Annotated in this window: 60 protein-coding genes (1 of these 60 cut by a window edge); 34 read left to right on the forward strand and 26 right to left on the reverse strand. The window is 65.8% G+C overall.

Annotated elements, in window-relative coordinates; genetic code table 11:
* Positions 1 to 17: 17 nt before the first annotated feature.
* The 4 genes from ACWPM1_RS05525 to ribB all read left to right on the forward strand — a co-directional run bounded on the left by ACWPM1_RS05525 (position 18) and on the right by ribB (position 4,065).
* A complete protein-coding gene (locus ACWPM1_RS05525) occupies positions 18 to 713 on the forward strand; it encodes an aspartate/glutamate racemase family protein (RefSeq protein ID WP_455693833.1) in 696 nt (231 codons plus the stop codon).
* Between the two features lie 169 nt (positions 714 to 882).
* The gene (locus ACWPM1_RS05530; protein ID WP_455693834.1) at positions 883 to 2,043 is read left to right on the forward strand and encodes a deoxyguanosinetriphosphate triphosphohydrolase; all 1,161 of its coding nucleotides are present in this window, start codon (positions 883 to 885) and stop codon (positions 2,041 to 2,043) included.
* A complete protein-coding gene (locus tag ACWPM1_RS05535) occupies positions 2,036 to 2,743 on the forward strand; it encodes an NAD(P)H-binding protein (RefSeq protein ID WP_455693835.1) in 708 nt (235 codons plus the stop codon). The genes ACWPM1_RS05530 and ACWPM1_RS05535 overlap by 8 nt, the downstream gene beginning before the upstream one ends.
* Before the next feature lie 38 nt (positions 2,744 to 2,781).
* Entirely contained in the window at positions 2,782 to 4,065 is a 1,284-nt protein-coding gene (ribB, locus tag ACWPM1_RS05540) for a 3,4-dihydroxy-2-butanone-4-phosphate synthase (RefSeq protein ID WP_455693836.1), read from the forward strand.
* Here ribB and ruvX read toward each other — a convergent pair.
* The 7 genes from ruvX to pyrE are packed head-to-tail and all read right to left on the reverse strand — an operon-like array spanning position 4,062 to position 9,345.
* Positions 4,062 to 4,547 (reverse strand): Holliday junction resolvase RuvX, encoded by a 486-nt coding sequence (gene ruvX / locus ACWPM1_RS05545; RefSeq protein WP_455693837.1) that lies wholly within the window; start codon positions 4,545 to 4,547, stop codon positions 4,062 to 4,064. The two genes, ribB and ruvX, sit on opposite strands and share 4 nt — an antisense overlap.
* Entirely contained in the window at positions 4,529 to 5,662 is a 1,134-nt protein-coding gene (locus tag ACWPM1_RS05550; RefSeq protein WP_455693838.1) for a DUF3089 domain-containing protein, read from the reverse strand. Before ACWPM1_RS05550 ends, ruvX begins: the two co-directional genes overlap by 19 nt.
* Positions 5,662 to 6,759: an AI-2E family transporter gene (locus tag ACWPM1_RS05555; protein ID WP_455693839.1), complete on the reverse strand. Its 1,098-nt coding sequence runs from the start codon at positions 6,757 to 6,759 to the stop codon at positions 5,662 to 5,664. Before ACWPM1_RS05555 ends, ACWPM1_RS05550 begins: the two co-directional genes overlap by 1 nt.
* A complete protein-coding gene (gene lepB, locus ACWPM1_RS05560; RefSeq protein WP_455693840.1) occupies positions 6,752 to 7,630 on the reverse strand; it encodes a signal peptidase I in 879 nt (292 codons plus the stop codon). The genes ACWPM1_RS05555 and lepB overlap by 8 nt, the downstream gene beginning before the upstream one ends.
* The gene (gene acpS / locus ACWPM1_RS05565) at positions 7,627 to 8,028 is read right to left on the reverse strand and encodes a holo-ACP synthase (protein ID WP_455693841.1); all 402 of its coding nucleotides are present in this window, start codon (positions 8,026 to 8,028) and stop codon (positions 7,627 to 7,629) included. The genes lepB and acpS overlap by 4 nt, the downstream gene beginning before the upstream one ends.
* Before the next feature lie 10 nt (positions 8,029 to 8,038).
* On the reverse strand, positions 8,039 to 8,767 hold the full coding sequence (locus tag ACWPM1_RS05570; RefSeq protein WP_455693842.1) for a pyridoxine 5'-phosphate synthase: 729 nt from the start codon (positions 8,765 to 8,767) through the stop codon (positions 8,039 to 8,041).
* Positions 8,764 to 9,345: an orotate phosphoribosyltransferase gene (gene pyrE / locus ACWPM1_RS05575; RefSeq protein ID WP_455693843.1), complete on the reverse strand. Its 582-nt coding sequence runs from the start codon at positions 9,343 to 9,345 to the stop codon at positions 8,764 to 8,766. The genes ACWPM1_RS05570 and pyrE overlap by 4 nt, the downstream gene beginning before the upstream one ends.
* A gap of 186 nt (positions 9,346 to 9,531) precedes the next feature.
* Between pyrE and coxB the strand changes: the two genes are divergently transcribed.
* The 3 genes from coxB (at position 9,532) to ACWPM1_RS05590 (ending at position 13,465) form a co-directional block, all read left to right on the forward strand.
* Entirely contained in the window at positions 9,532 to 10,680 is a 1,149-nt protein-coding gene (gene coxB / locus ACWPM1_RS05580; RefSeq protein ID WP_455693844.1) for a cytochrome c oxidase subunit II, read from the forward strand.
* Positions 10,681 to 10,702: 22 nt separating this feature from the next.
* Entirely contained in the window at positions 10,703 to 12,433 is a 1,731-nt protein-coding gene (gene ctaD / locus ACWPM1_RS05585) for a cytochrome c oxidase subunit I (RefSeq protein WP_455693845.1), read from the forward strand.
* A gap of 72 nt (positions 12,434 to 12,505) precedes the next feature.
* Complete coding sequence (locus ACWPM1_RS05590; protein ID WP_455693846.1) at positions 12,506 to 13,465, forward strand: alpha/beta fold hydrolase; 960 nt, start codon at positions 12,506 to 12,508, stop codon at positions 13,463 to 13,465.
* 53 nt (positions 13,466 to 13,518) lie between these two features.
* Here the strand turns inward: ACWPM1_RS05590 and ACWPM1_RS05595 are convergent, their stop codons facing one another.
* Together ACWPM1_RS05595 and ACWPM1_RS05600 are read right to left on the reverse strand one after the other, a co-directional pair.
* Positions 13,519 to 15,126: a class I adenylate-forming enzyme family protein gene (locus ACWPM1_RS05595; protein ID WP_455693847.1), complete on the reverse strand. Its 1,608-nt coding sequence runs from the start codon at positions 15,124 to 15,126 to the stop codon at positions 13,519 to 13,521.
* Between the two features lie 208 nt (positions 15,127 to 15,334).
* Positions 15,335 to 15,796: a PaaI family thioesterase gene (locus tag ACWPM1_RS05600; protein WP_455693848.1), complete on the reverse strand. Its 462-nt coding sequence runs from the start codon at positions 15,794 to 15,796 to the stop codon at positions 15,335 to 15,337.
* Between the two features lie 410 nt (positions 15,797 to 16,206).
* Between ACWPM1_RS05600 and ACWPM1_RS05605 the strand changes: the two genes are divergently transcribed.
* The 10 genes from ACWPM1_RS05605 to ACWPM1_RS05650 all read left to right on the forward strand — a co-directional run bounded on the left by ACWPM1_RS05605 (position 16,207) and on the right by ACWPM1_RS05650 (position 22,967).
* Positions 16,207 to 17,124, forward strand: a complete 918-nt coding sequence (locus tag ACWPM1_RS05605) for a heme o synthase (protein ID WP_455693849.1) — start codon at positions 16,207 to 16,209, stop codon at positions 17,122 to 17,124.
* A complete protein-coding gene (locus tag ACWPM1_RS05610; protein WP_455693850.1) occupies positions 17,121 to 17,243 on the forward strand; it encodes a hypothetical protein in 123 nt (40 codons plus the stop codon). The genes ACWPM1_RS05605 and ACWPM1_RS05610 overlap by 4 nt, the downstream gene beginning before the upstream one ends.
* Entirely contained in the window at positions 17,243 to 17,818 is a 576-nt protein-coding gene (locus ACWPM1_RS05615; RefSeq protein ID WP_455693851.1) for a cytochrome c oxidase assembly protein, read from the forward strand. Before ACWPM1_RS05610 ends, ACWPM1_RS05615 begins: the two co-directional genes overlap by 1 nt.
* Positions 17,819 to 17,882: 64 nt before the next feature.
* Positions 17,883 to 18,704 (forward strand): cytochrome c oxidase subunit 3, encoded by an 822-nt coding sequence (locus tag ACWPM1_RS05620; RefSeq protein WP_455693852.1) that lies wholly within the window; start codon positions 17,883 to 17,885, stop codon positions 18,702 to 18,704.
* 81 nt (positions 18,705 to 18,785) lie between these two features.
* On the forward strand, positions 18,786 to 19,361 hold the full coding sequence (locus ACWPM1_RS05625; protein ID WP_455693853.1) for an SURF1 family cytochrome oxidase biogenesis protein: 576 nt from the start codon (positions 18,786 to 18,788) through the stop codon (positions 19,359 to 19,361).
* 72 nt (positions 19,362 to 19,433) lie between these two features.
* The gene (gene thrC, locus ACWPM1_RS05630) at positions 19,434 to 20,834 is read left to right on the forward strand and encodes a threonine synthase (RefSeq protein ID WP_455693854.1); all 1,401 of its coding nucleotides are present in this window, start codon (positions 19,434 to 19,436) and stop codon (positions 20,832 to 20,834) included.
* Positions 20,834 to 21,724 carry a class I SAM-dependent methyltransferase gene (locus tag ACWPM1_RS05635; protein WP_455693855.1) on the forward strand — a complete coding sequence of 297 codons (891 nt, stop codon included), beginning with the start codon at positions 20,834 to 20,836 and terminating at the stop codon, positions 21,722 to 21,724. The genes thrC and ACWPM1_RS05635 overlap by 1 nt, the downstream gene beginning before the upstream one ends.
* A gap of 10 nt (positions 21,725 to 21,734) precedes the next feature.
* A complete protein-coding gene (locus tag ACWPM1_RS05640; protein ID WP_455693856.1) occupies positions 21,735 to 22,109 on the forward strand; it encodes a dihydroneopterin aldolase in 375 nt (124 codons plus the stop codon).
* Positions 22,106 to 22,441: a Rossmann fold domain-containing protein gene (locus ACWPM1_RS05645; protein WP_455693857.1), complete on the forward strand. Its 336-nt coding sequence runs from the start codon at positions 22,106 to 22,108 to the stop codon at positions 22,439 to 22,441. Before ACWPM1_RS05640 ends, ACWPM1_RS05645 begins: the two co-directional genes overlap by 4 nt.
* Before the next feature lie 103 nt (positions 22,442 to 22,544).
* The gene (locus tag ACWPM1_RS05650) at positions 22,545 to 22,967 is read left to right on the forward strand and encodes a hypothetical protein (protein ID WP_455693858.1); all 423 of its coding nucleotides are present in this window, start codon (positions 22,545 to 22,547) and stop codon (positions 22,965 to 22,967) included.
* 61 nt (positions 22,968 to 23,028) lie between these two features.
* On the opposite strand, the gene ACWPM1_RS05655 is transcribed toward ACWPM1_RS05650, so the two are convergent.
* Positions 23,029 to 23,529 (reverse strand): hypothetical protein, encoded by a 501-nt coding sequence (locus ACWPM1_RS05655; protein WP_455693859.1) that lies wholly within the window; start codon positions 23,527 to 23,529, stop codon positions 23,029 to 23,031.
* A 179-nt stretch (positions 23,530 to 23,708) separates the two neighbouring features.
* Here ACWPM1_RS05655 and rplU point away from each other — a divergent pair, with 179 nt between their 5' ends.
* The 3 genes from rplU to ACWPM1_RS05670 all read left to right on the forward strand — a co-directional run bounded on the left by rplU (position 23,709) and on the right by ACWPM1_RS05670 (position 25,267).
* Positions 23,709 to 24,242, forward strand: coding sequence for a 50S ribosomal protein L21 (gene rplU, locus ACWPM1_RS05660; RefSeq protein WP_455693860.1), 534 nt, complete (start codon positions 23,709 to 23,711; stop codon positions 24,240 to 24,242).
* A gap of 15 nt (positions 24,243 to 24,257) precedes the next feature.
* Positions 24,258 to 24,527, forward strand: coding sequence for a 50S ribosomal protein L27 (gene rpmA / locus ACWPM1_RS05665; protein WP_455693861.1), 270 nt, complete (start codon positions 24,258 to 24,260; stop codon positions 24,525 to 24,527).
* 197 nt (positions 24,528 to 24,724) lie between these two features.
* Complete coding sequence (locus ACWPM1_RS05670; RefSeq protein ID WP_455693862.1) at positions 24,725 to 25,267, forward strand: GNAT family N-acetyltransferase; 543 nt, start codon at positions 24,725 to 24,727, stop codon at positions 25,265 to 25,267.
* A gap of 55 nt (positions 25,268 to 25,322) precedes the next feature.
* Here ACWPM1_RS05670 and ACWPM1_RS05675 read toward each other — a convergent pair whose 3' ends face one another.
* The gene (locus ACWPM1_RS05675; RefSeq protein ID WP_455693863.1) at positions 25,323 to 26,189 is read right to left on the reverse strand and encodes a metal-dependent hydrolase; all 867 of its coding nucleotides are present in this window, start codon (positions 26,187 to 26,189) and stop codon (positions 25,323 to 25,325) included.
* A gap of 104 nt (positions 26,190 to 26,293) precedes the next feature.
* On the opposite strand from ACWPM1_RS05675, the gene ACWPM1_RS05680 reads away from it, so the two are divergent.
* A complete protein-coding gene (locus ACWPM1_RS05680; RefSeq protein ID WP_455693864.1) occupies positions 26,294 to 26,896 on the forward strand; it encodes a TetR/AcrR family transcriptional regulator in 603 nt (200 codons plus the stop codon).
* Here the strand turns inward: ACWPM1_RS05680 and ACWPM1_RS05685 are convergent.
* Complete coding sequence (locus ACWPM1_RS05685; RefSeq protein WP_455693865.1) at positions 26,893 to 28,314, reverse strand: S41 family peptidase; 1,422 nt, start codon at positions 28,312 to 28,314, stop codon at positions 26,893 to 26,895. The two genes, ACWPM1_RS05680 and ACWPM1_RS05685, sit on opposite strands and share 4 nt — an antisense overlap.
* Positions 28,315 to 28,575: 261 nt before the next feature.
* Here ACWPM1_RS05685 and ACWPM1_RS05690 point away from each other — a divergent pair, with 261 nt between their 5' ends.
* Positions 28,576 to 28,827: an SWIB/MDM2 domain-containing protein gene (locus ACWPM1_RS05690; RefSeq protein ID WP_455693866.1), complete on the forward strand. Its 252-nt coding sequence runs from the start codon at positions 28,576 to 28,578 to the stop codon at positions 28,825 to 28,827.
* Here the strand turns inward: ACWPM1_RS05690 and ACWPM1_RS05695 are convergent.
* Complete coding sequence (locus tag ACWPM1_RS05695; RefSeq protein ID WP_455693867.1) at positions 28,824 to 29,258, reverse strand: DoxX family protein; 435 nt, start codon at positions 29,256 to 29,258, stop codon at positions 28,824 to 28,826. The two genes, ACWPM1_RS05690 and ACWPM1_RS05695, sit on opposite strands and share 4 nt — an antisense overlap.
* Positions 29,259 to 29,373: 115 nt before the next feature.
* Here ACWPM1_RS05695 and ACWPM1_RS05700 point away from each other — a divergent pair, with 115 nt between their 5' ends.
* Both ACWPM1_RS05700 and ACWPM1_RS05705 read left to right on the forward strand, forming a co-directional pair.
* Positions 29,374 to 30,171, forward strand: a complete 798-nt coding sequence (locus ACWPM1_RS05700; RefSeq protein ID WP_455693868.1) for a DUF72 domain-containing protein — start codon at positions 29,374 to 29,376, stop codon at positions 30,169 to 30,171.
* A 1-nt stretch (position 30,172) separates the two neighbouring features.
* A complete protein-coding gene (locus ACWPM1_RS05705) occupies positions 30,173 to 31,423 on the forward strand; it encodes a dipeptidase (RefSeq protein ID WP_455693869.1) in 1,251 nt (416 codons plus the stop codon).
* A 12-nt stretch (positions 31,424 to 31,435) separates the two neighbouring features.
* Here the strand turns inward: ACWPM1_RS05705 and ACWPM1_RS05710 are convergent, their stop codons facing one another.
* Positions 31,436 to 31,798, reverse strand: a complete 363-nt coding sequence (locus tag ACWPM1_RS05710; protein WP_455693870.1) for a hypothetical protein — start codon at positions 31,796 to 31,798, stop codon at positions 31,436 to 31,438.
* Positions 31,799 to 31,852: 54 nt separating this feature from the next.
* Positions 31,853 to 32,692: a 2,3,4,5-tetrahydropyridine-2,6-dicarboxylate N-succinyltransferase gene (dapD, locus tag ACWPM1_RS05715; protein WP_455693871.1), complete on the reverse strand. Its 840-nt coding sequence runs from the start codon at positions 32,690 to 32,692 to the stop codon at positions 31,853 to 31,855.
* A gap of 132 nt (positions 32,693 to 32,824) precedes the next feature.
* On the opposite strand from dapD, the gene ACWPM1_RS05720 reads away from it, so the two are divergent.
* Complete coding sequence (locus ACWPM1_RS05720) at positions 32,825 to 35,239, forward strand: S8 family peptidase (protein WP_455693872.1); 2,415 nt, start codon at positions 32,825 to 32,827, stop codon at positions 35,237 to 35,239.
* Here ACWPM1_RS05720 and ACWPM1_RS05725 read toward each other — a convergent pair.
* From ACWPM1_RS05725 to ACWPM1_RS05745, 5 genes are all read right to left on the reverse strand, one after another.
* Positions 35,236 to 36,222, reverse strand: coding sequence for a phosphotransferase family protein (locus ACWPM1_RS05725; protein WP_455695132.1), 987 nt, complete (start codon positions 36,220 to 36,222; stop codon positions 35,236 to 35,238). The two genes, ACWPM1_RS05720 and ACWPM1_RS05725, sit on opposite strands and share 4 nt — an antisense overlap.
* A gap of 101 nt (positions 36,223 to 36,323) precedes the next feature.
* A complete protein-coding gene (locus ACWPM1_RS05730) occupies positions 36,324 to 37,412 on the reverse strand; it encodes a Zn-dependent alcohol dehydrogenase (protein WP_455693873.1) in 1,089 nt (362 codons plus the stop codon).
* 19 nt (positions 37,413 to 37,431) lie between these two features.
* On the reverse strand, positions 37,432 to 38,730 hold the full coding sequence (locus ACWPM1_RS05735) for an acyl-CoA dehydrogenase family protein (protein WP_455693874.1): 1,299 nt from the start codon (positions 38,728 to 38,730) through the stop codon (positions 37,432 to 37,434).
* A gap of 70 nt (positions 38,731 to 38,800) precedes the next feature.
* Complete coding sequence (locus ACWPM1_RS05740; protein ID WP_455693875.1) at positions 38,801 to 40,252, reverse strand: MFS transporter; 1,452 nt, start codon at positions 40,250 to 40,252, stop codon at positions 38,801 to 38,803.
* Positions 40,249 to 41,103, reverse strand: a complete 855-nt coding sequence (locus ACWPM1_RS05745) for an SDR family NAD(P)-dependent oxidoreductase (RefSeq protein ID WP_455693876.1) — start codon at positions 41,101 to 41,103, stop codon at positions 40,249 to 40,251. Before ACWPM1_RS05745 ends, ACWPM1_RS05740 begins: the two co-directional genes overlap by 4 nt.
* A 171-nt stretch (positions 41,104 to 41,274) precedes the next feature.
* Between ACWPM1_RS05745 and ACWPM1_RS05750 the strand changes: the two genes are divergently transcribed.
* Genes ACWPM1_RS05750 through ACWPM1_RS05760 form a run of 3 tightly spaced genes read left to right on the forward strand, consistent with a single transcriptional unit; the run spans position 41,275 to position 44,416 of the window.
* The gene (locus ACWPM1_RS05750; protein WP_455693877.1) at positions 41,275 to 42,453 is read left to right on the forward strand and encodes an acyl-CoA dehydrogenase family protein; all 1,179 of its coding nucleotides are present in this window, start codon (positions 41,275 to 41,277) and stop codon (positions 42,451 to 42,453) included.
* Positions 42,454 to 42,457: 4 nt separating this feature from the next.
* Positions 42,458 to 43,594 (forward strand): acyl-CoA dehydrogenase family protein, encoded by a 1,137-nt coding sequence (locus ACWPM1_RS05755; RefSeq protein ID WP_455693878.1) that lies wholly within the window; start codon positions 42,458 to 42,460, stop codon positions 43,592 to 43,594.
* Between the two features lie 15 nt (positions 43,595 to 43,609).
* A complete protein-coding gene (locus ACWPM1_RS05760; RefSeq protein ID WP_455693879.1) occupies positions 43,610 to 44,416 on the forward strand; it encodes an SDR family oxidoreductase in 807 nt (268 codons plus the stop codon).
* Positions 44,417 to 44,469: 53 nt separating this feature from the next.
* Here the strand turns inward: ACWPM1_RS05760 and ACWPM1_RS05765 are convergent, their stop codons facing one another.
* The gene (locus tag ACWPM1_RS05765) at positions 44,470 to 44,685 is read right to left on the reverse strand and encodes a hypothetical protein (protein WP_455693880.1); all 216 of its coding nucleotides are present in this window, start codon (positions 44,683 to 44,685) and stop codon (positions 44,470 to 44,472) included.
* 77 nt (positions 44,686 to 44,762) lie between these two features.
* Positions 44,763 to 44,927, reverse strand: a complete 165-nt coding sequence (locus ACWPM1_RS05770) for a hypothetical protein (protein WP_455693881.1) — start codon at positions 44,925 to 44,927, stop codon at positions 44,763 to 44,765.
* Positions 44,928 to 45,285: 358 nt separating this feature from the next.
* Here ACWPM1_RS05770 and ACWPM1_RS05775 point away from each other — a divergent pair, with 358 nt between their 5' ends.
* On the forward strand, positions 45,286 to 46,083 hold the full coding sequence (locus ACWPM1_RS05775) for a hypothetical protein (RefSeq protein ID WP_455693882.1): 798 nt from the start codon (positions 45,286 to 45,288) through the stop codon (positions 46,081 to 46,083).
* Positions 46,084 to 46,160: 77 nt separating this feature from the next.
* Here the strand turns inward: ACWPM1_RS05775 and ACWPM1_RS05780 are convergent, their stop codons facing one another.
* From ACWPM1_RS05780 to ACWPM1_RS05795, 4 genes are all read right to left on the reverse strand, one after another.
* Entirely contained in the window at positions 46,161 to 48,284 is a 2,124-nt protein-coding gene (locus ACWPM1_RS05780) for a prolyl oligopeptidase family serine peptidase (protein WP_455693883.1), read from the reverse strand.
* Between the two features lie 75 nt (positions 48,285 to 48,359).
* On the reverse strand, positions 48,360 to 49,007 hold the full coding sequence (gene gmk, locus ACWPM1_RS05785; protein WP_455693884.1) for a guanylate kinase: 648 nt from the start codon (positions 49,005 to 49,007) through the stop codon (positions 48,360 to 48,362).
* 48 nt (positions 49,008 to 49,055) lie between these two features.
* Positions 49,056 to 49,496, reverse strand: a complete 441-nt coding sequence (locus tag ACWPM1_RS05790) for a hypothetical protein (protein WP_455693885.1) — start codon at positions 49,494 to 49,496, stop codon at positions 49,056 to 49,058.
* 34 nt (positions 49,497 to 49,530) lie between these two features.
* Positions 49,531 to 50,034: an SspB family protein gene (locus tag ACWPM1_RS05795; protein ID WP_455693886.1), complete on the reverse strand. Its 504-nt coding sequence runs from the start codon at positions 50,032 to 50,034 to the stop codon at positions 49,531 to 49,533.
* A gap of 113 nt (positions 50,035 to 50,147) precedes the next feature.
* On the opposite strand from ACWPM1_RS05795, the gene hisB reads away from it, so the two are divergent.
* The 5 genes from hisB to hisA all read left to right on the forward strand — a co-directional run.
* Positions 50,148 to 50,741 carry an imidazoleglycerol-phosphate dehydratase HisB gene (gene hisB, locus ACWPM1_RS05800; RefSeq protein WP_455693887.1) on the forward strand — a complete coding sequence of 198 codons (594 nt, stop codon included), beginning with the start codon at positions 50,148 to 50,150 and terminating at the stop codon, positions 50,739 to 50,741.
* Positions 50,734 to 51,363 carry an imidazole glycerol phosphate synthase subunit HisH gene (gene hisH / locus ACWPM1_RS05805; protein ID WP_455693888.1) on the forward strand — a complete coding sequence of 210 codons (630 nt, stop codon included), beginning with the start codon at positions 50,734 to 50,736 and terminating at the stop codon, positions 51,361 to 51,363. Before hisB ends, hisH begins: the two co-directional genes overlap by 8 nt.
* A gap of 86 nt (positions 51,364 to 51,449) precedes the next feature.
* Positions 51,450 to 52,217: an SDR family oxidoreductase gene (locus ACWPM1_RS05810; protein WP_455693889.1), complete on the forward strand. Its 768-nt coding sequence runs from the start codon at positions 51,450 to 51,452 to the stop codon at positions 52,215 to 52,217.
* 4 nt (positions 52,218 to 52,221) lie between these two features.
* Positions 52,222 to 53,388, forward strand: a complete 1,167-nt coding sequence (locus ACWPM1_RS05815; protein ID WP_455693890.1) for a glycoside hydrolase family 130 protein — start codon at positions 52,222 to 52,224, stop codon at positions 53,386 to 53,388.
* A 45-nt stretch (positions 53,389 to 53,433) separates the two neighbouring features.
* Positions 53,434 to 53,454: the start of a 1-(5-phosphoribosyl)-5-[(5-phosphoribosylamino)methylideneamino]imidazole-4-carboxamide isomerase gene (gene hisA, locus ACWPM1_RS05820; protein WP_455693891.1), read on the forward strand. Its footprint extends 708 nt past the window's final position; only the first 21 of its 729 coding nucleotides appear in the window; the start codon lies at positions 53,434 to 53,436; its stop codon lies beyond the right edge, outside the window.

A 53,454-nucleotide genomic window follows, 5' to 3' on the forward strand; every position in this document is an offset into this window, starting at 1 on the left:
GACGAGGGAGCGGGATATTGCGCAAGCTGGGCCTGATCGGGGGGATGAGCTGGGTCTCGACCCGCGATTACTACGAACTGATTAACCGCGGCGTGCAGCGCAAGGTTTCACCCGAGGCCAGCGCGCCCTTGCTTATCGAAAGCCTCGACTTCGCCGATCTGCGCCGGATCGCGGATGACAGCGGTTGGGATCACGCGGGCGACGTGCTGTCGGCCAGCGCCCGGCGCCTGGCCGATGCGGGCGCTGGCGCCCTGCTGATCTGCGCGAATTCGATGCACAAAGTTTACGACCGCGTGGCCGAGGCGGCCGGCGTGCCGGTGCTGCACATTGCCGACTGCGTAGGGCGCGAGATGAAGGCCGCCAAGATCGAAAGCGCGGCCTTGATCGGCACCCGAAACGTCATGACCGAAAGCTTCTACCGCCGACGGCTGGTCGCGCACGGGGTCGACCTGCTGCCGCCCGACATGGATGCCGTGCCGGAGATCGACCGGATCATCTACGAGGAGCTGATGCTCGGCAAGGCGACCCGGTCCGCCGAGCGCGCGCTCAAGACCTGGATCACCCATAAGGAACAGGACGGCGCCGACGCGATCGTGCTCGCCTGCACCGAACTGGCGATGATCGTGGATGTGGACGCCAACGTGCTGCCGGTTTTCGATTCCACGCGGGCACACGCGCGGGCGGCGGTTGATTGGATCACATCAGCCAGCTAACGCTACGGAATCAAGGCATAACACGGTCTGGCGGGTCGCACCCGGCCGGCCACCCTTACGGGCCGCGCATCTTTCGCGATGTGCGGCCCGATTTATTGGGCAAGGCTCCGGTGTTCCGGACCTGTTCCCGTTGCCCCGCGGACTCGCGCTGCCTATCCCCCGATGGCCGATGACGCTCGCTCCCTTCGCCGCCGATCCCGCCGCGGGCCGTGGCCGCGAGTTTCCCGAGACCCGCGCCGGCGCGCGCGGGCCACGCAGCGAATTCCAGCGCGATCGCGACCGGATCATCCACTCGATCGCCTTTCGTCGCATGCGATCCAAAACGCAGGTGTTCATCGCGCCCGACGGCGACCATTACCGCACGCGCCTGACCCATAGCCTGGAAGTGGCGCAGATCGGGCGGGTGATCGCCCGCGCGCTCGGCCTCGACGAGGACCTGACCGAAGCCCTGTGCCTGGCGCACGACATCGGCCACCCGCCGTTCGGGCACGCCGGGGAGGAAGCGCTCGAGGCCGCGATGGCCCAGCGCGGCGGATTCGACCACAACGCCCACACGCTGCGCGTCCTGATGCGGCTCGAGAGCCCCTATTGCGAGCATGTCGGGCTCAACCTGTCGTGGGACGTTCTCGAAGGGCTGGCCAAGCACAACGGTCCGCTCGTGGCGCCCAATTGGGCATTGGCCGAACTCGACGCCGCTTTCCCGCTCGATCTGGGGGCCTGGCCGAGCGTCGAGGCGCAAGTGGCCGCCATTGCCGACGACATCGCCTACGACAACCATGACATCGACGATGGTCTGCGCGCCGGATTCCTGTTGCTCGACGACCTGCTCGAACTGCAGCCGCTGGCCGACCAGTACCGCGCGATCGAGGCCCGCTACCCCGATGCCAGCGTCGACCAGCGCCTGCGCGAATTGATCCGCAGCCGGATCGGCCTGATGGTCAACGACGTGATCGAGACCACCCGCGCCAAAGTGGAGGGCTTGCGCAGCGTCGGCGAAGTGCGGGCGTTCCAGGGACCGCTGGCGGCGTTCTCAGCGGCAATGGCCGAAGAAGAGCGCGTGTTGAAACGCTTCATGTACGAGCGATTGTACTATCATCCGGACCAGCTTCAGGCCGCTGGCCGGGCGCAGGATATCGTCTCCCGCCTGTTCGCCGCCTACGACCAGGATCCGGCGACGCTGCCCGAAGGCTGGCGCGCGGCGCTTCCCCCGAGCGAGCCCGATCGCAGCCGCCATCTCGCCGACTTCATCGCGGGAATGACCGACCGCTTCGCGATCGACCAGTGCACCCGCATCTTCGGGCGCGCGCCGGAAGGCCTGCGCAATGTCTGAGCCGGTCCGCATCGCGCTGGTTGGTGCAACCGGGCTGATCGGCGGCGAGCTCATGCGCCTGTGCGTCGGGCGCTCCGACGTGCGCCTGGTGGCGGTCGCCCGCCGCGAGGCTCCGATGCCGCCGGGCGCCCGAATGGAGATGTTCGTCGCCGAGCCCGACAAGTGGGGCGAAGTGTTCGAGGCGGTCAAGCCGAATGCCCTCGTCTGCGCGCTGGGCACGACATGGAAGAAGGCGGGCCGCGACGAGGCGGCGTTCCGCGCCGTCGACCAGGAACTGGTGCTGGCGACCGCGAGCGCGGCCAAGGAGCAGGGGATCTCCAACCTCGTGGCGGTCAGCTCGGCGGGTGCGGATGCGCGGTCGAAGACGCTTTACCTGCGGGTGAAGGGAGAGGTCGAGCGCGAGCTGCAGGCTATGAAGTTCAAGCGGCTCGATATCCTGCGCCCAGGGCTGCTCAAGGGGCCACGCAGCAACGACCGCCGCGTGGGCGAGCGGCTGGCGATCCTGGCGAGCCCGTTGATGGACGCCTTCTTGCAGGGCCGCTTTGAGGCTTATCGTTCGATCAGCGCCGAGCTTGTCGCGAAGGCCGCGCTCGCGCTTGCCATGCGCAAGGCTGCGGGGCGCTTCGTGCACGACAACGCCGCGATCCTGCGCGCCGCGGCCAGCCTTTCGTACCTGCATGCGGACGACGGTGCACACTAAGATGTGACAGACACATTTCGATGTGATATGCGAGTCGCATGAGCACCATCGAACGCGTTCGCGATCTCGTTTCCGGCAACCGCATGAGCCGTACCGCGCTCGCTCGCGCCGCCGGCCTTCATGCCAATTCCCTGCGCGATTGCCTCGAACCGCGCTGGAACCCGACCGCCGACACGCTCGGGAAGCTCGAACAGTTCCTGTCGGCGAACGACGAGCGGCCGGTGATCGTCTCGGCCGAGGAGATCATCGACGAGGCGCGCAACGGCCGCATGTTCATCCTGGTCGACGACGAGGACCGCGAGAATGAGGGCGACCTCATCATCCCCGCGCAGATGGCGACGCCCAACGCGATCAACTTCATGGCGCGGCATGGCCGGGGACTCATCTGCCTGGCGCTGACCAAGCACCGGGTCGACCAGCTCGGGCTCGACTTGATGAGCCGCAACAACCGCACGCGGCACGAGACCGCCTTCACTACCTCGATCGAGGCGCGCGAGGGGGTTTCGACCGGCATCTCGGCGGCCGACCGGGCGCGCACCGTGTCGGTAGCGATCGATGGCACCAAAACTCGCGACGACATCGTCACGCCCGGCCACGTCTTCCCGCTGGTCGCTCGCGACGGTGGGGTGCTGGTGCGTGCCGGGCATACCGAAGCGGCGGTAGACATTTCGCGGCTTGCCGGGCTCAATCCCTCGGGCGTGATCTGCGAGATCATGAACGAGGACGGCAGCATGGCCCGCCTCGGCGACCTCGTCCGCTTCGCCCGGCTACACGACCTCAAGATCGGCACGATCCGCGATCTCATCGCCTATCGCCGCAAGCACGACCACCTGATCGAGCGCCGCGCCGAGCGCCGCTTTGCGAGCCGCTGGGGCGGCGAGTGGCAGGCGGTGGCGTTCTACAACAAGGCTACCGGCGAAGAGACGCTTGCGCTGGTCAAGGGCGCGGTAAACCCGGACCGTCCGACCTTGGTGCGGATGCACAGCCTCTCGCTGTTCCCCGACGTGTTCTCGGAGGAGAACAAGCGTGGCGGGATGGTCGAGCGGGCGATGGAGATCATCGGCGAGGAGGGGGCGGGGGTGATCGTGCTGATCAACCGGCCCACTTCGGATTACGTCAGCTCCTCGATCCGCATGGGCGAGCTCGGCGAGAAGAGCGAGACGGTGCTGCCGAGCACCGAGCAGCGCGATTACGGCGGCGGCGCCCAGATTCTCGCCGAGCTGGGGGTGCACGACATGGTGTTGCTGACCAACACCGAGCATTCGCTTGTGGCGCTCGAAGGCTACGGCCTCAGCATCGTCGGCCAGCGGCCACTCGACTAGAAGCCATCGCAGGCGAGGGCATCGATCGCCGCCTGCAGTATCACCGCTGCCGCGTGGGCGTCGATGCGCTCCTTGCGCTTGGCGCGGCTCATGTCCTGCTCGATCAGCGAGCGTTCCGCGCTGACGGTTGACCAGCGTTCGTCCCACAGCAGGACGGGAAGCGCGAGCGCCTCCGCCAGGTTGCGGGCATAGGCACGGCTCGCCTGCGCGCGCGGTCCTTCGCTGCCGTCCATGTTGCGCGGCAGGCCGATGACGACGCCCCTCACCGCGCGCTCGCGGGCGAGCGCGGCCAGCGACTCGCGGTCGCGGCCGAACTTGCCGCGCTCGAGCGTCTTGCCGGCGGTCGCGAAGCGCCAGCCCGCATCGCACAAGGCGGTGCCGATGGTCTTGGTGCCGAGGTCGAGCGCGAGCAGCACGCCGCCTTCGGGCAGCGCGGCGGCGAATTCCCGCGCTTCGGAGGTGATCAGCGTTGCGGCGCCCATGCCGCGACCCGGCGCGCGACGTCGGCCCTGAGGTTCGCCCAGAACAGCGGGATGTCGTAGACGTGGTAGTTGTTGCCCGGCAGCACAGCGCTGCCCATTTCGGGCGGGTCGCCGATCAACAACAGGCCTTGCGCGTCGCAGCGTGCCGGCACCGAGACACGGACCAGTTCGCCGTTGTCGAGGCCGTCGTTGGGCACGAGCGTGCCGAGGTTTGCCTCTGCCGGTGCGCTGCCGCCGATCCCGCCGGTGAGCGGGTTGGTGCACAGGATCGCGCTGGTCCCGCGCGGCTTGCCGTCGAAGCCCACCGAAGCGCTGTAGGTTTCCATCAGGGCGCTGGTGTCGGCCGGCTCGGCATAGCTCGACCAGCTCATCAGGCAGCCCGGTTGATCCGGCGTTGCGCAGGCCGGCAGGCCGAGCGCCGGCAGGTCGTGCTCGACCGAAACCGGCCAGCCCACGGCATAGACCGCCGCCACCCGCTCCGCGAGCGGCTTGCCCGCCACTTCCTCGCGCAGCAGCCGCAAAAGGTGCAGCGAGCCCTGGCTGTGACCGGCGAGCACGATCGGATCGTCGGGATCGACGCTGGCGAGGAACACCCGGAACGCGTTGCGCACGTCGCCGTAAGCGGCGTCGATCGCCTTCTTGGCCGAAACGCTCTCGGTCAGGAACGAACCGAAGGTCGCCTGGCGATAGCGCGGCGCCCAGATCTCGCTCGCCTGGTTGAACGGGCTGGCCATGCCCTTAATGTAGATCTTGGCCACCCGGTTGGCCTCCGCGTCGTCGAGCGGCGCGTTCCAGGTATCGCGGTCGAGGAAGCTCGTCGGATGGACGAAGAACACCGCGAAATCGCGCGGCTTCTCGCCCTCCGACACCGGTACGCCCCGGTCGAGATAGGCCGGCTGCCAGCGCGATGGGTCGGCCGCCCCCATCCCGGGGCGCGAGAGCCACATGGCCGGGTCCTGGTAGGCATTGTCCGCCAGCGGCGACTGCTCGACGAATTCACCCTTCGGTACGAAGGCGAATTGGGTCAGTTCCTTCGACCAGATGTTCAGCACGAACGCGCCGGCGATAACCAGGAACACCAGGAACGCGACGAAGTAGAGGAACTTGCGCGCCATCAGGCAGTCGCCGGTTCCGCGGAGGCATCCTCCTCGTCGCTGTCGAGATGATGCACGCGCCGTTCGAGCGCGACCTTGATCATCGCCAGCATGGGATCGGCGAATGTCAGCCCGAGGATTCCGAAAAGGGTGCCCATCACCAACTGGAATCCCAGCACAAGCGCCGGCGCCAGATCGACCGTCTTCTTGGCGATCAGAGGCACCAGCACGTAGCCGTCAAATGTCTGCACGCCGAAATAGATCGCGATGGTCCACAGGCCCATCTCGGTCCCCCCCGAAAAGCCGACCAGAACCATCAACCCGCCCGCGATAAGCGCGCCGATGTTGGGAATGAACGCGAGAACGCCGGTGATCAGTCCCAGCAGAGCCGCCATCGGCACGCCCACCAGCGTGAGCGCGACGTAAGTGAAGACTCCTTCCGCGAACATGCCGACGATCCGCCCAAACAGCAGCCGGCGCATATTGAAGGCCATATGGCCCAGCGTATCGGAAAGCTGGGTGCGGCTGTCCTCCGGCACCATCCACGACAGCCCCCGCTCGTAAGGACGGGGGTCGACCGCGAGATAGATGCCGATGATCACGATCAGCAGCAGCGTGGTCAGCGCGCCGAAGACCCCGCCGATCGCTCGAGTGACCGAGCCCACTCCTGTGAACAGGCTGCCCGCCACCTTCTCGATATCGCCTTCGCCGATGGCAAGGCCCTGCTCGCGCAGGAACGCTACGGCGCGTCCGAACTGCGTGGTCACCAACTCGGGGAATACGGCCGCCTGCTCCGCGATCTGGGTGCCCGCGAATTGGATAAGCCACACAGTGAACGCAGTCGCTAGAAGCAGCACGATCGAGACCCGCCAGATGCGGCCTATCGGCAGAACTCGGCCAAGCAGCCGCTGGCCCCCGTCGATCATCGCTGCGAATACCAGTGCTCCGAAGACCACCAGCAGCGTCTGCGCGAGATAAACCGCCAGAACCGCGAGCCCGATCACCCCGACCCAAACGATCGCCCGGCGTGCTTCGTAGCGCAGCTTGGGGCTGGTGATCTGGGTCGGGCTGGCGCCGACAGCCTCCTCGGGCCGTTCGACGATCTTCGGCTCAGTCACGCGCGGCGCTCTGGTTCGCGATCGCCGGCCGGAGCGTCGTCCACGCCCGCCCACCCCGAAGGGAGCTCCACCAGGTGGCCGGGTTGAAGGTCGTCGTCCCGTCGAGCGAGAAAGTGATGAATTCCGCGCGGCCGCCGACGTTGGCGAGGGGGACCGGCCCGCCGAGGCCGCTTTCCCAGGTTTCGGCCCGGCTGTCGGCCGAATGGTCGCGGTTGTCGCCCATCAGGAACACGTGATCGGCCGGCACGAGCGTCTCGGGCATGTCGTCGAGCGCCTGCTGGCGGTGATCGATCACCCGGTAGGTCGCGCCGTTCGGCAGCGTCTCGCGCAGCGCGGGGACTTCGTAGTAGTCCTTCCCGTCGGGAGCGCGGACGCGGAAACCTTCAAAATAGTCGAGGCAAGGCGCGCCGGTGCAGAGCTGGGCATCGACCGGGATGCGGATGTCAGGCTCGACCCGCTGCGCCACCGGCTTGCCGTTGAGCACGATCTGGCCGTTCACCACCGCGATGCGGTCGCCGGGGAGAGCGACGACGCGTTTGATGTAGTCCTCGTCGCGGTTGGGCGGCACGGCGATCACGATGTCGCCGTACTGGGGGGTCGCCGGCCACACCCGCCAGTCGCCCCGCGGCAGCACGTGGAACGAGGCGGAGACCCAGCTCCACCCATAGGGATACTTCGACACCACCAGCCGGTCGCCGACCATCAGGTTCGGCACCATCGAGGTGGAAGGGATGTAGAACGGCTTGGCGACCAGGCTGTGGAACGCCAGCACCGCCAGCAGCATCAGCGCTAGACCGCGCATCTCGGCGAGCCAGTCGACCTTTTCGCGCTTCTTTTCCGGTTTGCTCAAGGTGTTGCTCAGGCTGTTCATTGGGGGAGGGCCTCGATCACGACGAAGGCCTGCGCCCATGGATGATCGTCGGTTAGAGTGAGATGAATGCGTGCGTCATGGCCGGACGGCACCAATTCGGCAAGCCGCAAGGCGGCCCCGCCGGTCAGCGCGAGGGTGGGCGCGCCCGACGCGGCATTCACCACGCCGATGTCCTTGTGGAACACCCCGCGGCGGAAGCCGGTGCCGACCGCCTTGGCGAACGCCTCCTTCGCGGCCCAGCGCTTGGCGAAAGTGCCGACGCGGGTGAAGGGGCGCTTGGCCGCCTTGGCGCGTTCGATTTCGGTGAAGCAACGCACCTCGAACTTCTCGCCCCACCGCTCGAGCGAGTTGGCGATGCGGTCCATGTTCGTGAGGTCGGAACCGAGGCCGATGATCACTGCGCCGACCTCATCGAGCGGTGTCCATCAACTCGCGCATCTGGCGCACCGCGGCTTCGAGCCCGACGAACACCGCCTCGCCGACGAGGTAGTGGCCGATGTTGAGCTCGGCGAGCTGCGGGATGGCCGCGATCGGCTGCACGTTATCGTAGGTGAGGCCGTGGCCCGCGTGCGGCTCGATGCCGTTCTTGGCGGCGAGCGCCGCCATGTCGGCGATGCGCTTCAGCTCGCTCGCCACCCGCTCGCCGGTCGCATGGGCGTATTCGCCGGTATGGAACTCGACCACCGGGGCGCCGAGACGCAGCGCGGCTTCGAGCTGTCGTTCGCTCGCCTCAATGAACAGACTGACGCGGATGCCGGCATCGGCCAGCCGCGACACTACGGGCGCGAGATGGTTGTGCTGGCCGGCGGCATCGAGCCCGCCTTCGGTGGTGCGCTCCTCGCGCTTCTCGGGCACGATGCAGGCGGCGTGCGGCTTGTGGCGCAGCGCGATGGCCAGCATTTCCTCCGTGGCTGCCATCTCAAGATTGAGCGGCAAGTCAGTCGCCGCCTGAATGCGCGCGAGATCCTCGTCGCGGATGTGGCGGCGGTCTTCGCGCAAGTGGGCGGTGATCCCGTCGCCTCCGCAGCGGGCGACGATCTCGGCCGCGCGGACCGGATCGGGGTGGTCGCCGCCGCGCGCGTTGCGGATCGTCGCGACGTGATCGATGTTGACGCCGAGACGGAGACGCGCGCTCAAGCCTTGCGGCTCCCCGGCTTGGTCACCGGAACGGCCGCGAGCTCGGGCGGCAGCTCGTCCTCTGGATAGCTCGGGAAATGAATGTCGATCAGCGGGTAGAACGGCACCCCGAGATCGGCGATCCCGCTGGAGCGGTCGACCAGCGCCGCCTCGGCGATCACCTCGCCGCCTTCGCGGTGTACCGCCGCGATCGCCTCGCGGCTGGAGAGGCCGGTGGTGACGACGTCTTCGACCATCAGTACTTTCGCGCCCGGATCGAGCCGGAACCCGCGGCGCAGCTCGAACGTGCCCTCGGGCCGCTCGAGGAACAGCGCGTCCTTCTCCAGCACGCGGCCCATCTCGTGGCCGATGATGAGGCCGCCCATCGCCGGGCTAACCACCACGTCGATGCTCGCCCGCAGGTCACGCGGCAGCTTCTGCGCGAGCGCGAGCGCCAGGCGCCCCGCGCGTTCCGGATTCATCAGCACTCGCGCGCATTGCAGGTAGTGGGCGCTGTGGCGCCCGCTCGACAGCTTGAAATGCCCTTCGAGCAGGGCTTCGCAGCTACGGAATTCGTGCAGCACTTCCTCGTCGGTCATCGGCGGGTCGATAGCCTTTGGAACAGGGCGGACAGGGCGGGGAAAAATCTCCCTAGAAGCGCTTGAGGCATGGCACAAGCGCGCGTATAGGCCCGCCCAAACCCGCGCCCGGCGGGGCGCTTTCGTTCACTCAGGGGGGCGAAATCCGCGGGGCAGAACAAGGCAAAGACGGAAAGCTTCGCACCGATGATCCTCGGCAAATCGACGACCCGCATTCTCGCCCCGCTGTGGGCCGCGCTGCTGTTGGCGCTGGCGCCGCAAGGCGCGCTCGCGCAAGCGGCTACCGCTGCCCCGCCGAGCGATCGGGTGGCGGCGACCGAAGCGGCGCCGGCCGCCGAGGCAACCGGCGCGCCGGCCGCCGGCGCGACCGACGACAAGGTGGATGCCTCGAGCGAGACCGTCGCCCAGGGGGCCTCGGCCTACAAGCCGCTCGGACCGGAATGGATCAAGGGCCAGCCGACCCCCGGCGGGCTCGATGTGCAGACGCAGTATTCGCCGATCGGCCAGCAGGCTTTCGGCTTCCATACCGCACTCCTTTGGATCATGGGCATCATCAGCCTCTTCGTGCTGGGGCTGATGCTTTACGTGATGGTCCGCTTCCGCCGCTCGGCGCACCCGGTGCCGACCCGCACCACGCACAACACCATGATCGAAGTTGTGTGGACGCTGCTGCCGGTGCTGATTCTCGTCGGCATCGCCATTCCCTCGATCAGCCTGCTTTCGGCGCAGTACAAGGAACCGCCGAAGGACGCGCTGACGATTAAGGCGACCGGCTACCAGTGGTACTGGGGCTATACTTATCCCGACAATGGCGGGTTCGAGGTGATCTCGAACATGCTGCCGGAAGACGAGGCCGAGCGCCGCGGCGAGCCGGGCCAGCTCGGCGTCGACAACCGCATGGTTGTGCCGGCGGGCGAATGGCTGCGCATCCAGACCACCGCCGCCGACGTGATCCACGCCTTCGCGGTGCCGAGCCTGTGGTTCAAGCTCGACGCGGTCCCGGGCCGGCTCAACGAAAAGCGCCTGATGATCAAGGAGCCGGGCATCTATTACGGCCAGTGCTCGGAGCTCTGCGGCGCCAAGCATGCCTATATGCCGATCGCCATCGAGGCGCTGCCGCGGCCCCAGTTCGAAGCATGGGTTCGCGCGCAGGGCGGCACGGTCGGCAAGCCGGAAGTCCCGAACACGCCGGCGGTAGCCCCGCTGCAGCAGCCCGAAAGCGGCGCGCAGCAACCCACGGGCGCGAACCCCGATCGCGGCCAGCAGCCGGTCGCCGGCGCCTCGCCGGCTCCGGCCGGCAACGCGGCACCCGCCGCCGCCGCTGACATCAACTGAATTCCAGCGTAGAGACCCGAACATGGCCACCACCGCCGCACCCAGCCACTTCCAGGCGCACGACGATGCCCACGGGCACCACGACGCGGACCACAAGCCGGGGTTCTTCGCCCGCTGGTTCATGTCGACGAACCACAAGGACATCGGCACGCTCTATTTGATCTTCGCGATCTTCGCGGGGATCATCGGCGGCGCGATCTCGGGTGTGATGCGCGCCGAGCTCGCCGAGCCGGGCATCCAGGTGCTGGGCCAGTGGGTCGCCTTGATGGGCGGGGCCGAAAGCTTCGAAGCCAACCTTCACGCATGGAACGTGCTGATCACCGCGCACGGGCTGATCATGGTGTTCTTCATGGTCATGCCGGCGATGATCGGCGGCTTCGGCAACTGGTTCGTGCCGCTGATGATCGGCGCACCGGACATGGCGTTCCCGCGCATGAACAACATCTCGTTCTGGCTGACGGTCGCCGGCTTCACCTCGCTGTGCATCTCGCTGTTCGTCCCGGGCGACGCGACCGGCAACGGCGCGGGCACGGGCTGGACGGTCTACGCGCCGCTTTCGACCAGTGGTTCGCCGGGCCCGGCGACGGACTTCGCGATCTTCTCGCTCCACCTCGCGGGTGCGGCGTCGATCATGGGCGCGATCAACTTCATCACCACGATTTTCAACATGCGCGCGCCGGGCATGACCCTGCACAAGATGCCGCTGTTCGTGTGGTCGATCCTGGTGACGGCGTTCCTGTTGCTATTGGCGCTGCCTGTGCTCGCCGCCGCGATCACCATGCTGATCACCGACCGCAACTTCGAGACGACGTTCTTCGCGGCCGATGGCGGCGGCGACCCGATCCTCTACCAGCACCTGTTCTGGTTCTTCGGCCACCCCGAAGTGTACATCATGATCCTGCCGGGCTTCGGCATGATCAGCCAGATCGTCGCCACCTTCAGCCGCAAGCCGGTGTTCGGCTATCTCGGCATGGCCTACGCGATGGTCGCCATCGGCGTGGTCGGGTTCATCGTCTGGGCGCACCACATGTACACCGTGGGCCTCGACGTGAACACGAAGATGTATTTCACGGCGGCGACGATGGTCATCGCGGTGCCCACCGGCGTGAAGATCTTCAGCTGGATCGCCACGATGTGGGGCGGATCGATCGAGTACAAGAGCCCGATGGTCTGGGCGCTCGGCATGATCTTCCTGTTCACCGTCGGCGGCGTCACCGGCGTCTATCTCGCCAACGGCGGCATCGACGACGTGGTGCACGACACGTACTTCGTCGTCGCGCACTTCCACTATGTGCTGTCGATGGGCGCGGTGTTCAGCCTGTTCGCGGGCTTCTACTACTGGTTCCCCAAGATCAGCGGGAAGATGCACTCCGAGCTGCTGGCCCACCTGCACTTTTGGGGCTTCTTCATCGGCGTGAACGTAATCTTCTTCCCGCAGCACTTCCTCGGGCTCAACGGCATGCCGCGCCGCTACCCCGACTATGTCGACGCCTACACCTACTGGAACGAGGTCAGCTCGATCGGTTACATGATCATGGCCGGCTCGATGATCTTCTTCTTCGTCAACGTGATCTACGCGCTGGCGGCGGGCAAAAAGGCGCCCGCGAACTACTGGGGCGAAGGCGCGACGACGCTCGAGTGGACGCTCTCGAGCCCGCCGCCGTATCACCAATTCGAAACGCTGCCGGTGATCGAGGACGACCACGATTACCACAATCACCTGCCGAAGGGCGGCACGCCGGCCACGGCCTGAGCCCTCCGCGCACGATAGCTACCAGGCGGCCGGTCCCTCCAAGGGCCGGCCGTTTGCTTTGGAGGACCGACGATGCCCGAAATGCGCCTGATCGATACTGGCGAAGCCACCCTGCGGTGCGCCGTCAAGGGAACCGGGCCGCTGGTGGTCTTCGTCCACGGATTTCCCGAAAGCTGGTACTCCTGGCGCCACCAGCTCGGCCCGGTCGCCGCTGCCGGCTACACCGCCTGCGCGATCGACGTGCGCGGATACGGCGGTTCGGACAAGCCGCTCGAGGTTGCGGACTACACGTTGGAGAAGATCGCGGGCGACCTCATCGGATTGGCCGACGCGTTGCAGCCCGATGCGTCGGTCATCCTGGTGGGGCACGATTGGGGCGCGCCGATCGTGTGGAATACCGCGCTCACCAATCCCGAGCGCGTGTCGGCGGTGGCCGGCCTGTCGGTGCCGTTCGCGGGCGTGCCGAGCCGCCCGTTCACCGATGTCTTCCGCGAGCACTTCACCAGCAAGGGCAAGTTCTTTTACCAGGAGTATTTCCAGGAACCGGGCGTCGCCGAGGCCGAAGCGGAGGCCGACCCCGAGCACTTCGTGCACCGCATGATGTATTCAATCTCGGGCGACGTCGCGCCCGGCGCCTATTGGGACAAGCCGCTCGGCGCGAAGTTCCTCGACGGGCTACCCGATCCGCAGCCGGTGGCCTGGCTCACCACCGAGGACATCCAGTTCTACGGCCGCGAATTCAGCCAGAGCGGTTTTCGCGGGCCCCTCAACCGCTACCGCAATCACGAGCGCGACTACGAGTGGCTGCAGGGCTGGAAGGGCAAAGTCATCGAACAGCCCTGCCTGTTCATCGGCGGCGACCGCGATCCCGCGACCACCCTGTTCGGCGCGGTCGCCGACCCGGTCGCCATGATGCGCATGTTCGCGCCCAAGGTCGAAGGACACGTGCTCGAAGGCGTGGGCCACTGGACCCAGCAGGAGCAGCCCGAGGTGGTCAACAGACTGCTGCTGGATTGGTTGGGCAGGTTGTGAAGCGCCCGGCTCGGGTGGGCGGAACCCCGGCGGATGTCCGCTTTTGAACTCCCCTAGCCGAACTCCCCGCTCGCGAATGCCTCAGCCATGGCGAATTTTTTGATCTTGCCCGAGCCCGTCAACAGGAATTGGTCAACCCATACCCAGTGTGCCGGTGTCTTTTGCGGTGACAGGCGCTCGCGGATGAAGCCGCGAAGTTCGCCATCGGTTGGAACCTCAGCGCCGTCCGCCAGCCGCAGAAACGCAGCGACAATTTCACCCCACTTTTCATCGGGCACACCTGCGACCGCCACCTCTGCTACTGCCGGGTGCTCGATCAAGGCTGCTTCTATTTCGGCCGGAAAGAGGTTCTCTCCTCCGCGGATGATCATTTCCTTCACGCGGCCTGTGATCTTCACATAGCCTCGGTCGTCCATTTGTCCCAGGTCGCCGGTATGCAGCCATCCGCTGTCATCGATCGTCTCTGCTGTCGCGAGCGGATTCTCGTTATACCCGGCCATCATGTTGTAGCCGCGCATGCAGATTTCGCCCTGCTGTTCGATCTCGCAGACGGTGTTATCTTGTGGATGGCGGATCGAGACTTCCATGTGTGAACAAGGCTGTCCAATCGTGGAGACCAGGTCTGATCCTTGATCCTCTGGCCAAGTTGCAGTGATCGCCGGGGACGCCTCGGTCTGCCCATAGATTATGAGGATTGGCACGCCGAACACTTCGCGAGAAGCGCGGTTGAGTTCTGGCGGCACCATGGCTCCGCCACTCACAATCGCCTCGACGCACGCTATATCCGTGTCGGTTGCTCGCGCTGCTTCGATCAGCGCGAAGATCATCGTCGCAACGCCGCCGACTATCTCCGGCTTTTCGCGCGCAATGGCAGTCACAACCGCAGCGGGATCGAACAGCGACACGAGAAGCAGGGTCGCTCCGTGCGACAGGACTCCAAGCACGCTGACCGCGCAACCGGCGGTATGGAACAATGGGAAGGGGCACATCAGCGTTGCGCCGGGACGCAACCGCCAGCGAACGAACAGGTCGCAGTTGCTTTGCACCAGACCGTGCTGGTGCAGGAGAACGCCCTTCGGAAATCCGGTGGTTCCTGAAGTGTATTGGATCATGGCAATGTCGAGCGGCTCGGTCTCGCGAAGCGCGCCCACGTGCTCCCCCCGAAACAGCTCGTCGTGATCGTGGATATCGATGAGGTACTTGGCGGCGGCCTGTCCTGAGCTCGCTTCCTCCACGATCGGGCGGAGCGCGCTTCCTCGGACGTGCGCTTGATAGTAGACCGCCTCAGAGTTCGATTGCACGATCACATAGTTCGCTTCCCGCGCAGTGAAGGACGGGTTCACTGTCACTAGCGTGAGCCCGGCAAGCGCTGACCCCAACTGGACGATTACCCATTCGGGGCAATTTCCAGCCATGATCGCGATCCGTGCGCCCGCTGCGTGCCTCGAGGCCAAGGCACGTCCGCAACGTTCTGCATCTAGAAGCAGCGCATTGTATGTCCATTCGCGGCCAATGGTCCCATCGGCCAGAAGCTCGCGCAGCGCCATTCCGTCGCCGTGTTTAGCGACCTGTTCGCGCAGCATTTGCTCAATGGTTCGCTCGCGGTAGTCAGTATCGGCCTGCGCCGGAAAATAGCTCTCCGTCAGAGTAACTTGATACATGGACGTCCCCCGCGACCGCGAGAATAGACCCGATGCGAACGGTATAGCGCTTGCCAGGTGTGGCCACTTAAATCTGATCGGCGTCAGAAAAGTCTGCATCCTGTCAGCCTGCTAGATGACCAGGCCCCTGCGAAATCGGATGTCCGCTACGGCTTGGCCCCGGCGATCAGGATGAACTTGCCTTCGAAACAGCTCGCCGGGTGTCTCTCTAGAATGCAAACTCCAGGACAGCATGAGCCGCAAGCTCGCCCGAAGTGACAAAAGTCACACTGCAATCGACATAGGCACTGGCCTTGCCGAACCGCTTGACCGTCGCCGCAATCAGGAAATCGTCATTGGCGGCGGGGCGCAGGAAGTGGGTGTGCTGGTAGACGGTGCCTTTGCCCTTCCGCGGGGTCGTCGCCACCGCCATGCTCGCAACCGTATCGATTGCCGCCATCACGGCCTGGCCGCAGATTGCACCCGAGAAGAATTTGAGGCGATCATTCAGCGGCAACCGCATCGATACAAATCCTTCACGCACGACGAAATCGGTCAGACCCATCTCCTTGACCCATGGCGCAAAGACCCAATCGAACACGGCATCGGCATTGCCCTGCGTCAGCGGCCACAGGTCGTCAGTCGGCAGGTTTGGTAGTGCCATCAGCGATGTCCCCCATTGCTCGTCCATGCTGCAGCCCTCAGTTCTCCGAGCTAACAGACGGCCACCCTACTAACAAATCGCCTGTTGGCGTGGGTCGAATCGAACGGCCGGATCCAGGCAGCAGCTGAAAGCTTGCAAACGTCAACTAAGGGTCGCTTTCTGCCATTCGAGCCAGCAAACGGGTCTCTACAACTCGAGCCGTCTCGGTGCCGCTGGGCGATTGAAAGCATTTTCCTACACGCCCCTCGATGTGGCAGCGTGTCCCTTATGAAACCGGCGGTCCTCTTGCTTGTCTTTCACGACAGAAGCCGCAGCCGCTGGCGTCTGCGCCCGGGGAGCCTGCGCCGAGCGTGCCGGTTTTGGTGTAGCTTTCGTGTCACCTTTGGCCCGGCCTTCCCCTTTCCGGCACCGGTCCCTATAGGCCGGCGCACCCCTCGATGACCGACTCCACCGCCATCTACCTGCCCAGCGACTGGCGCGACTTCCTGTCGCTGACCAAGCCGCGCGTGATGAGCCTGGTGATCTTCACGGGCCTCTGCGGCCTGCTGGCAGCGCCCGGCACGATCCACCCGGTCATCGGCTTCACGGCCGTGCTGTGCATCGCGATGGGCGCGGGCGGCGCGGCCGCGCTCAACCAGTGGTGGGAAGCGGATATCGACGCCGAGATGAAGCGCACCGCCAAGCGGCCGATTCCGGCCGGCCGCGTGCGCGGAACGGACGCACGGGACTTCGGCATCCTCCTCTCGGCCGCCTCGGTAGGGATCATGGGCATCGCGGTGAACTGGCTGGCCGCCGTGATCCTCGCGCTGTCGATCGTCTATTACGCGATCGTCTATACCATCTGGCTAAAGCCGCGCACGCCGCAGAACATCGTTATCGGCGGCGGAGCGGGGGCCTTCCCGCCGATGATCGGATGGGTGGCGGTCACCGGCGACATCACGCTGATGCCGGTCCTGCTGTTCGCGATCATCTTCTTCTGGACCCCGCCGCACTTCTGGGCGCTCGCGCTGTTCGTACAGACGGATTACGCCAAGGTCGGCATCCCGATGATGCCGGTCGTGAAGGGGGAGGCGAGCACCCGCCGCCAGATCCTCGCCTATTCGATCCTCCTGCTGCCGATCGCGGCCGCCCCGTGGTTCATCGGCGGCACCGGGGCGATCTATGGCGGGGCGGCCATCCTGCTGAGCCTCGTGTTCCTGTTCCTTGCCGCGCCGGTCGCGCTGCGGCGGGCCGAGCCCGGCGACAAGATGAAGCCGGAAAAGCGCCTGTTCGGCTTCAGCGTGCTCTATCTCTTCGCGCTGTTCGCCGCGCTGGTTGCCGACCGAGCGATTTATTGGCAGGGGCTGTTCGCATGACACCCGAAGAAGAAGTCGACTTCAAGCGCCGTCGCAAGGGCCGCAACCTGGCGCTCGGACTGATCCTCGCGTTCTTCGTGTTCCTGTTCTACGCGATCACGATCGTACGGATGGACTGATGGCGACCGCCCCCGCTCTCCAGCGTTCCAACGCCCGCGTCGGACTGATGGCGGCGCTGTTCGCGCTGGCCATGCTCGGCATGGGCTATGCCGCGGTGCCGCTCTACGAGTTGTTCTGCCAGGTCACCGGGTTTGGCGGCACGACCCAGCGAGCTACCGAAGGCGAGGCGGTCGCTGCCGAGAAGGCGGGCGCCAGGGTAGCCGGGGCGACGATGTCGGTGCGCTTCGACGCCAATATCGACTCCGACCTGCCGTGGACCTTCCGTCCGGAGCAGGTGACTCAGACCGTCCGGCTGGGCCAGCGGAGCATGGCTTTCTTCTACGCCCGCAACAACTCGGACAAACCAGCGACGGGCACCGCCAGCTTCAACGTCACACCCGAGCAGACCGGCGCCTATTTCAGCAAGATCCAATGCTTCTGCTTTACCGAGCAGACCCTCCAGCCGGGTCAGGAAGTGGTCATGCCGGTGCTGTTCTTCGTCGACCCGGCGATCCGGCAGGACGAGAACGCCGCGCCGGTCGAGCAGATCACCCTCAGCTACACTTTCCACCGCACCGAGCCGGCGGGCGAATAGCCCACTGGACCCCGCGCAAACCCCGCACTAAGGGCAACCGCAAATCGCTCGATAGGGACGAGACATGGCCGGCGCCAAGAACCACCAGTACCACATCCTCCCCCCCGACATCTGGCCGCTGATCGGCTCGATCTCGGCGCTCACCTTCACCAGCGGCATGGTCCTGTACATGCACGAGATGGCGAGCGCGCACCTCGTGCTCGGCCTCGGCATCGCCGGCCTCATCGCCACGTTCTTCAGCTGGTTCTCGAACATCGTGAAGGAAGCGCAGGCGGGCGACCACACGCCGGTGGTGCAGCTGCACCTGCGCTACGGGATGATCCTGTTCATCGCTTCGGAAGTGATGTTCTTCGTCGGCTGGTTCTGGGCGTTCTTCGACTTCGCGCTGTTCCCCAACGAATTGACCGAAGTGGTCGGCGGGCAGTTTCCGCCCAAGGCGATCGAGGCGGTGATGGATCCGTTCGATTTGCCGCTGCTGAACACGCTGATCCTGCTGTGTTCGGGCACTACGGTTACCTGGGCGCACCACTCGCTGATCCACGGCGACCGCGACGGGCTGAAGAAGGGCCTGTGGCTGACGATCCTTCTCGGCATCCTGTTCACCAGCATCCAGGCCTACGAATACGCGCATGCGCCGTTCCCGTTCGGCCAGAACACCTACGGCTCGTCGTTCTACATGGCGACCGGCTTCCACGGCTTCCACGTGCTGGTGGGGACGATCTTCCTGATCGTCTGCCTCGTGCGCACCTACAAGGGCCACTTCACGCCACAGCAGCACTTCGGTTTCGAGGCGGCCGCGTGGTATTGGCACTTCGTCGACGTCGTGTGGCTGTTCCTGTTCGTCGCGGTCTACGTGTGGGGCAGCGCGGGCGCGCCGATCCACTAGGCGTCCGGCCACCCGGCCAGGCTTTTTGGGGGCAGCCCGGGATTACCCCAGGCTGCCCCTTTCGATTGGAAGGAGCACTCCTTGACCCGCAAACTGCCAGTGGTCGCTACCGCTATCGTCCTGCTGGCGGTCGCGGCCATGGTCGCCCTCGGCGCATGGCAGCTGCAGCGGCGGGTCGAGAAGGAGGCGCTGCTCGCCCGCTACGAACAGGCTGCGAGCATGTCGTCCGACGTGCCATGGCCCCGTACTGCGGCGGAGGGCGCGCGATCGCTCTATCGGCACAGCACGGTCGACTGCGTTCGGGTGCGGTCGATCGGCGAACGCGCGGGCCGTTCGGCTACCGGCGACGTGGGCTGGGCTCATGTCGCTACCTGTGAGCTGGCGGAGGGAGGAGAGGCGGATGTCGCGCTGGGATGGTCGCAGGAGCCGACCACGCTCCAGTGGCGCGGCGGGCGGGTAGGGGGCTTCATCGGCCCGCAAGGAAACGGGTTCCGGCTGATCGCCGCGCCTCCGCAGGCCGGCCTCGCCCAACTCGCACAGCCGAACCCGGCGGACATGCCCAACAACCACTTGTCGTACGCGATCCAGTGGTTCCTGTTCGCCGCGACCGCGTTGGTGATCTACGCCCTCGCGCTGCGAAAGCGCTGGCAGGGCTGACAAGAAATTCGAAGCCTGCGGCCAAGACCGGGTTGCTTGCCGCTCGCCGCCTGCACCGCTAGTCGCCCGCCTATGGAATATGTCTCCACTCGCGGTGCGGCACCGAAGCTCAACTTCGAAGACGTGACGCTTGCCGGTCTCGCGAGCGATGGCGGCTTGTACGTGCCCAGTGAATGGCCGCGCTTCACGACTGACGAGATCGCCGCGATGCGCGGCCTGGCATACCCGGACCTCGCCGCCCGCGTGATGGCGCCTTTCGTGGGCGACAGCCTCAGCCCTGAACGCCTGCTCGAGCTCACGCGCGAGGCGTACGGCCGCTTTTCGCACGTTGCGGTGACACCGCTGGTCCAGCTCGACGAGCGCCACTGGCTGCTCGAGTTGTTTCATGGGCCCACACTGGCGTTCAAGGACGTCGCCTTGCAGTTGCTCGGCTTGCTTTTCGAGGAGTTCCTCAGCCGCAGCGGCGGGAACCTGACGATCGTCGGCGCGACGAGCGGCGATACGGGGAGCGCGGCGATCGACGCGGTCGCGGGCCGCAAGGGGGTCGAGATATTCATGCTCCACCCCGCCGGACGGGTCAGCGAAGTCCAGCGCCGCCAGATGACCACCGTGCTCGCGCCCAACGTCCACAACATTGCCATCGAGGGGAGCTTCGACGACGCGCAGGCGATGGTGAAGCGGATGTTCGCCGACCCCGAGATGACCGGGCAGTTCCGGATCAGCGCGGTGAACTCCATCAACTGGGCCCGACTGATGGCGCAGGTAGTGTACTACTTCGCCGCGGCGCTCCAGCTAGGCTCCCCGGACCGCAAGGTTGCCTTCAGCGTTCCGACGGGCAACTTCGGCGATGTCTTCGCCGGCTACGTCGCCGCCCGGATGGGCTTGCCGGTCGAGCGCCTGATCGTCGCAACCAACGTCAACGACATCCTCCACCGCGCACTAACCGCGGGCGACTATTCTGCCGCCACCGTTGTGCCGACCGCGGCACCGAGCATGGACATCCAGGTCAGCTCCAATTTCGAGCGGCTGCTCTTCGATCTGGGCGGCCGCGACGGTGCATCGACGGCCGATCAGATGCGCAAATTCGACGCCGCGAAGGCCCTGCGGCTTACCAATGCCCAGCAAGACGGCGCTTCCGCGATCCTCTCGAGCGCGCGGGTCGAGCCCGACGAGATGGCACAAACGATGCGCTGGGCCAGCGAAGCGGCAGGAATCGTTGTCGACCCCCACACCGCGATCGGCCTTCATGCTGCCCGCACGACCGATCTGCCGGCCGACGTACCGATAATCACGCTGGCGACCGCACACCCCGCCAAGTTCCCCGACGCCGTCGAGCGTGCGACCGGTCATCGCCCTGCGCTCCCGGCACGCGTCGGCGACCTGTTTGCCCGCGAGGAACGATTCACCGAGTTGCCGGGAGACTACGCGGCCGTGCGGGACTGGATCGCCGAGCGGGCGATCCGGTCGGCCTGATGGCGGAGCTTCGCGAAGCACCGCTCGTCGTGGCCGGCGAGGCGTGGGGAGACTACGGCCTGGTCGACAGCGGGCACGGTCGTAAGCTCGAACGGTACGGGTCCCATCGGTTTATTCGCCCCGAGCCCCAGGCCATGTGGTCCCCGCGCTTGGCCGAATGGCAGGCCGATGGCGAGTTCGTGCCCGGTAGCGACGAGGACGGCGGAGGCCGCTGGCACTTCGACCGCGAGGTGCCGCGAGAGGGCTGGCCGTTGGGCTGGAACGATGTGCGCTTCACCGCCCAGTGCACCCCGTTTCGCCACCTTGGCTTCTTCCCGGACATGGCGCCCGTCTGGGATTGGATGCGTGCGCAACTGGACGGCAAGCCGGATGCGCAGACCTTGAACCTGTTCGGCTATACCGGGGTGGGAACGCTTGCTCTGAGCGCGAGCGGCCCCGTCACGCACGTCGACGCCAGCAAGAAGTCCGTCGCGCAGGCGCGCGAGAATGCCCTGCTCTCTCGGATGGACGATCGGCCCATCCGCTGGCTGATCGACGACGCGGCGAAGTTCACCGCCCGCGAGGTCCGTCGCGGCAAGCGCTATGATGGGGTCATTCTCGATCCCCCCAAGTTCGGCCGTGGGCCTGATGGGGAGACCTGGCGGCTCGAGGAGGGCCTGGCACCGCTGGTCGCCGACTGCCGGCAGCTGCTCGATGCGGATAGCCGGTTTCTGTTCCTTACCGTCTATGCCGTGCGGATGAGCAGCTTGGCGCTTGCCGGACTCGTGGCCGAAGCGTTCGCCGATATGCCGGGTACGATCGAGCATGGCGATCTGGCGGTGCGCGAGGAAGGCGAGGGCGGCCGCTTGCTGCCTACTGCCATCTTCGCGCGCTGGTCGAATCGGGAGTAGAGCGGCGGCCATGGTCGATTCGCTCACTCTCGAAGTTGCCGATCTCGAAGTCGACGTCCTGACCGGCATCTATTCGGAGGAAACCGGCAAGCCGCAGCCACTGCGCATTTCGGTCTCGGTGCACCTGAAGCCGGCGCACCACTACGAGCCGGACACGCCGCTGTCGGCCAGCAAGAATTACATGGACCTGAAGTTCGCAGCGACCGAGGCGCTAACCCCGGGGCTCCACTTCAAGCTGATCGAGTCGGTTGCCGATCACATCGCGGATACCCTTTTCGTCCAGGACAAACGGGTCGAGGCGGTGACGGTGAAGATCGTCAAGTTGGCGATAGCGGAAGCCGGCGAGAGCATCGGCATCACGCTCACCCGCGAGCGCCGCTCGTGATCAGGATCGACGCCCGGGACCTCTCGGACAATCCGATCGACGCCGCGTCCGAGTTTTTGGGGCGGGCAGTCCCGGAAGTACGGGCGGCGCTCCGCGGCGGGAGCCACTCGGTTTGCGTCGTGTTCGACGTTGCCGACCACACCCACTCCGCCTGGCGAACCGCCGCCATCCAAAGCCTGGCGCGCGAGGCCGCGCCGGCGCGCGTGAACGCGGTGGCCGGTTCGTCGGAGCGAGCCATCGCATCGGGCCACGACTACTTGCAGCGGGCTCCCGGGGTGACCGCACAGTACCTCGTCCTCAACGATGGCGGCGCAGCGAAACCAACGGGTTAGATCTACCGGGCGAAGAGCCGCGCCCGGCTAATTTGACGGAGGTCAAATCTCCCCCGGCCCGACGTCGCTATTTCACTCCCGTCCGAAAAGAAGGGAGTTTTCGATGTCCAGGCACTTCACCCGCGACGCGATCGCCGAGCATGGCGAGGTTCACGCCGATTTGCTGCACCCGGTCGTGCTCGACCGGACATTCGAGCTGCCCAAGATCCTCTACGCCGCTTGCGCCGCGCTTTATCTCGGCTTCATCGCCGTCATGGCGCTTGGATTCTCCGATCCCGGCTTGATCATTCCGCTAACCGTTTGCACTGTCTTCATGGTCATGTTCTTCGCGGTCCCCACCGCGTGGGTGAGAATGACGCCCGACACCGCGTTGCGCGACCTCGGTTGGGACCGATTCCGCCGCCAGGGGATCGCTACGCTGACGGGAAGAATCAGCGCGGGAGAAGCGGCAGCACAAATGCTGGTGCTGCCGGTGTTGATCTTCCTGTGGGCCCTCGCGTGCGTGACCATCGCCGCGCTAGTGTAGAGCTTGCTAGCCCCATTCCGGTCCGTCCACGCATCGGGCGGGCGGCACGGGTTGGGACCGACTAGATACTGCCGCGCAGCCTGGCGAGGATGGCGTCTTCCTCGGCCAGGAGCGCCTCGACGGAGCCCCTCACGGAACCGATTGCCTCGCGCGCACCGCCTTCAAGGGTCGCATCGACCCACAGTGCATCGAGGTCTGCCATCGCCACCGCAACGCGGCTGCGAATCGAATCGAGGTCCGACAAAGCCACTTCGGCCGCGGCCCAACTGTCGCTCCCACGGCTGCCCGCCGCGCTGGCGAAACGTTGCGCGCCCGGTGTGGCATTGCGGAATTCGGCATGAGTCGCCTCCGCCTGCCGGAGTAGATCGGCGAGACGCGCTGCGAGGTCGGCGCTTGGAAGGACCGGGGGGGGTGGCGCAAGGGCGCCGGCATCCGGCGTGAAAGTACCTTGGGCGCGTTCGGCTGGGCGCTGCGCGAGGGAGGGATAGTCGGCACTTGCGCTGGCACAAGCCCCTAGCAGGGCACAGGAAACGCTGGCGATGAGTTGCTTTGAACGGGTCACGGACCGTCCTTAGCACGCGCGGCGCGGCGGGGAAGCGATAGAGCAATTCACGCCACTGGACCGTTGACTTGGCGGGTCCGTTCCCCTAACGGCACCCATCTTCCGGGCCCCCTTCGCGGGCGGGCCCGGTTTCGCCGCCTGCAATGGCGGCCACACACGTAAAGCGAGTTTAAAATCCCATGTTCGCAGTAGTGCGCACGGGCGGCAAACAATACCGCGTTGCCGCCGGAGACAAGATCGCGGTCGAGAAGCTGGCGGGCGACGCCGGCGACACGGTCACGCTGGGCGACGTGATGCTCGCCGGCGAAGGCGAGACCCTGGCCGATGCCGCCAAGGTCGTCGTCTCGGCCGAGATTATCGCGCAGGCGAAGAGCGAGAAGGTCGTCGTCTTCAAGAAGCGGCGGCGGCACAACTATCGCCGCAAGGCGGGCCACCGCCAGCAGATGACGCTGCTGCGCATCGTCTCCGTCGGCGACTCGAAGGCCGAAAAGAAGGCCGCCGCGCCGAAGGCCGAAGCTGCGCCTAAGGCCGAAGCTGCGCCGCAACCCGCCGAGCCTGCCAAGGGCATCGAGACCAAGAAGGCGACCAAGCCGAAGGCCGCCGCCCCGGTCAAGGACACGGGTACCGCCGGCGAAGGCCAGGTCGATGCCGCGCCCGCCAAGAAGAAGCCGGCTGCCAAGAAGGCCGCCGCTCCGAAGACCGACAGCGAATAAGAGTAGGACGAAACAATGGCACACAAGAAAGCAGGCGGTTCGTCCCGCAACGGTCGCGACTCCGCGGGCCGCCGCCTTGGCGTCAAGAAGTTCGGCAGCCAGGAAGTAATTCCAGGCAACATTATCGTGCGCCAACGCGGGACCAAATTCTATCCGGGCGTGGGCGTTGGCATGGGCAAGGATCATACCTTGTTCGCGCTCACCGAAGGCCGCGTCCGATTCCACTCGGGCAAGCTTGGCCGCAAGTACGTCTCGGTGGACATGATGGCAGAAGCCGCCGAGTAAATCGGACGACCCGATAAAGGGGCCGTCCACGGGATGGCCCCCCGCCGGGACTCGAAATCCGGCACGAAGAGGGAGATGGGGCCGACCCGTCTCCCTCTTGTCGTATCTCCCTCGCCCATCGTCGCTTTTGGAAGCGGCGCAATGAGAGTGTCACGCGCGCCGCCTACGGGCGGGCGCGGATGAGGAGGAGACGATCGATGTTCCACCGCACCGAAAGGCTGTTTCTGCGGCCCGCCTGGCCGGAGGATTGGGAAGCCGTACTGGGTGGTATCGCAGACGAGGGCGTGGTGATGAACCTCGCCCGCGTGCCGTGGCCCTATGGCGCTAGCGAGGCGCGCGAATTCGTCTCACGCGGCCAGGACCCCTGTCATCCGAACTTCCTGATCGTCGAGGCCGCGAGCGGCCGCACGATCGGCTGCGTGGGGCTTGGGCCGAAGGCCGGCAGGGGCGAGCCGCCGGAGCTCGGCTACTGGCTGGCCCGTCCGCACTGGGGCCGCGGTTATGCCACGGAGGCAGCAGGGGGGCTGATCGAAGTCGCCCGTGTGCTCGGTCACCAATCGATCGTGGCCGGCCACTTCGTCGATAATCCTGCTTCCGGCCGTGTGCTACGCAAGCTCGGCTTCCGTCCGACGGGCGAACAGAGTCTGCGGTTCAGTTGCGGCAGGGGCCGGGAGGTACCCTCGCTCGAGTACGCGCTCGATCTGGAGGAGGACAGCCTCTCGCGAATGCAGGCAGCTTGAACGACAGCGGGGCCGCGCCGGGTCGACCGGCGCGGCCCCGCAAAGCCGCGTTTGATCAGGCGCTCAACAGCGCGGCCGCAAAGTCGCCTTCGTGCTTTGCGATGAGATGCCGATCATCGTGATTCCACGGGTGGAAGCCCGGAAGGAAGAAGGCGAACCATTGGCCCGCGATCCGGCGCAAGAAGCCCGGCTTGGCGAGAAGGTAGTACCAAATCTTGGCTTCGACCTTCCAGCCGGTCATGCCGTCCTGCGCAAGCAGATCCTGCATGTCTTTCACCCGGTTGAACACGAAGCGGCGGGTCACGATCACCATCATCAGGCTTTTGACCTTCCACCGCTTCCAGCGGCTCCAGTCACGCGTCGCGTGAAGCCAGGTGTCGTAAGCCACGCCCTTGTGCTCGATCTCCTCGACCGAGTGCCAGCGCCAGATGGCGCCCAGATCGCCCTCCGCCCCGGCGAGGTGCGCGGGGTTGGCCAACAGTTCCTGCCCGAACATCGCGGTGAAGTGCTCGAGCGCCATGGTCGCCGCCAAGTTGGTGATCTGGGGGCGGCCCTTGGTCAGAGCCAGCATTTCCTCAACGCGCCGATCGATGAAGGCGACATCGTAGCCGCTCGCTTCCGCAAGCTTGTTGAGCACAATGTGCTCGCGCGTGTGGTTGATTTCCTGCTTCACGAAAGCGCGGATCTCGCCGGCAAGCTTGGAGCTCGCGCCGTCGCGGAACGCTTTGACCGATTCGATGAAGAAAGCCTCACCGCGGGGAAAGGTGGCGCTGAGCGCATTGAACCAGGCGGTGGCGATCGGATCGCCGCCAAGCCACCAGCGCTGGGCTTGCTGACTGCGCAAGAACCGGCGGTCTCGCACGACAATGTCCAGATCGGCTGGGGTGGCGGTATCGGGTTCGAACTTTGCAGGCGCGTTCATGGCAACGAGTCCTCTAACTGACACTGGTGTAAGTACGGCGTGCTGACATCAGTGTCAATAAGCGAGCTTGCACCGGGAATCGGAAAGGCTTAGGTTTTGCCCCGATGTTAAACCGTAAGCGACTGAGCCCGGAGGCGTCCCGCACCGCGGCCTTGGAGGCGGCACGCCATCTGCTGATCGAAACCGGTCCCCAATCGGTCACCCTTAAAGCGGTTGCGGGGCGGATCGGCCGTACCCATGCCAATCTGCTGCATCATTTCGGCTCCGCCTCGGGTCTGCAGAAGGCGCTCGCGCAGCATTTGGCCGAAACGGTGTGCGAGACGATCAAGGAAGCCGTGCGCGCTAGCCGTGCCGGTCTCGGCTCACCCCGCGAGGTGGTCGACCTCACCTTCGACGCGTTCGACAAGGAAGGGGCGGGGGCGTTGGCGAGCTGGATGCTGCTGACCGGCAACGAGGACGCACTCGATCCGATCGTCGAAACGATCCACGAACTCGTGGACGAAATAGCACCGGGTGAGGCGGATACGCATACGGGTGTCCTGGCATTGCATGAAACCACCCTCACACTTGTCCTGATGGCGCTTGGCAATGCACTCATGGGCCCCGCGCTGGCACGGTCGCTCGGCCTTGCCGAAACAATCGCGCGCGATCGCGCCGAGCATTTGCTCGTCAGCTCGCTCGAACGAGAGCCTGCCGCCGCGTCCTAGAATAGGCCTGGCAACTCATGCTGCGGGGCGCGCGGCGTGTCGGGGCGGATCAACTCGCGCTTGGGCGTCGCCGACTGGACGCCGATCCCGGCGCTAGAGCTGATCGGGGTGCACACTCGCCCGCCGAGGAAATCCAGCGCGGCCTTGATAGCTGCTTCATTCGGGTCGCCAAGCTGGCGCGTGATGTCGTCCGGCGCGGCACAAGTCCGCTGGAATACGCTGGCTAGCCCGGTGTAGTAATTGCCCTGCCCGGCGGAATTTTCGGTCTGGAAAGCCGTCACACGCATGCGGTCGTCGCACCCGGCGTTATCGAGCGCGATCTGGCCGACCGGCTTGCCGAAGGTGTTGGCACCAATAAGTGCGGTGTTCGTGCCGAGATACGGGATGAAGGCATTCGCCAGCAGCTCGCTCGCCGAGGCAGTGCCGCCGTATCCGATAAAGGCGATCTTGGTGGCCGCGATTGCCTGTGGCTGGGCAGCAAAATTACGCGCCGAGTTGTTCGACGCCTTGGATTGCCGAAAGGTCGTTCGGCTGAATACCTGGCCGACTTTGTTCGCGGCCAGCAAATCGCCGAACAGTTCCGCCGTGGCGACCAATCCACCGCCGTTATAGCGAAGATCGACAATCACCTCGGTCACGCCTTGTGCACGGAAGTTCGCAAAAGCCGCGCGCAGGTCCGTCTCCGCGGGTGCGCCGATGAACGTGCGCAAGTTGATGTACCCGACCAGCTTACCCCCGTCGTTGAGGATCTTGGCTCCGTAGCGGTCGGACACCGGATCGATCGAGAAGTCGGCCTTTGTCAGCGTCACGTCGGAAAGCTGCCCGCCTCGGTTCACCCGCAAAACGCGCGTGATGCCCGGATCGGACGGGCCGAGCGCATTTACCACCGCCTGTGGGCCTCCCGCCGCCATCAAAGAGGTAACCGACTGTAGATTGCTCGCACTCGTGCCGATGGCCACGATCTCCGCGCCGCGATCGATGCCGACTGCGAGCGCCGGCGCCCCTTCATAGGACTCGACCACGAAGACGCGGTTCTGACCTGTGTCGTATGCCAGGCGGACACCGAAACCGGCGCTGGAGCCGGAGTTGTAGAACGCGTTCTCTTCGGCGATCGAGGTTATGTAAGTGAATCCCCGGTCGCGGTTCTGGGCCCGGGCGGGCGCAACCAGTGCGTCGATATACGACTGGACGGTCGAGTGGCTGGCCTTGTTGACCGTGTTATCGACGAGGGTCGGGAACAAGTACCATTCATCGATCACCGATTTAGCGAAATCCTGGCGTGCCGAGAGCGAGCAGGATGCGGTCGAAGGTGTCGGCGTGGGCCCGCCGCCACCGATCGGCGACCCGCCGCCGGAGCCGCCGCCACCGCAGGCGGCCAGCGTGCCGGCAAGTATCAAACCGAGCGAAGTGCGACCCATGCTCATCGATTACAGACCTTTGTGTGGTGGGAAATCATCCAGGGCGGCGGGCGAGAGAGCCGCTGCCGAGGTTAGGCAAGATGCCGCCTGAACCCGTCATGAGCAACGAAAACTCAGCGAAAGCCGCTTTCTAGGCGTAAATCGGGTCGAATTGCCCTTCGCGCCTGTCGAAAACTCTCTTGCGGGGCGCTTGCGCTCTCGCCGAAGGGCAGAGTTACGCATAAGATTGCCGCCATAGCCAAGCAGGAAAGGACCACTAACATGGCTGGGAAGAACAACGCTCTACAAAAGCCCGTCAATCTCACCGGCGATCTCGAGGCTGTCTGCGGGAAGGGCCCAATGACGCGCGCGCAGGTTACCTCGAAGGTCTGGGACTACATCAAGAAGAATGGCCTGCAGGACAGCAAGGACCGCCGGATGATCAATCCTGATGCCGCACTCGGCAAGGTGACCGGCAACGACCAGATCTCGATGTTCAAGATGACCGGTGCCGTTTCCAAGCACATGAGCTAATCTGCCTTGCGGCGGCGGAGCGGCCAATCGGTCGCTCCGCTCGCCCATAGCGCAAGCCAGATGATGAGCGGCTGCAGGGCCAGTCGCGGAATGTGATAGGCGAGGCTCATCCCGCCATCGGGGTGCACCGAGTCCAATGCGAGGTGCTGGAAATTGGCCGGCCACACGCAGAGCGCGTAGATCGCCAGTCCGGCGCCCGCCCACCGCCTCAGTGGTTGCGACCATGGCTGGATGAGACCGGCCGCTCCCAGCAATTCGGCAACCCCCGTGAATAGGACCACAGCCTCGGCATGCGGTACGTATTCGGGCATTATCCGCAGGAATGGCGCGGGCGTGGCGAGGTGGAAATATCCCGCTACCGCATAAAACAGTGCCAACAGCCAGCGTGCGGCCCCTCGGCGACCGTCGGCTCGGCTAAGTCTACCCTCCATTTCGTCCTCTCTCGCAGCCTGGCCTGGCATGCAGTCGCAGAGTTGTGGGCAAGCCGCCAGACAGCGAGCCGCGACGAGTATTGGCATCGAGGCCGGTTGCTGTATCTGCCGGGCCATGACGATCCGCACCGGCATCGGCGGCTGGACCTATCCCGACTGGCGCAACGGGACTTTCTACCCTGCGGGCCTACGCCAGGCAGACGAGCAGGCCTTTGCCACTCGCGCGGTGCACGTGATCGAGGTCAACGGCACCTTCTACCGCCGGCAGAAGCCCGAGAATTTCGCCGCCTGGCGGAAGATCGCGCCTCCGGGCTTCGTCTATGCCTTGAAGGGCTCGCGCTTTGTCACGAACCGCAAAGTGCTGGCCACGGCGGAGGAGGGGCTCGCCGGATTCTTTGCGCAGGGTCTGGGCGAACTCGGGGACATGCTGGGCCCGATCGTCTGGCAATTGGCACTGACCAAGCGCTTCGAACCCGATGACGTGGCGGCATTCCTCACCTTGTTGCCCTCCAAGTGCGGAGGGCTTCGCCTGCGCCATGCGATCGAGGTAGGCCATGAGAGCTTCGCTTGCCGGGAATTCGTCGGGATCGCGCGCAAGGCGGGCGTCGCCATCGTCTTCAACGATGCGCCCGACCGGCCGTCGATCGCCGACCGTACCGCCGACTTCGCATATCTGCGACTCAAGGGCATGCGTGCCGACTGTCCGACAGGGTATCCGCCTCCCGATCTCGCCCGCTGGGAAGCGCTGTGTCGGGATTGGGCAGGCGGTAAGACCCCGAAAGACTTGCCTTATTACGGTGAAGTGGACGATAGCGCCGGCTGCGAAGGGGACGTGTTCGCGATGTTCATAAATGGCGCCAAGGAGCGCGCCCCGGCGGCCGCGATGGCGCTCGCCGAGCGACTGGGAGAATAGGATGAGGTCGTTGTCGGTCGGGTTGGGGGCTCTCCTGCTCGCGGGCTCAGCACACGCGGCACCGAGCCCCGAGCAAGTCGCCGAGGCGGCGTTGCGGGCGGCGCCGGTGTGGGACGGGCACAACGACGTGCCGGAACAGCTTCGCGACCGGTACAAGAACGTCATCGGGGACTTCGATTTCGTCGACACCACAGATACCGCGGGCGCCGACCACACCGCGATGCACACCGATTTATCGCGCCTTATCAAGGGCCGCGTGGGCGCGCAGTTCTGGTCGGTTTACGTCAGCGCGAACCTGACCGAGCAGCAGGCGGTGCAGGCGACGCTCGAACAGATCGATGTAATGAAGCGCTTGATCGAGCGGAATTCGGACCGGTTAGTGTTTGTTACGACCGCTGAAGGCGCCGCAAAGGCCATGAAGGCGGGGAAGATCGCATCGCTGATCGGCATGGAAGGCGGCCATTCGATCGGCTCGAGCCTCGCGGTGCTGCGCCAGATGCATGCGCTGGGCGCGCGTTACATGACGATCACGCACTCGCTCAACATTCCCTGGGCCGACAGCGCCACCGACGCCCCCAAGCACAACGGCCTGACCCCGTTCGGCAAGGACGTGATCCGCGAGATGAACCGGCTCGGCATGCTGGTCGATCTCAGCCACGTGAGCGAGAAGACGATGATGGACGTGCTCGACCAGACGAGCGTGCCGGTGATCTTCAGCCATTCGGGTGCCCGCGCGGTCAATCACCATGCCCGCAACGTTCCGGACAGCGTGCTCGCCCGGCTCAACGCGAACGGCGGCGTGGTTATGGTCGTCGGCTATCCCGACTTTCTCAGCGAGAAGCGGCGGCAATGGAACGCGGCCAAGGCGGCGGAAGACGCGCGGCTGAAGTCGCTGTGGCGCGGCGACCCGCAAGCGGTCGAACGCGGCAACGCGGAATGGCTCGCCGCCAATCCCGGTCCGACCGCCAGCGTTTCGGACTGGGCGGATCACATCGACCACATCCGCAAGGTCGCCGGCGTCGATGCGCTCGCCATCGGGGGCGACTATGATGGCGTCGACACCACGCCGGTCGATGCGCCCGACGTGGCCGGCTACCCGGCACTGTTCACCGAGCTCGCACGCCGTGGCTACAGCCAGGCCGACCTGGAGAAAATCTCGAGCCGCAACATCGCACGCGTACTGCGCGCTGCTGAGGCGTACTCTGTCGCGCACCGCGGCGAGGCTCCCGTGGAGAGCCCGACCGCGTTCTAAGCTTGGAGCGAATTACTGTCCGGGCGGCGTGGGGTGGCCCGCCGGCGCGTCACCGGGGGTGGCAGCCGTACTCGGCGCGGCATCGGGCGACTGGTTGGCATCCGGCGTGGCGCCTTCGCTCTCGCCAAAGGCGGGCGGAATCGGTTCGCCCTCGTCGCGCTGGCCGGCGTTCTCTTGGGCCGCCATCTCGTTGCTGACGTTGTATTCGCTGTCCGGCCCGTCTTCCTGAGAGAAGGCCCCGGTCATCACGATGACGGCAAAGAGTATTGCCACCAGCAGCAGTCCTATGATGAGCACCCAGCGAACGACGCCTTCCTTAGATCCAGCACTCGCCTCGGTCTCGTTGACGTGAACTTCATCGCCCCGCTGTTCCATTTTTCATGGCTCCCGTTGTTCTGGCGACTCTACGGTTGGCGGTCCCCCCGGTTCCTAGTCGCGGAGGAGCTCGTTGATGCCGGTCTTCGACCGCGTCTGCGCGTCGACGGTCTTGACTATCACCGCGCAGTACAGGCTCGGCCCTGGGCTCCCATCGGGCAGTGGCTTGCCCGGTAGCGCGCCGGGCACGACCACCGCATAGGGTGGGACCTGGCCCATATGGACTTCTCCCGTCGCGCGGTCGACGATCTTGGTGGAAGCGCCGAGATAGACACCCATCGAGAGGACCGCGCCTTCGCCCACGCGCACCCCTTCCGCGACTTCCGAGCGGGCCCCGATGAAGGCGCCGTCGCCGATGATCACCGGGTCCGCCTGGAGCGGCTCGAGCACGCCGCCGATCCCGGCGCCGCCGGAAATGTGCACCCCGGCGCCGATTTGCGCGCAGCTGCCGACGGTGGCCCAGGTATCGATCATCGTGTTTTCACCGACATAGGCGCCGATGTTGACGAAGCTCGGCATCAGGACCGCGCCCTTGGAGATGTGCGCGCCCCGGCGAACGACCGCCCCCGGAACCACCCGGAAGGCGGCGTCGCGAAAGCGATTCTCTCCCCAGCCCGCGAACTTCGACGGAACCTTGTCGTAAGCCGGCGCCCCGCCGCTCCCCCCGTCGATCAATGCGTTGTCGTTGAGACGGAAGCTCAGCAGCACGGCCTTCTTGAGCCACTGGTTGACGTGCCAGCCACCGTCGCCGTCAGGCGATGCGACGCGCGCCTTGCCAGCGTCGAGCATCTCGAGCGCGGCTTCGACCGCTTCGCGAACGTCGACGCTGCCCGGTGTCACTTCGCCCCGGCGCTCCCATGCGGCGTCGATGGAGGCTGCGAGGGCTTCGGACATAAAGGGGGCTCCTGCGAGGTGTCGCGAGGGGCTAGCCGCGAGACGGGGCAGCGGCAAGTGGCGGTCGCGCGGCGTTCAGGGTATCTTCAACCGGATCGTATCAATTGGGGGGCTAATTCGGGACGCATCGATATGAACGACGGGCACCGCCGCAAGTTGCGGATAGAGATTGGATGCGTGCTGGCCGGGCTGGCCACGCTGGCCGCCTGCGGCGGCGGGGGTGGCAGCGCGCCGCCGATCAGCACGCCTGCGCCGCTCCCCACGCCCACGCCTACGCCTACCCCCACACCCACACCCACACCCACACCGACTCCTACCCCAACTCCCACGTCGACAGCGTCGATCGCCAGCTTCGACACACCCGAGTATCGCCGATCGGACGGGCCTTCGTTCCACAACGCCGCCACTGCCTGGTCGCAAGGGGCTACCGGCGCGGGGGTGAAGATCGCGGTCGTGGACACCGGGATAGACACCGACAGCCCGGAATTGGCGGGCCGCATCGATCCCGCGAGCGTCGATGTCGCCGGAAACGGGACAGTCGAGGCCTACGACGGCCACGGCACGCAAGTGGCGATGATCGCGGCCGCGGCGCGCAATGCCACCGGTATTATGGGAATCGCCTACAACGCTACTATCGTGGCGCTGCGCGCGGACCGCCCGGGAAGCTGCGCGACGACAGATCCTTCGGACGGCTCCGACGGCTGCGTATTCCTCGATCGCGACATCGCGGCCGGTGTCGATCGCGCGGTCGCCGCGGGCGCGACGGTCATCAACCTGAGCCTTGGGGGCGACGCGCCGGGTTCCGTGATGGTATCGGCTGTGCAGCGCGCCGTCGCGGCGGGGGCGGTTATCGTGGTCTCCGCCGGGAACGATGGCGACGGCAGCGATCCCGACGTCGATCCGAACCAGCCCAATCCCTTCGCTGCCGGCATTCGCAACGCGGGCGGGGCGAGCGTGATCATCGTGGGCTCGGTAAACGAGCAGGGGCAGATTTCGGGCTTCAGCAATCGCGCGGGTAGCCAGGCGAGCTTCTACCTCACGGCTCTGGGCGACCGGGTCTGCTGCGTTTACGAGAACGGCCTCCTGAAGACCGAGACCACCCCGAGTGGCACGTTCGTGACCGTTATATCGGGGACCAGCTTCTCTGCGCCGCAGGTTTCGGGCGCGGTGGCTCTGCTGAAGCAGGCCTTTCCCAACTTGACCGCCAGGCAGATGGTCGAGATCCTGCTCGTCAGCGCGCGCGACGCGGGCGCCACCGGGACGGATGCGACATACGGTCGCGGCATACTCGACATCGCCGCAGCCTTCGCGCCGCAGGGAGCGACGGCGCTTGCCGGCGGTACCGCGCAGGTGGCGCTGACCGACGACACCGCGATCGGCTCCGCCGCCATGGGCGATGCCCTTGTGGGTACGGCGGCGCGGGCGGTCGTGCTCGACAGCTATGGCCGGGCCTACGGCTACGACATCGGGCGCGGTATGCAATCGGCCAGTGTCGCGCCCAAACTGCAGGGTGCGATCGACGCGGGATCGCGGCGGATTGGTGGCGGAAGCGAAGCGCTCAGCCTGGCGTTTACCGTGGCAGGCGGCTCTCAGACCCCGACGGCATGGCCCATGCAGCTCCGCCTGAACCGGGACGATGCCGAAGCAGCCAAGGTGCTCGCGGCGAGGGTGGCGATGAAGATCGCACCAGGCCGCCAGATCGGATTCGCCTTCCGCGAGCGTGCGGACGGGCTCGTTGCGCAGCTGCAAGGGCAGGACAAGCCCGCGTTCCTGGTTGCCAGCGATGCCGCAGGCGACGCAGGGTTTTCGCAGGCGGGTAATGCCACGCTGGCCTATCGTCAGCAGCTCGGACCCTGGGGCCTCACCGCCAGCGCCGAGAGCGGCGAGGCGTGGCTGGGCAACCTGCGGTATGCCAACGGCATGCTCGGCCGGAAGCGAGAGGCCAAGGGCCTGGCCAGCTTCGGTATCGCCGCCGATCGCCGCTTCGGCGATCTCGAAGGCGCCATTGGCCTCACATGGCTTGCTGAGGACCGGACAATCCTGGGCGGATTTTTCCACGACGCCTTGGGCGCCGGCGGCGCGAACACCGCGTTCCTCGACGCCAGCGCCGGCTGGCGGCTCGCGACCGACTGGCGCCTCGGCGGCGCGGTGCGACAAGGCTGGACGCGGGCCGAGCGCAGCGGCGCGATCGGCGCCGGATCGCAATTCGTCAGCCGCGCTTGGTCGGCCGATCTCGTCAAGCAGGGCGTGCTGGGCCGGTTCGACACCCTCGGGCTGCGGCTCTCGCAACCGCTGCGGGTCGAGAGCGGTGGCCTCGCCCTGAACCTCCCCGTCGCTTACGATTACACGACGCTGACGGCGACTTACGCCTTGCAGGACATCTCGCTCAGCCCTACCGGGCGCGAGCTCGACGGGGAGATCGCCTGGGCCGGACAACTGTTCGGCGGCGATGCCGCAGCCAGCCTGTTCTACCGCAGGGACCCGGGCCATGTGGCCAGCCTGCCCGACGACAAGGGTGTCGCGGTGCGCTGGTCGAAGCGCTTCTAGCCGCTCGCTCCGGCCTTCTTCGCGAATTCCCACGCCTTGTCCGCGAGCGGGGCAACCCGGTCGGACTGGGCCTTGGCGTGAGCGGAGCTGGCGGTGCCGTCGATCACGCGCTTCTTGATGCCCTGCAGAATGCCGGCGAGGCGGAAGAAGTTGTAGGCGAAGTACCAGTTCATGTCTGGCACTTCGGTACGGTCCGTGGCGGCGCAGTAACGCTCGACCACTTCTTCGAGTTCGGGGATGCCGAGCGCCTTGCGATCGAGGTCCATGACGCCCGAGCGGCCGCCGTTCTCGGTGACGTACATCATGCACAGGTACGTGAAGTCCGACATCGGATCGCCGAGCGTCGATAGCTCCCAATCGAGCACGGCAAGCACCTCGGGCCGGTTGCTCGCGAAGATCATGTTGTCGATGCGGTAGTCCCCGTGGACCACGCTGGTGCGGGTCTGCTCGGGGAGGGTCGCGGGAAGATACTCGATGAGCTTTTCCATCGAGGGCAGGGTGTCGGTTTCGGACAACCGGTATTGCTTGGTCCAGCGGTCGACCTGGCGGCCGAAATAGTTGCCCGGCTTGCCGTAGGTCTCGAGACCGGCAGCTTCGATGTCGGCATTGTGAAGCGCAGCGAGGGTGTCGACCATCGCCTCGTACACCGCGCGCCGTTGCTCCGGCGCGGCGCCCGGCATCGAGCCATCCCAGATCGTCCGGCCTTCGACCATGTCCATCACGTAGAACCACGAGCCGACCACGGCATCGTCGGTGCACAGGCCGAACTGGCGCGCAACCGGGAAGCCGAGTTTGTAGAGGCCCGACTGGACGCGGAACTCGCGGTCGACCGCATGCGCGCTCGGCAGCAGCGGGCCGAACGGCTTGCGGCGAAGAACGTAGTTCTTGTTCGGCGTGGATATCTTGTAGGTCGGGTTCGACTGGCCGCCTTTGAACTTGCCTTGGCTGAGCGGCCCCTCGAACCCTTCGACGTTGGCCTCCATCCACGCCGTCAGGCGAGCCTCGTCGAGATGATCGGCCTCGGATGGCTCGACGGTGCCGGTGAACGCCGCGGTGGCGTCGGCGATATCGGGGCTTGGCGTGCTCACTGGTCGAACACGATCACGCTGCGCGCGGAGTCGGCTCCCTTCATCTTCTCGAAGCCCTCGTTGACTGCGCTCAGCGGGATGCGCTCGGCGATGATGGTGTCGAGGTCGAGCAGGCCGCGCAGGTAAAAATCGACCAGGCGGGGCAGGTCGACCGGGAAGCGGTTGTTGCCCATGATCGCGCCCTGCAGCTTCTTGCCGCTCAAGAGATCCATCGCCCCGAGGCCGACCTTGCAGTCGAGCGGCATCATCCCGAGGATCGTGGCCGTGCCGCCGCGGCGGAGGACCTTGCACGCGAGATCGGCCGAAGCCTGGCGGCCCACCGCCTCGATCGCGTGATCGACCCCGCCTTTGGTGAGGGCGATGACCTGCTGCGCGGCATCTTCCGCCAGCGCGTCGACCGCGTCGGTGGCGCCGAGCACCTTGGCGAGTTCGCGCTTGGCGGGAACCGGGTCGCACGCAATGATCCGACCTGCGCCGGCAATCTTCGCCGCATTGATCGCGGCAAGGCCCACGCCGCCGCAGCCGATCACGGCGACGGTCTCGCCCGGGACCAGCTTGCAAGCGTTGAAGATCGCGCCGGCACCGGTGGTCACCGCGCAGCCGATCACCGCCGCCCGGTCGAGTGGCATGTCGGGGTCGATCCGAACGCAGGCGTGCTCGTGGATCAACATCTGCTCGGCGAATGCCGAAAGGTTAAGCATCTGGTTCACGAGGCTGCCGTCGGTGCGGGTGATACGGGGGGCCTCATTCGGCGCGCGGCGGGTCTCCGCGCCCAGGCACAGCGCCATCCGCCCGGTCACGCAGAACTCGCAGTGCCCGCAGAACGCGCTGAGGCAGGATACCACGTGATCGCCCGGTTTGACGGTGCGCACCTCGCTGCCGACTGCTTCGACCACACCTGCAGCCTCGTGGCCGGGGACCGCGGGGAGCGCGTGCGGATAGCTGCCCTCGATGAAGTGCAGGTCCGAATGGCACAGCCCGCACGCGGCGGTGCGGATGAGCACCTCGTGCGGGCCGGGCTTCGAGATCGACAGTTCCTCGATTTCCAGCGGCTGCTTGGGCTGGACGAGTACGGCGGCTTTCATTTCGTGAGTGTTCCTTTGTCTAGCGCGTCGCAGCCATGTCGCCCGAGCTATAGTCGCGCGGGGCGCCGGGGTCGTTGCCGACATTGGGCGCGTGGCGGGCGAACTCGATTCGGGCGATGGCGCGCGCGTGGACCTCGTCCGGCCCGTCGGCCAGCCGCAGCGTGCGCTGGTGGGCGTAGGCGTTGGCGAGGCCGAAGTCGTCGCTGACGCCGCCGGCCCCGTGCGCCTGGATCGCGTCGTCGATGATCCGCAGCGCCATGTTCGGAGCCTGGACCTTGATCATGGCGATTTCCTGCGCCGCGGCCTTGTTGCCGACCTTGTCCATCATGTCGGCCGCCTTGAGGCACAGCAGGCGCGTCATCTCGATGTCGATGCGGGCGCGGGCGACCCGTTCTTCCCACACCGAGTGCTGGTAGATCGGCTTGCCGAACGCTTCGCGGGTCTGCAGCCGCAGGCACATCTTGGCGAGCGCTTCCTCGGCCACGCCGATGGTGCGCATGCAGTGGTGGATGCGGCCCGGCCCGAGGCGGCCTTGCGCGATCTCGAACCCGCGGCCTTCACCAAGGATCATGTTGGTGACCGGCACGCGCACGTCCTTGAGCACGATCTCCATGTGCCCGTGAGGGCTGTCGTCGTAACCGAACACCGGCAGAAAGCGCTTGATGTGCACGCCTTCGGCATCGAGCGGGACGAGTACCTGGCTCTGTTGCTGGTGGCGCTTGGCCTCGAAGTCGGTCTTGCCCATGCAGATGGCCACCTTGCATCGCGGATCACCCGCTCCGCTCGACCACCACTTGGTACCGTTGATCACGTAGTGATCGCCATCTCGCACAATGCGGCATTCGATGTTGGTCGCGTCGGACGAGGCGACCGCCGGTTCGGTCATCAAGAAGGCACTGCGGATTTCGCCTTCCATGAGCGGCTTCAGCCACTCGTCCTTCTGCTCGCGGGTGCCGTAGCGGTGGAACACCTCCATGTTGCCGGTGTCGGGCGCGGAGCAGTTGAACACTTCGCTCGACCAGCCGACGCGGCCCATTTCCTCGGCGCACAGCGCGTATTCGAGATTGGTCAAGCCGGGACCATCGAATTCGAACGTGTCGTCGAGGTGGGGACGTCCCGCCTGCGGGGGCATGAACAGGTTCCAGATGCCCTGCGCCTTGGCGCGGGCTTTCTCTTCTTCGAGGACCGGATTGACGCCCCAGCGATCCTTCTCGTGAGCGGCGCGATATTCTTCGGTGCGCGGGCGGACGTGGGTGTCGATGAAGTGGCGCACGCGGTCGCGCCAGTGCTTCTGCCGCTCGGTGGGTTCGAAATCCATGTCCTGGTCCTCTTCCTATCCGTTTCAATTCGAGACCGTGGCAGAGCTTGGGAGCTGCGCCAAGGGCGTATTAAGGGTGCTGGCCAGTGGCCTCGGGGTCGGCCTTGGCGGCCTGGTCGAGCACGGCGAGCCGCGCCTCGTGTTCCTCGCGGCTGATCGGGAAGCGCCGCACGATCAGCACGAGCACGAGCGCCAGGACCGCGACGCAAGATGCGTAAGACATCGCCAGCGTGTCGACTACTTCTTCCGAGACTTGTCCGGGCTTCGCGCCGTTCGGCATGCCCGAAAGGCTGAGGAGAAAACCGGTCACGAATATGCCCAGGCCCGTCGAGCACTTGGAGGCGAAGAACGCGCCGGCCGCGAAGGTGCCTTCCGACCGCCGTCCGGTCTGCTCTTGCGAGGCCTCGACCACGTCGGCGACCATCGACGACAGGCAGATGGTGGTGATCACGCTGAACAGGTTGGAGAAGAACGTCGCTCCGAACATGGCGAGGATCGCCGTGGTCGTGCCGTCCGGCCACCAAAGGCCGAAGTGCCGCAGGGTGAGGGGGGTGACCCAGCACACCATGCCGAGCAGCCCCGCGACCACCGCCGTGTCTCGCTTGCCGAAGCGCTTCTGGAGGGGGCCCACAGCAAGGAAGCTGCCGACGACACTGGCGAACAGCATCAGCGGATAGAGCTGGAGCGCCCATGGCGGGAATTTCCAGACGAACAGGTAGAGGTAGTTCGAGATCGAGAAAGTAATGCCCTGGCTGGTGATCGCCGCGGCAAACGAGAACATCAACACCACGAACGCGGGATGCGTCAAGCTCTCGCGGATCTCGCCGAAGGCACCGGCAATGCCCTTGCCGGTCGGGGCCGACAGCGGGGTACGGTGCCCGACCCACTTGTGCTGCCCCCATGCCGATATCAGCACGGTCGCCACCATCAGGATCGCCCCGGCGATGCCGTATTGCTGATAGCCTTCGCGCGCGAGCATCGCGTTAGGCAAGAACACGCCATAAGCGAGCAGCAGCATCAACAAACCGCCGCCCCACGCGTTGAGGTAGCGCAAGCGGGTAAGCCGGGTGCGCTCGTCGTAATCGCGCGTGATCTCGGCAACCAGCGCTGCCGAAGGGACTTCGCAGAATGCGACTGCGGCGCGCACCGCGATCGCCGAGATGAGGAGGACCGGGAAGCTAGCCGGCCCGACAGGGGACCACAGCAGGATCCAGAAGATCCCGAGGAAGATAGGCGCCACGTACAAGTACGGCAGGCGACGACCCCAACGGGTATTGGTGCGGTCGCTGATATGTCCGACAATGGGATCGATCAGCCCATCGAAAACCAGCGCGATCAGCAACGCGAGGCTGACCAGCCGCGCGTCCATCCCCAGCACCTGATTGTAGAACAGCAGGAGGAAGGTCGAGAAGCCGTTGTCCTTGATCCCGTAAGCAACGCTGCCGATGCCGTTGGCCACGGCCAGTCGAGTAGGAACTCGGCCCGGTACCGGGGTCATCGTCGCCGCTTGCGCGGTCGTCATGCAGCGCTTCCCGTCGCCTGGGCTTCCATCGCAGAGAGCGCCTCGAGCATGCCGGGCGTCTCGGGATCCCAGCTTCCGCGCTGCCCGATGGTGAGCCCGCCGTCGACGAGAAGCGAAGTACCGGTGATGAAACTCGCCGCCTCGCTCGCGAGGAACGCGCACGCCTCGGCGATGTCGCGCGGCTGGCCGCCGCGTTTCACCGGCTGAGCGTTCGCGCTCATCTGCGCGATCATCGACTTGGCGATGTGCTTGGTCTCGTCCGGCACCTCAAGCGAGGTGGTGAAGATGTTGGTGTTGATGAAGCCCGGCAGGATTGCGTTCACGCGGATGCCGAACTGCGCGAGGTCCGCCGCGGCAACTTTGCTGAGGTGGAGAACAGCGCACTTGGCCACGGCATACGCGGTAGGCGAAAAGCCCGAGGCGGTGGCGGCGACGCTGGCGGTATTCACGATCGAAGCACCCGGGCGGTGCTGCATGTGCGGCACGGCGTAGCGGATGCCGAACGCCACCGAGCGCAGCAACAAGTCCATCGTCCGGTCCCAGTCCGCCGGCTCGATCTCGTGGATTTTCTCCCGCGCACCGCCGGCGCCAGCATTGTTGAAGACTACGTCGATCCCGCCGGTTTCGGCGGCGGCGCGGTCCATCAGCGCCTTGATCTCATCGGTGGAGCATACATCGCATCGCTGGAAGCGGATGTCGCCGATGCCTTCGGATGCGAGCGCGTTCCCGCCCTCCGCATCGATGTCCGCCGCGAAAACGACCGCACCTTCACGTGCGAACAGCCGCGCCGTTTCCGCGCCGATACCCGATGCCGCGCCGGTGACGACGACGGTCTTGCCTAAGAATCGCATGGCCTCTCCCGAGCCTTTGGTATTGCCGGTAGGGTAGGCGGATGGGCCGCCTCGTCAACGGTCCTCGCGATGACGTTACGGCATCCTCGTAAGAAGGGTATGGTCCAAATCGGCGCTTGCTTGGGCCACCGAGTCGGCTTTACGTGTGCGTCAACGAGAGGAGACAATCCCATGGCCGATCTGGACGCCTTCCGCAGCGAAACCCGCGCGTGGCTCGAAGCAAACTGCCCCCCTGAAATGCGTGCACCCGTCCACGACGAGGGCGACGTCTACTGGGGCGGCCGCAACGCCAGCTTCAAGAACGAAGCGCAAAAGGCGTGGTTCGAGGCGTGCGTCGCGAAAGGCTACACGGTCCCCGCGTGGCCCAAGGAATACGGCGGTGCCGGCCTTTCGCCCGCCGAGGCCAAGGTGTTGCGCGAGGAGATGGCGCGGATCAACGCGCGCCCGCCGCTCTCCAGCTTCGGCATCTGGATGCTCGGCCCCGCGCTGCTGCACTTCGGTACTGAAGGGCAGAAAAAGCACTTCTTGAACCAGATTGCGCGCGGCGAAATCCGCTGGTGCCAGGGTTATTCCGAGCCCGGCTCGGGTAGCGACCTCGTCTCGATGCAGACCTTTGGCGAGGACAAGGGCGATCACTGGATCGTCAATGGCCAGAAGATCTGGACCAGCTATGCCGACGAGGCCGACTGGATCTTCTGCCTCGTCCGCACCGACAAGGCGAACAAGTATCAGGGCATCACCTTCATGCTGTTCGACATGCATGGCGGCGGGGTGACCACCAAGCCGATCAAGCTGATCAGCGGCAACAGCCCGTTCTGCGAGACCTTCTTCGACGACGTGAAGGTGCCCAAGAGCTACGGCGAGGACATCCCCGGCTACGTCGGCGAGATCAACCGCGGGTGGGACGTCGCGAAGTACCTGCTCGGCCACGAACGCGAGATGATCTCCGCCACCGGCGGCGGCGACCGCGCGACCTCGCTCGGGGCGACCGCCAGCCGCAAGGGTGGGCTCGACCCGATCCTGCGCGCCGAGATCGCGCTGTTCGACGTGGACGCGCTTGCGTTCACCGCGATGAGCGAGAAGTTCATGGACGAGGTGAAGGTCGGCAAGGGCCACCCCGCGCAACCCAACATGATGAAATACGCCGGGACCGAGCTCAACAAGACCCGCAACGAACTGATCATGGCGGCGGGCGGCTCGACCGCGCTCGAGTGGGACAGCGAGGAAACCGGCGGCGGCAAGCAGGCGCGCGGCTGGCTGCGGACCAAGGCCAACTCGATCGAGGGCGGTACCAGCGAAGTCATGCTCGGCGTGATCGCCAAGCGCATTCTTGAACTCCCGGGGGCCTGATCCGATGGCGCTGTATCATACCGAAGACCAGGCGATGCTCGCCGAGACCGCTGCCCAGTTCATGGGCGAGGAAGGCGCGATCGCCAAGCAGCTCCGCCGCTGGCGCGAGGACTGCCAGGACGGGTTCGGCCACGACCTGTGGAAGCAGATGGCCGAGATGGGCTTCGCCGGCGTGCTAGTGCCCGAGGCCGACGGCGGCCTCGGCATGGGGCACGTCGAGGCGGGCATTGTGCTCGAGGAGATCGGTCGCAACCTCACCCCATCGCCGTTCCTCACCAGCTCGGTCATGGCGGCGACCGCGCTCGGCCACGGCGGAGACGACCAGCGCAGCCGCTGGCTGCCCGGCCTGCTCTCAGGCGACAGTGTCTTCGCGGTGGCGGTCGACGAGGGGCCGAAGCATCGTCCCGAGCGGGTCGCCACGCGGGCGGAGAAGTCCGGCAACGGCTTCCGCCTGAGCGGAAAGAAGGACTTCGTGGTCCACGGGGCGAGCGCGGACATGATCGTGGTCGCCGCGCGCACCGCGGGGTCCGATGACGACGACGAGGGCGTGACGTTGTTCGCGGTGCCGAGGGACGCCAGCGGGATTGGCCACAACTCGGTGCGCCTGGTGGATGGCTCGATGGCCAGCCACCTGACTCTCGACCGAGTCGAGCTCGACGGCGATGCGGTGATCGGCGAAGTCGATGGCGGTCGCGAGGTGTTGAACCGCGTGCTCGATGCCGGGCGCGTTGGCGCGGCGGCCGAGGGTATCGGCGTGGCGCGTGGGGCCATGGACCGGACGGTCGACTACCTCAAGCAGCGCAAGCAGTTCGGCAAACTGATCGGCGAGTTCCAGGCGCTCCAGCACCGCGCCGCGCATCTCTATTCCGAAGTCGAGATCGCCCGCGCGGCGACGATCAAGGCTCAGCAACTGCTCGATGCGGGCAGCGAGCAGGCCAGCCTGTTCGCTTCGGTCGCTAAGGCCAAGGTCGGCAAAGCGGCAGGGCTCGCGGTGCGCGAAGGCGTGCAGATGCACGGCGGTATCGGCATGACCGACGAATACGACATCGGCCTCTACATGAAGCGCGACCGCGCGCTCGCCGAGTTCATGGGCGACGTATATTACCACGCCGACCGCGTCGCGCGGCTCAGCGGCTACTGATCCGGAGATTCTGACATGACCCTCGAAGAGATGTTCGGCCTCAAGGGCCGCGTGGCGTTGGTGACCGGCGGCAGCCGCGGGATCGGCAAGATGATCGTCGAAGGCTTCCTCGCCGCGGGGATCGAGCGGGTCTACATCACCGCGCGCAAGGGCGGCGAGCTGCACGAGGCGGCGGCCGAGTTGGGCGGCAAGGTGATCCCGATACAGGGCGACATCTCTACGATGGCGGGGATCGAGGAACTGGTGCGCGAGATCTCCAGCAAGGAGGGCAAGCTCGACATCCTCGTCAACAACGCCGGCGCGGCGTGGGGCAACGACTTCGAGGAGTTCCCCGAAGAGGGCTGGGACAAGGTCATGGACCTCAACGTCAAGACCCCGTTTTTCCTCACCCAGAAGCTGCACGGCCTGCTCAAGGCCGCCGCCAGCCAGGCGCACCCGGCCAAGGTGATCAATATCACCTCGGTCGACGGGCAGCGGGTCAACCCGTGGGAGACCTACAGCTACCAGGCGTCGAAGGCCGCGCTGATCCACCTCACCCGGCGGATGGCCGCGCGGCTGGTCAAGGACCACATCTACGTCACCAGCCTGGCACCGGGCGCGTTCCCGTCGAACATGAACAAGGTCGCGCGCGACCACGCCGAGGCGAGCGCGCAGGGCATCCCGAACAAGCGCGTCGGCGACAAGCGGGACATGGGCGGCACCGCGGTTTACCTCGCCAGCCGCGCGGGCGACTACACGGTGGGCGAGACGGTCACGGTCGACGGGGGGATCGTAAACGCCCACCTGCCGACGCATTTCGCGGACCCCGCCGGAGGGCGCTGAAGCGCGGGCGCGGCACACTGACCGGGGGGCTATGAAAAAGTTCGCCGGCACCCTCATTGCCACTCGGCGCCAGCTCGGGCAGCGACTGCATCGAGCCTGCGCAGCAGCCGAAAAAGCGTGGAATTTTCGGACTTTGCGGTGATTGCGGTCATTCGGCCGCGATAGATGACCGGGCGCACCATCGGGGCGTCGAGACGCGCGAACAGCGCTTCATTCGTGACTTTTCGATAATCCGCCTTGGTCGCCGATGGGCGGCCGGAACCGGGCACCGCCAGCACCCGGTCCCACGCGCTGGCGAAGCTTTCCGCCCCATCGCGCTAGTGCAGGCGATGCGCGCTTTCACGCGTCATTCCACCGGGCGCGCGGCGGCGGTGACCGATCCGGTGAAGTAGAGCTCTGCCAGAAAGCCGCACTGCCGCGCCACGCTCCATCCGTCGCGCCGAGCGCGCGTGCGGACAGGATGAAAGAACCCCGGCCGACGCCGGACCAGATGCGCAGGACGCTTCGCCATCCGCGAGGATAAGGCAGATCGGCGCGATGTAGGAAAGTTGCTTCGGATCGATGCCCCGTAAGGCTCAGGCTCGATCGATACGTCATGCTGCCCAGCGCGCGCAAACCATCGGCAAATCATCGGCCAAACCTCGTGCACCCATCATGGACCGTCTCCCCGGCCGTCATCATCCTGCGCACCAGTCGATCCCGTCGACTGCTCGGCGACTCTTCGAGCCGCCATGGAAACGCTACGGAGGGGAAAAGTGATGGCGTACTCGAGAACCACAGCTCTAGTAGGAGCAACCACAGTTGGGACATCCCTGCTGCTCAGCGCGGCCGCGCTTGCGCTGCCTGCGTTCGGCGACTGGGCTGTACCTATGAACGCGGAGCAGTTTCCTGGCGCTTCAGCGGGCGTCAACACCTCTGCGGTCGACGGATGTGTGTCGCTGTCGCACGACGGGCTGACGATGGCATTCAATTCCAATCGCAGCGGCAATCAGGACATCTACATCGCCAGCCGAGCCGATGCCGGTGCTGGCTTCGACGAGCCGCAGCGGCTTCCCGATCCGATCAATACATCGGCCGATGAATTCTGCCCCACCATCGCAGCGGGCAACCGGCTCTATTTCTCACGCGCCAGCAGCTCCGATCCAGGCGACCTCTACGTCAGTCAGGGGAGCAAGTCCAAATCATGGGGCCCGGCACAGTCGCTGGGGCCGCTGGTCAACACGTCGGCCATGGAGGAAGCGGCGGCATTCTATGAGGACGACGGCCGACGCCCCGTTATGCTATTCTCCCGCCGGCTCGCGAACGGTTCGCAAGGCCAGATACTGCAGATTGTAGATGGGAGCTTTGTCACCGCCGTTGCCGGCGGCGTTAATGCAGTCGGGTCCAACAACCGGCCCAGCGTGACCCACGACGGGCGGACGATTTTTTTCGATTCCACCCGCCCCGGTGGACGCGGTGAACCTGACTTGTGGTCCGCCACCCGCTCTTCCAATCTGGTTGCATTCGGTGCGGCCAGTCCTCTGACCGACCTGAATTCGAGCGGTTTCGATGCCCGTCCGACAATTAGCTGGGATGGTACTGAGCTGTTTTTTTCATCAAATCGTGCGGGCAGTGAGTCCTCTGCCCCGGATATCTGGGTTTCGAACAGACCACGACCAGGGCGCTGAACGGTCTGGTTGATTCGAAAGCAAACATTCCGCTTTCGCTTCCGGCATCGCGAAAGCGGAAGTTGTCTGCCGAGTTCTCAGTCCATCAGCCGTTGCATCAGGTACACGTATTGCAACGCCTGTAGCTTCGCGCGCTGGGCGTTGTCGACGCCGCCCGAGTGGCCGCCAGTCATGTCCTCGTAGTAGTAATAGGGCTGGCCGTTGGCGCTCATCCGCGCAGCCGCCTTGCGGGCATGGCTCGGGTGGGTGCGGTCGTCGGCGGTGCTCGCCCAGAAGAACGGCATCGGGAATTTCACCCCCTTCACCAGCTTCTGGTAGGGCGAATAGGGTTCGATCCACTTGCGTTGTTCGGGGTCGCGCGGGTCGCCGTATTCGCCGATCCACGAGGCTCCGCGGCCGATGAAGGGCAGGCGCAGCATGTCGAACAGCGGGATTTGCACAACTGCAGCGTTAAACAGCTCGGGCCGCTGGGTGATGGCGGTGCCCACCAGCAAGCCACCCTGGCTGCCGCCCATGACGCCAAGCCGGCGGGGGCTGGTGAGGCCGCGCCTCACGACGTCGTCGCCGATCGCGATGAAGTCGTCCCAGGTACGCTGCTTGTTCGCTCCCATCGCGGTCTGGTGCCATTCCGGCCCGAACTCGCCGCCGCCACGCATGTTACCGAGGACGTAGGCGCCACCCTTCTCGAGCCACAGCTTGCCGAGCGTTCCGGAGTAGCCGGGAAGCTGGGGCACCTGGAACCCGCCATAGCCGTAAAGCAAGGTCGGCGTGCTGCCGTCGAGCTTGACGCCTTTCTTCGATACCACGAAGTAGGGGACCTTGGTGCCATCCTTGCTGGTCGCTTCGAACTGCTTGAATTCGAGGCCCGTGGCATCGAACCGCGCGGGGCTGGTCTTGAGCACCGCCGGCGCGCCGCTGCCGTCCGAATACCAGAGCTGCGACGGGGTGAGGAAGTCGGTCGAGGAGAACATCACCTCGCCGGTCTCGTCGGACGCGGCAGCGATGCCGAGGGTGGCGTTCTGCGGAAGAATGACGGGCGTCGTGTTCCACTTGCCGTTGGCAAAGTCGAACCGCAGCACGCGTCCGCGCACGTTGTCCAGCAGGCTGACGTAGAGCGCGTCCTTGGTGATGGCGCTGCCCTGCTTGGTCTGCTTCGGCCCGGGGGCCCAGACAAGGGTCTTCTTCGCCCCGTTGGGGTTCGCCTTGAACTCGTCGAGGTCCGCCGAGACGATAGCGTCTGCGGGGAAGGTCTGCCCGCCAGCCTTCCATTCCACGTCGGTCGAGAACAGGATGCGCCCATCGACGATGCCGGCAAGGCTGGCCTTGAGCGGTATGTCGAGCTTGAGCCACTTGCCTTCGTGCCAGACGTAATTCTCGCTCTCGAAGAACGACACTCCGCGCGAGGCGACCCGCCCGTGAATGGTCCCGGCGGCATCGCGGAGCAGGTAAGCGCCTGACGACACGTCCTTGGCATCGCCGCGGTAGATTTCCGGCGCGTCCTCGATGCGCGTGCCGCGCTTCCATTCGCGCGTGGTGAAGGGATACTGGCTTTCGGTGACGGTGCCGCCGCCGAAGTCGCGGCTGACGAGCAGCGTGTCGGCATCGATCCACTGCGCGCCGCCTTGGCTTTCGGGCAGGAAGAACCCGTCCTTAACGAAGCTGCGGGTGGCGACGTCGAACTCGCGCATCTCGGTGGCGTCCTTACCCCCGTCGGACAGCGAAACGAGACAACGCGTGCCGGCGGGCGGCAGGCAGCTCATGCCCTGATACACCCACTCGCGTCCTTCGGCCTTGGCGAGGGCGTCGATGTCGAGGATGGTTTCCCACACCGGATTATCGGTGCGATAGCTCTCCAGCGTCGTCACGCGGACGAGACCGCGGGGGTTCGCCGGGTCCTGCCAGAAGTTTACCAGCCCATAAGGGGTGATGCTGACGCCGGGAATGCGGTCCGCGGCGTCGAGAATGGCCAGGGCTTCGGCCTGCAGCCGGGAGTAGCGCGGATCGCGCGCGAGCGTCTGGTCGGCCCGCTCGTTCTGGGCCCGGACCCAAGCGAGCGCCGGCTCGCTGCGGGTTTCCTCCAGCCACACGAACGGGTCGTCGGCGGCAGCTTGCGATGCGGGGGCGGCTTCTTGGGTCTGGGCGGACAACGGGGCTCCGATCGTCAGGGCGGCAGCAAGGGCGATTGCCGAAACGTGCTTCAAGTGAATTCTCCTCGGGTTCTGGCTTTCCTATCGCGTTGATGGCGAAGGGAAAAGGGGATTGGGGCGGGAATAACCTCAGCCCATCATTCCCCGCACGAAGTCGATCAGCCCGGTTTGCCGCCTCCGCTTCATTCGCTCGGCATTGAGGATCTGGCAGACCTTCGCGAAGCAGGAATCGACGTCGTCATTGATCACGACGTAGTCGTAGGCGTCCCAGTGGCTGATCTCGGCGCGGGCCCGATCCATCCGGGCGTCGATCACCGCCGCGCTGTCCTGCGCGCGGTTCTCGAGCCGGCGTCGCAGTTCCTCGATGCTCGGGGGCAGGATGAACACCGCGACCACGTCCTGCTTGTCCTTCTGGATGAGCTGCTGGGTGCCCTGCCAGTCGATGTCGAACAGGCAGTCCTGCCCTTCCTTGAGGCCGGCGCGGATGTGCCCTTTCGGGGTGCCATAGCGGTGGCCGAAGACGTGCGCCCATTCGTAGAAGTCGTCGTCCTCCACCATCCGCTCGAACGTCGGCACATCGACGAAGTGGTAGTGCACGCCGTCGACTTCACCCGGGCGGGGAGGGCGGGTGGTGACGCTGACCGAAAGCTTGATCGTCGGGTCGGCAGTGAGCAGCATGCGCGAGATCGTCGTCTTGCCAGCGCCCGAGGGCGAGGAAAGGACGAACATCAGACCGCGCCGCTTGAGGGTGTTTGCGGGTAAGGTGTCGCCGGCCATGCGCGCTCCTGCCCCGAGCGCGCTTAACAAATCAAGCCTGAAGGGGGCTCATTCCTCCGCCATCTTCTTGAGGGTCTGGTCGCCCGAACGGCGCGACAGGCGCTTGCTGCGGCCGCGGTCGTACAGCGTCTTGGCGAGGAGGCCCGTGCCGATGAGGATCGCCCCGGGCACGGAACGGGTGGCGTAACGCGCGAGCATGCCGCTCACGAGCGTGTTCACGAGCGAGCGGTTCTCGACGATCGCCTTCGCGCCAGCCCCGCCGTAGCGGCCGCGCAAGAGCCCCTTCTCGAGCGTATGACGCACCAGCCTTCCGCCGGCGCGCATTGCGACGTCCTGGATGATGAGGTTGGTGGCCGGGTTGGTGCTGGGCCCGAACACCTTGTCGCTGTCGCCGGTCGCGGCGGCCACCGCCTTACCGCCGGCGTCGGTCATCCCGCCCGACGCTTCGGTGGTCTGCTTCAATTTGGTCTTGGCAGGCCTGCGCGCCATCTCCGCTCCCCGGTGCGGCCGCGCTGCCGCGGGCCTATTTCTTGCGGCCGAAGTCGACCGTGACGACGTTCGAGCCGTCTTCGCTTTCGGTAACGACGACATCCGAGCCGCGTTCCGACCCGTCGTTCTCGGCCTCGTCGTGCGTCTCCGGCATCATGTCGGCCACCGTCGCCTGGAACTGCAGCCCGAAATCAACGGCGGGGTCGACGAATGCGGTGATCGCGCCGAACGGGATATCGAGCTTGGCCGGCACCTGGTTGAAGGTGAGGCTGACGGTGAAACCGTCATCGCCCACCTTCAAGTCCCAGAACTTGTTCTGGAGAACGATCGTCATCTCGTCGGTGAATCGCTCGCGCAAGTGCGGGGGGATGGAGACCCCGGGCGCGCCGGTCTTGAAAGTGATGTAGAAGTGGTGGTTGCCGGGCAGGGTACCGCCACCGGCCTCGACTTCGCCGAGCACCCGGCCGACCACGGCACGCAACGCCTCCTGCACGATCTCGTCGTAGGGGATCAGGCTGTCGGGGGTCTCTTCGCTCATCGAGGGCACAGGTGGCGGCGCGGCGCGGCGGGGTCAAGCCGGAAAGCTCCGGCGCGCGGGCAGCAAGCGCGGATTGCTTGCGTGTGCACGCCCCAGGCGTATAGGCCGCCGCCATGCGTAGCGGGCGGATCGAGCGAAAGACCAGCGAAACGTCGATCGAGGTGGCGGTGAACCTCGACGGGACAGGGGCTTATGCCGTCTCGACCGGCATCGGCTTCCTCGATCACATGGTCGAACAGTTCAGCCGCCACTCGCTGATCGACGTCACGATGAAAGTCGCCGGCGATCTCCACGTCGACCAGCACCACACAACCGAAGACAGTGCGATCGCGCTCGGCCAGGCGCTCGCCCAGGCGCTGGGCGACAAGGGCGGGATCGGTCGATACGGCAGCGCCTATTCGCCGATGGACGAGACGCTGGCGCGGGTCGCGCTGGATATCTCGGGGCGGTCGTACCTCGTCTGGCGTGCCGGATTCAGCCAGGAAAAGCTCGGCGAGTGGGACACGGAGCTTATCGAGCACTGGTTCCACTCGGTCGCACAGGCGTGCGGCATAACGCTGCACGTCGAGCTCCTCTACGGCTCCAACAACCACCACATCTGCGAGAGCATCTACAAAGGATTCGCCCGCGCGATGCGCCAGGCGGTCGAGCTCGATCCGCGCAAGGGCGGGGCGGTGCCGAGCACGAAAGGCCAACTCGGTGGCTGAGGCCATCGCGCTGATCGATTACGGCGCCGGCAACCTCCACTCGGTCCACAACGCGCTGAAAGCGGCCGGGGCCGAGCGGGTGCACGTCACCGCGGACCCGGAACTGGTGCTCGGAGCGCGGCGCATCGTGCTGCCCGGGGTGGGGTCTTTCAAGTCGTGCGCAAACGGGCTCAAGGCCATTCCCGGGCTGGTCGAGGCGCTCGAGGAGCGGGTGCTGGAGGCCGGCGTACCGTTCCTGGGCGTTTGCGTCGGCATGCAGTTGCTAGCCACCAGCGGGCGCGAACACGGGGCCACGGCGGGCCTCGGCTGGATCCCGGGCGAAGTCACCGCGATCGATCCTGTCGACCCGTCGATCAAGATCCCGCACATGGGTTGGAACGACGTCTCGCCGATGCCGCACCGCGACGGCGCGCTGCTGATCGAGCGCGGCGAAGCCTACTTCCTCCATTCATATCATTTCGTGCCCGACAGCGGGCGCGACATTGCCGCGATGACGGATCACGGCGGAGGGCTGGTCGCGGCCGTGGCGCGCGACAATATGCTCGGCGTGCAATTCCATCCCGAAAAGAGCCAGGCGTATGGCATCGCACTTCTCGCGCGGTTCCTGGAGTGGAATCCATAAGCCGTTGCTCGCGGGCGACAAACGTCGGCTAATCCGCCGGAACGCTCGCTGGCCCCATCCGTCTCCGCATCGAAGGAGAGTTGACGATGGCCGAAGCCGACCCCCGCAATCTGACCGACGCCCATACCGAGCAGACCTCGCTGCAAGGCCGCAAGGTGCTGATTACCGGAGGCACCACCGGCATCGGCCGCGCGATCGCCATTCTGCTGGCCTCGGAAGGCGCCAAGGTGTTCATCTGCGGCCGCGACGAACGGCACCTGCAGGATGCGCTCCAGCGCATCCGCGAGGTCGGCCACGGCGACGGCATCAACCTGGACCTGACACGGCAGGAGGATATCGAGCGCTTCGTCAGCGAAGGTGAAACCTTTCTGGGCGGAATCGACATCGCGGTGATCAACGCGGCGCTCGGCGTAAACACGCTCGAGGAAACCGATACCGATACGATCCGCTACACTCTCGGCACCAATCTCACCGCGTTTGTGGAGACCGCCAAGCTTGCCACCGAGCGGATGGGAGCGGGCAGCGACGTGGTCTTCATCGGTTCCATGTCTTCGGTCAGCCAGGAGGCCGGCTCGTCGGTCTATGTTGCCGCCAAGACCGGCGTCGAAGGGTTTGCGACGGCGCTGCGCAAGGAGTTGGCCGAAAAGGACATCAAGGTCGGCATCATCCAGCCGGGCCTGACCGGCAGCGACATGCAGTACGTCAAGTTTACCAGCGAAGAGCAGCGCGAGCAGATCGATCAGGAGAAAATGCTGCGCGCCGAGGATATCGCCGTCGCGGCCCATTACATGCTGACTCAGCCGCGCCGCTCGCTCGTCTCGATGATCCACGTCGAGCCGCGCATCGCGGAGTGACGCAATGGAACAAGCCGACACGATGACCACTGCCCGCAGCGCGACGTTCGATCAGCTCGTATTCCGTCCTGATGATGTCGACCTGGCGCGCTCGCCGATGGCCGGCCAGATCGATGCCGAGACCTACGTTCTCGGGGCCTTCAATCCGGGAATGGGCCGGCTGCCCAACGGCAACCTGCTGCTCATGGTCCGCATCGCCGAAGCGCTGCGCCAGCCGATCTTCGACGGCAAGGTCCACGCCATCCGATGGGACCCCGCGGATGGCTACGTGCTCGATGGGTGGCCGATCGAGCTCGCCAATACCGCGGACCCCCGCAAGTTCCAGCTGCACGGCCACGGCTGGAAAATAATGGCACTCACCTCGCTGTCGTGGCTGCTGCCGGTTGAGCTCACGCCGGATGGCAGCCGGGTGGTGGACGTCCATTACGAAAAGGCGATCGCGCCTCAGGGCACCTACCAATGCTACGGTGTGGAGGACGCCCGGATCAGCCATGTCGAGGGCCGCTGGCTGATGACCACCTGCTCGGTCAGCCCCGAGCGTCATTCGACGACGCTCTACTCGTCCGATGACCTGATGGACTGGAAATTTGAGGGGATCGTCCTCGACCACCAGAACAAGGACATGCTGATCTTCGAAGGCCTGGTGGGCGGCAAGTACTGGGCCCAGACCCGTCCGCTGGGCTCGCAGTTCTTCGCCTATCCCCCGAATAGCCAGTATTTCGCCGGCCCCTCGATCAACATCGCCAGTAGCCCCGATGCGCTCCACTGGATGCCGCATATCGAACCCCATATCCGGCCCCATGCCGGGCATATGCTGACCGAGCGGATCGGTGGCGGGACGCCGCCGATTATGACCGAGATCGCGGGCAAGCGCGGTTGGCTCACCCTGTGGCATGCGGTCGAGCCGAGCCAGATGATCGGTATCTACCGGACTTTCTGGTCGCTGCTCGATCCCGACGAGCCGTGGAAGGTCATCTCCACCAGCCGCGAACCGGTTCTGGAAGCGAACGTCGAATTGACCGCGCCGCTCGAGCATCAGATGTATGTGCGCGACGTGGTATTCACCACGGGGATCGCGGACGCGGGCGACCATTTCGTTGTTGCGAGCGGTGAAGCGGACCTCGCCTGCCGCATCACGCACGTGCCGAAGAGCGCTTTCGTCGCCGACTAGAAATTGGGCGGGTGACGGAAGCGGGGGCCGGTGTTAGCGGGCGCCATGATCGTCTTTCCCGCCATC

The sequence above is a fragment of the Tsuneonella sp. HG249 genome (assembly GCF_053819205.1).

What these genes read in the sequence shown, in the direction of transcription:
- pyrE (WP_455693843.1), bottom strand. Translation starts at nt 9,345, where the DNA reads ATGACCGACGAGGAAGTGCTGCACGAATTCCGTAGCTGCGAAGCCCTG.
- ACWPM1_RS05535 (WP_455693835.1), top strand. Translation starts at nt 2,036, where the DNA reads ATGTCTGAGCCGGTCCGCATCGCGCTGGTTGGTGCAACCGGGCTGATC.
- lepB (WP_455693840.1), bottom strand. Translation starts at nt 7,630, where the DNA reads ATGAACAGCCTGAGCAACACCTTGAGCAAACCGGAAAAGAAGCGCGAA.
- ACWPM1_RS05745 (WP_455693876.1), bottom strand. Translation starts at nt 41,103, where the DNA reads ATGCGATTCTTAGGCAAGACCGTCGTCGTCACCGGCGCGGCATCGGGT.
- ACWPM1_RS05550 (WP_455693838.1), bottom strand. Translation starts at nt 5,662, where the DNA reads ATGGCGCGCAAGTTCCTCTACTTCGTCGCGTTCCTGGTGTTCCTGGTT.
- coxB (WP_455693844.1), top strand. Translation starts at nt 9,532, where the DNA reads ATGATCCTCGGCAAATCGACGACCCGCATTCTCGCCCCGCTGTGGGCC.
- ACWPM1_RS05530 (WP_455693834.1), top strand. Translation starts at nt 883, where the DNA reads ATGACGCTCGCTCCCTTCGCCGCCGATCCCGCCGCGGGCCGTGGCCGC.
- ACWPM1_RS05755 (WP_455693878.1), top strand. Translation starts at nt 42,458, where the DNA reads ATGGCGCTGTATCATACCGAAGACCAGGCGATGCTCGCCGAGACCGCT.
- ACWPM1_RS05600 (WP_455693848.1), bottom strand. Translation starts at nt 15,796, where the DNA reads ATGGACGAGCAATGGGGGACATCGCTGATGGCACTACCAAACCTGCCG.
- ACWPM1_RS05770 (WP_455693881.1), bottom strand. Translation starts at nt 44,927, where the DNA reads ATGGCGAAGCGTCCTGCGCATCTGGTCCGGCGTCGGCCGGGGTTCTTT.
- ACWPM1_RS05730 (WP_455693873.1), bottom strand. Translation starts at nt 37,412, where the DNA reads ATGAAAGCCGCCGTACTCGTCCAGCCCAAGCAGCCGCTGGAAATCGAG.
- ACWPM1_RS05810 (WP_455693889.1), top strand. Translation starts at nt 51,450, where the DNA reads ATGGCCGAAGCCGACCCCCGCAATCTGACCGACGCCCATACCGAGCAG.
- ACWPM1_RS05635 (WP_455693855.1), top strand. Translation starts at nt 20,834, where the DNA reads ATGGCGGAGCTTCGCGAAGCACCGCTCGTCGTGGCCGGCGAGGCGTGG.
- ACWPM1_RS05675 (WP_455693863.1), bottom strand. Translation starts at nt 26,189, where the DNA reads ATGAACGCGCCTGCAAAGTTCGAACCCGATACCGCCACCCCAGCCGAT.
- ACWPM1_RS05815 (WP_455693890.1), top strand. Translation starts at nt 52,222, where the DNA reads ATGGAACAAGCCGACACGATGACCACTGCCCGCAGCGCGACGTTCGAT.
- ACWPM1_RS05705 (WP_455693869.1), top strand. Translation starts at nt 30,173, where the DNA reads ATGAGGTCGTTGTCGGTCGGGTTGGGGGCTCTCCTGCTCGCGGGCTCA.
- ACWPM1_RS05775 (WP_455693882.1), top strand. Translation starts at nt 45,286, where the DNA reads ATGAACGCGGAGCAGTTTCCTGGCGCTTCAGCGGGCGTCAACACCTCT.
- gmk (WP_455693884.1), bottom strand. Translation starts at nt 49,007, where the DNA reads ATGGCCGGCGACACCTTACCCGCAAACACCCTCAAGCGGCGCGGTCTG.
- ACWPM1_RS05595 (WP_455693847.1), bottom strand. Translation starts at nt 15,126, where the DNA reads ATGTATCAAGTTACTCTGACGGAGAGCTATTTTCCGGCGCAGGCCGAT.
- ACWPM1_RS05760 (WP_455693879.1), top strand. Translation starts at nt 43,610, where the DNA reads ATGACCCTCGAAGAGATGTTCGGCCTCAAGGGCCGCGTGGCGTTGGTG.
- ACWPM1_RS05610 (WP_455693850.1), top strand. Translation starts at nt 17,121, where the DNA reads ATGACACCCGAAGAAGAAGTCGACTTCAAGCGCCGTCGCAAGGGCCGC.
- ACWPM1_RS05650 (WP_455693858.1), top strand. Translation starts at nt 22,545, where the DNA reads ATGTCCAGGCACTTCACCCGCGACGCGATCGCCGAGCATGGCGAGGTT.
- ACWPM1_RS05680 (WP_455693864.1), top strand. Translation starts at nt 26,294, where the DNA reads ATGTTAAACCGTAAGCGACTGAGCCCGGAGGCGTCCCGCACCGCGGCC.
- ACWPM1_RS05605 (WP_455693849.1), top strand. Translation starts at nt 16,207, where the DNA reads ATGACCGACTCCACCGCCATCTACCTGCCCAGCGACTGGCGCGACTTC.
- rplU (WP_455693860.1), top strand. Translation starts at nt 23,709, where the DNA reads ATGTTCGCAGTAGTGCGCACGGGCGGCAAACAATACCGCGTTGCCGCC.
- ACWPM1_RS05740 (WP_455693875.1), bottom strand. Translation starts at nt 40,252, where the DNA reads ATGACGACCGCGCAAGCGGCGACGATGACCCCGGTACCGGGCCGAGTT.
- dapD (WP_455693871.1), bottom strand. Translation starts at nt 32,692, where the DNA reads ATGTCCGAAGCCCTCGCAGCCTCCATCGACGCCGCATGGGAGCGCCGG.
- hisB (WP_455693887.1), top strand. Translation starts at nt 50,148, where the DNA reads ATGCGTAGCGGGCGGATCGAGCGAAAGACCAGCGAAACGTCGATCGAG.
- ACWPM1_RS05615 (WP_455693851.1), top strand. Translation starts at nt 17,243, where the DNA reads ATGGCGACCGCCCCCGCTCTCCAGCGTTCCAACGCCCGCGTCGGACTG.
- ACWPM1_RS05590 (WP_455693846.1), top strand. Translation starts at nt 12,506, where the DNA reads ATGCCCGAAATGCGCCTGATCGATACTGGCGAAGCCACCCTGCGGTGC.
- ACWPM1_RS05685 (WP_455693865.1), bottom strand. Translation starts at nt 28,314, where the DNA reads ATGGGTCGCACTTCGCTCGGTTTGATACTTGCCGGCACGCTGGCCGCC.
- rpmA (WP_455693861.1), top strand. Translation starts at nt 24,258, where the DNA reads ATGGCACACAAGAAAGCAGGCGGTTCGTCCCGCAACGGTCGCGACTCC.
- ACWPM1_RS05725 (WP_455695132.1), bottom strand. Translation starts at nt 36,222, where the DNA reads ATGGAGGCCAACGTCGAAGGGTTCGAGGGGCCGCTCAGCCAAGGCAAG.
- ACWPM1_RS05695 (WP_455693867.1), bottom strand. Translation starts at nt 29,258, where the DNA reads ATGGAGGGTAGACTTAGCCGAGCCGACGGTCGCCGAGGGGCCGCACGC.
- ctaD (WP_455693845.1), top strand. Translation starts at nt 10,703, where the DNA reads ATGGCCACCACCGCCGCACCCAGCCACTTCCAGGCGCACGACGATGCC.
- ACWPM1_RS05710 (WP_455693870.1), bottom strand. Translation starts at nt 31,798, where the DNA reads ATGGAACAGCGGGGCGATGAAGTTCACGTCAACGAGACCGAGGCGAGT.
- ribB (WP_455693836.1), top strand. Translation starts at nt 2,782, where the DNA reads ATGAGCACCATCGAACGCGTTCGCGATCTCGTTTCCGGCAACCGCATG.
- ruvX (WP_455693837.1), bottom strand. Translation starts at nt 4,547, where the DNA reads ATGGGCGCCGCAACGCTGATCACCTCCGAAGCGCGGGAATTCGCCGCC.
- ACWPM1_RS05790 (WP_455693885.1), bottom strand. Translation starts at nt 49,496, where the DNA reads ATGGCGCGCAGGCCTGCCAAGACCAAATTGAAGCAGACCACCGAAGCG.
- ACWPM1_RS05670 (WP_455693862.1), top strand. Translation starts at nt 24,725, where the DNA reads ATGTTCCACCGCACCGAAAGGCTGTTTCTGCGGCCCGCCTGGCCGGAG.
- ACWPM1_RS05700 (WP_455693868.1), top strand. Translation starts at nt 29,374, where the DNA reads ATGACGATCCGCACCGGCATCGGCGGCTGGACCTATCCCGACTGGCGC.
- thrC (WP_455693854.1), top strand. Translation starts at nt 19,434, where the DNA reads ATGGAATATGTCTCCACTCGCGGTGCGGCACCGAAGCTCAACTTCGAA.
- ACWPM1_RS05620 (WP_455693852.1), top strand. Translation starts at nt 17,883, where the DNA reads ATGGCCGGCGCCAAGAACCACCAGTACCACATCCTCCCCCCCGACATC.
- ACWPM1_RS05720 (WP_455693872.1), top strand. Translation starts at nt 32,825, where the DNA reads ATGAACGACGGGCACCGCCGCAAGTTGCGGATAGAGATTGGATGCGTG.
- ACWPM1_RS05690 (WP_455693866.1), top strand. Translation starts at nt 28,576, where the DNA reads ATGGCTGGGAAGAACAACGCTCTACAAAAGCCCGTCAATCTCACCGGC.
- ACWPM1_RS05795 (WP_455693886.1), bottom strand. Translation starts at nt 50,034, where the DNA reads ATGAGCGAAGAGACCCCCGACAGCCTGATCCCCTACGACGAGATCGTG.
- ACWPM1_RS05735 (WP_455693874.1), bottom strand. Translation starts at nt 38,730, where the DNA reads ATGGATTTCGAACCCACCGAGCGGCAGAAGCACTGGCGCGACCGCGTG.
- ACWPM1_RS05750 (WP_455693877.1), top strand. Translation starts at nt 41,275, where the DNA reads ATGGCCGATCTGGACGCCTTCCGCAGCGAAACCCGCGCGTGGCTCGAA.
- ACWPM1_RS05640 (WP_455693856.1), top strand. Translation starts at nt 21,735, where the DNA reads ATGGTCGATTCGCTCACTCTCGAAGTTGCCGATCTCGAAGTCGACGTC.